52 protein-coding genes, 4 pseudogenes and 1 riboswitch (2 of these 57 cut by a window edge) are annotated in these 55778 nt (G+C 64.2%); of the genes and pseudogenes, 29 read left to right on the top strand and 27 right to left on the bottom strand.

Going from position 1 to position 55778, the window contains the following annotated elements; all coding sequences use genetic code 11:
• Positions 1–411: the 5' end (the start) of a glycine cleavage system aminomethyltransferase GcvT gene (gcvT, locus tag AB8Z38_RS01325; RefSeq protein ID WP_369726717.1), read on the bottom strand. It extends 663 nt beyond the left edge of the window; 411 of the gene's 1074 nt are visible here — the first part of the coding sequence; the start codon lies at positions 409–411; the stop codon falls past the left edge of the window.
• A 219-nt stretch (positions 412–630) separates the two neighbouring features.
• Positions 631–720: riboswitch (glycine riboswitch) on the bottom strand.
• A 234-nt stretch (positions 721–954) separates the two neighbouring features.
• Between gcvT and alaS the strand changes: the two genes are divergently transcribed.
• On the top strand, positions 955–3633 hold the full coding sequence (gene alaS / locus AB8Z38_RS01330; protein WP_369722712.1) for an alanine--tRNA ligase: 2679 nt from the start codon (positions 955–957) through the stop codon (positions 3631–3633).
• Positions 3634–3637: 4 nt separating this feature from the next.
• The gene (locus tag AB8Z38_RS01335; RefSeq protein ID WP_369722713.1) at positions 3638–4864 is read left to right on the top strand and encodes a cyclic nucleotide-gated ion channel; all 1227 of its coding nucleotides are present in this window, start codon (positions 3638–3640) and stop codon (positions 4862–4864) included.
• Positions 4865–4868: 4 nt separating this feature from the next.
• Here AB8Z38_RS01335 and AB8Z38_RS01340 read toward each other — a convergent pair whose 3' ends face one another.
• From AB8Z38_RS01340 to AB8Z38_RS01350, 3 genes are all read right to left on the bottom strand, one after another.
• Positions 4869–5369 carry a DUF3455 domain-containing protein gene (locus tag AB8Z38_RS01340; protein ID WP_369722714.1) on the bottom strand — a complete coding sequence of 167 codons (501 nt, stop codon included), beginning with the start codon at positions 5367–5369 and terminating at the stop codon, positions 4869–4871.
• A gap of 153 nt (positions 5370–5522) precedes the next feature.
• On the bottom strand, positions 5523–6734 hold the full coding sequence (locus AB8Z38_RS01345; RefSeq protein ID WP_369722715.1) for an NADP-dependent isocitrate dehydrogenase: 1212 nt from the start codon (positions 6732–6734) through the stop codon (positions 5523–5525).
• A gap of 169 nt (positions 6735–6903) precedes the next feature.
• Complete coding sequence (locus AB8Z38_RS01350) at positions 6904–8637, bottom strand: alpha/beta hydrolase family protein (RefSeq protein ID WP_369726719.1); 1734 nt, start codon at positions 8635–8637, stop codon at positions 6904–6906.
• A 340-nt stretch (positions 8638–8977) separates the two neighbouring features.
• On the opposite strand from AB8Z38_RS01350, the gene AB8Z38_RS01355 reads away from it, so the two are divergent.
• Both AB8Z38_RS01355 and AB8Z38_RS01360 read left to right on the top strand, forming a co-directional pair.
• Positions 8978–10183, top strand: a complete 1206-nt coding sequence (locus tag AB8Z38_RS01355) for a TrmJ/YjtD family RNA methyltransferase (RefSeq protein WP_369722716.1) — start codon at positions 8978–8980, stop codon at positions 10181–10183.
• A gap of 98 nt (positions 10184–10281) precedes the next feature.
• Positions 10282–10725 carry a DoxX family protein gene (locus tag AB8Z38_RS01360; protein WP_369722717.1) on the top strand — a complete coding sequence of 148 codons (444 nt, stop codon included), beginning with the start codon at positions 10282–10284 and terminating at the stop codon, positions 10723–10725.
• A gap of 3 nt (positions 10726–10728) precedes the next feature.
• Here AB8Z38_RS01360 and AB8Z38_RS01365 read toward each other — a convergent pair whose 3' ends face one another.
• The gene (locus AB8Z38_RS01365) at positions 10729–10881 is read right to left on the bottom strand and encodes a hypothetical protein (RefSeq protein ID WP_369722718.1); all 153 of its coding nucleotides are present in this window, start codon (positions 10879–10881) and stop codon (positions 10729–10731) included.
• 299 nt (positions 10882–11180) lie between these two features.
• The gene (locus tag AB8Z38_RS01370) at positions 11181–11849 is read right to left on the bottom strand and encodes a TetR/AcrR family transcriptional regulator (RefSeq protein WP_369722719.1); all 669 of its coding nucleotides are present in this window, start codon (positions 11847–11849) and stop codon (positions 11181–11183) included.
• Positions 11850–12095: 246 nt separating this feature from the next.
• Here AB8Z38_RS01370 and AB8Z38_RS01375 point away from each other — a divergent pair, with 246 nt between their 5' ends.
• Genes AB8Z38_RS01375 through AB8Z38_RS01385 form a run of 3 tightly spaced genes read left to right on the top strand, consistent with a single transcriptional unit; the run spans position 12096 to position 14738 of the window.
• Positions 12096–12638: an OsmC family protein gene (locus AB8Z38_RS01375; protein WP_369722720.1), complete on the top strand. Its 543-nt coding sequence runs from the start codon at positions 12096–12098 to the stop codon at positions 12636–12638.
• 37 nt (positions 12639–12675) lie between these two features.
• Positions 12676–13809: an acyl-CoA dehydrogenase family protein gene (locus tag AB8Z38_RS01380; protein ID WP_369722721.1), complete on the top strand. Its 1134-nt coding sequence runs from the start codon at positions 12676–12678 to the stop codon at positions 13807–13809.
• 50 nt (positions 13810–13859) lie between these two features.
• Positions 13860–14738 (top strand): sulfurtransferase, encoded by an 879-nt coding sequence (locus tag AB8Z38_RS01385; RefSeq protein ID WP_369722722.1) that lies wholly within the window; start codon positions 13860–13862, stop codon positions 14736–14738.
• Between the two features lie 239 nt (positions 14739–14977).
• Here the strand turns inward: AB8Z38_RS01385 and AB8Z38_RS01390 are convergent, their stop codons facing one another.
• Positions 14978–16912, bottom strand: a complete 1935-nt coding sequence (locus AB8Z38_RS01390) for a sigma 54-interacting transcriptional regulator (RefSeq protein ID WP_369722723.1) — start codon at positions 16910–16912, stop codon at positions 14978–14980.
• 522 nt (positions 16913–17434) lie between these two features.
• Between AB8Z38_RS01390 and AB8Z38_RS01395 the strand changes: the two are divergent.
• The 4 genes and pseudogenes from AB8Z38_RS01395 (at position 17435) to cynS (ending at position 20887) form a co-directional block, all read left to right on the top strand.
• Positions 17435–18453: pseudogene (locus AB8Z38_RS01395) on the top strand (CmpA/NrtA family ABC transporter substrate-binding protein).
• 169 nt (positions 18454–18622) lie between these two features.
• The gene (ntrB, locus tag AB8Z38_RS01400; RefSeq protein ID WP_369722724.1) at positions 18623–19462 is read left to right on the top strand and encodes a nitrate ABC transporter permease; all 840 of its coding nucleotides are present in this window, start codon (positions 18623–18625) and stop codon (positions 19460–19462) included.
• 4 nt (positions 19463–19466) lie between these two features.
• A complete protein-coding gene (locus AB8Z38_RS01405; RefSeq protein WP_369722725.1) occupies positions 19467–20408 on the top strand; it encodes an ABC transporter ATP-binding protein in 942 nt (313 codons plus the stop codon).
• Positions 20405–20887, top strand: a complete 483-nt coding sequence (gene cynS / locus AB8Z38_RS01410) for a cyanase (protein ID WP_369722726.1) — start codon at positions 20405–20407, stop codon at positions 20885–20887. Before AB8Z38_RS01405 ends, cynS begins: the two co-directional genes overlap by 4 nt.
• A 115-nt stretch (positions 20888–21002) precedes the next feature.
• On the opposite strand, the gene AB8Z38_RS01415 is transcribed toward cynS, so the two are convergent.
• On the bottom strand, positions 21003–21320 hold the full coding sequence (locus AB8Z38_RS01415; RefSeq protein ID WP_369722727.1) for a DUF1476 domain-containing protein: 318 nt from the start codon (positions 21318–21320) through the stop codon (positions 21003–21005).
• A 319-nt stretch (positions 21321–21639) separates the two neighbouring features.
• Between AB8Z38_RS01415 and purC the strand changes: the two are divergent.
• From purC to AB8Z38_RS01430, 3 genes and pseudogenes are all read left to right on the top strand, one after another.
• Positions 21640–22408, top strand: a pseudogene (purC, locus tag AB8Z38_RS01420) (phosphoribosylaminoimidazolesuccinocarboxamide synthase).
• Between the two features lie 12 nt (positions 22409–22420).
• Entirely contained in the window at positions 22421–22663 is a 243-nt protein-coding gene (gene purS / locus AB8Z38_RS01425) for a phosphoribosylformylglycinamidine synthase subunit PurS (RefSeq protein ID WP_247439507.1), read from the top strand.
• A gap of 10 nt (positions 22664–22673) precedes the next feature.
• Complete coding sequence (locus AB8Z38_RS01430) at positions 22674–22928, top strand: hypothetical protein (RefSeq protein ID WP_369722728.1); 255 nt, start codon at positions 22674–22676, stop codon at positions 22926–22928.
• A 12-nt stretch (positions 22929–22940) separates the two neighbouring features.
• Here AB8Z38_RS01430 and corA read toward each other — a convergent pair whose 3' ends face one another.
• Complete coding sequence (corA, locus tag AB8Z38_RS01435) at positions 22941–23957, bottom strand: magnesium/cobalt transporter CorA (protein ID WP_369722729.1); 1017 nt, start codon at positions 23955–23957, stop codon at positions 22941–22943.
• A gap of 168 nt (positions 23958–24125) precedes the next feature.
• Between corA and purQ the strand changes: the two genes are divergently transcribed.
• Positions 24126–24827: a phosphoribosylformylglycinamidine synthase subunit PurQ gene (purQ, locus tag AB8Z38_RS01440; RefSeq protein WP_369722730.1), complete on the top strand. Its 702-nt coding sequence runs from the start codon at positions 24126–24128 to the stop codon at positions 24825–24827.
• A gap of 30 nt (positions 24828–24857) precedes the next feature.
• Here purQ and AB8Z38_RS01445 read toward each other — a convergent pair whose 3' ends face one another.
• Together AB8Z38_RS01445 and AB8Z38_RS01450 are read right to left on the bottom strand one after the other, a co-directional pair.
• A complete protein-coding gene (locus tag AB8Z38_RS01445) occupies positions 24858–25823 on the bottom strand; it encodes a DMT family transporter (RefSeq protein ID WP_369722731.1) in 966 nt (321 codons plus the stop codon).
• Between the two features lie 74 nt (positions 25824–25897).
• The gene (locus AB8Z38_RS01450) at positions 25898–26377 is read right to left on the bottom strand and encodes a PaaI family thioesterase (protein ID WP_369722732.1); all 480 of its coding nucleotides are present in this window, start codon (positions 26375–26377) and stop codon (positions 25898–25900) included.
• Positions 26378–26560: 183 nt separating this feature from the next.
• Here AB8Z38_RS01450 and purL point away from each other — a divergent pair, with 183 nt between their 5' ends.
• Positions 26561–28771: a phosphoribosylformylglycinamidine synthase subunit PurL gene (gene purL, locus AB8Z38_RS01455; protein WP_369722733.1), complete on the top strand. Its 2211-nt coding sequence runs from the start codon at positions 26561–26563 to the stop codon at positions 28769–28771.
• Between the two features lie 125 nt (positions 28772–28896).
• Here the strand turns inward: purL and AB8Z38_RS01460 are convergent, their stop codons facing one another.
• Positions 28897–30084 carry an acyltransferase gene (locus AB8Z38_RS01460; protein ID WP_369722734.1) on the bottom strand — a complete coding sequence of 396 codons (1188 nt, stop codon included), beginning with the start codon at positions 30082–30084 and terminating at the stop codon, positions 28897–28899.
• Between the two features lie 176 nt (positions 30085–30260).
• Here AB8Z38_RS01460 and AB8Z38_RS01465 point away from each other — a divergent pair, with 176 nt between their 5' ends.
• Positions 30261–30434 carry a DUF1328 domain-containing protein gene (locus AB8Z38_RS01465; RefSeq protein WP_220002954.1) on the top strand — a complete coding sequence of 58 codons (174 nt, stop codon included), beginning with the start codon at positions 30261–30263 and terminating at the stop codon, positions 30432–30434.
• Between the two features lie 173 nt (positions 30435–30607).
• Here AB8Z38_RS01465 and AB8Z38_RS01470 read toward each other — a convergent pair whose 3' ends face one another.
• Positions 30608–30967, bottom strand: a complete 360-nt coding sequence (locus tag AB8Z38_RS01470) for a DUF427 domain-containing protein (protein ID WP_369722735.1) — start codon at positions 30965–30967, stop codon at positions 30608–30610.
• A gap of 196 nt (positions 30968–31163) precedes the next feature.
• On the opposite strand from AB8Z38_RS01470, the gene AB8Z38_RS01475 reads away from it, so the two are divergent.
• Both AB8Z38_RS01475 and AB8Z38_RS01480 read left to right on the top strand, forming a co-directional pair.
• A complete protein-coding gene (locus AB8Z38_RS01475) occupies positions 31164–31415 on the top strand; it encodes a BolA family protein (RefSeq protein WP_369722736.1) in 252 nt (83 codons plus the stop codon).
• A 42-nt stretch (positions 31416–31457) separates the two neighbouring features.
• On the top strand, positions 31458–32651 hold the full coding sequence (locus AB8Z38_RS01480; protein ID WP_369722737.1) for a low temperature requirement protein A: 1194 nt from the start codon (positions 31458–31460) through the stop codon (positions 32649–32651).
• Between the two features lie 235 nt (positions 32652–32886).
• Here AB8Z38_RS01480 and egtD read toward each other — a convergent pair whose 3' ends face one another.
• Together egtD and egtB are read right to left on the bottom strand one after the other, a co-directional pair.
• A complete protein-coding gene (egtD, locus tag AB8Z38_RS01485; protein WP_369722738.1) occupies positions 32887–33858 on the bottom strand; it encodes an L-histidine N(alpha)-methyltransferase in 972 nt (323 codons plus the stop codon).
• 50 nt (positions 33859–33908) lie between these two features.
• A pseudogene (gene egtB, locus AB8Z38_RS01490) lies at positions 33909–35206 on the bottom strand (ergothioneine biosynthesis protein EgtB).
• 228 nt (positions 35207–35434) lie between these two features.
• On the opposite strand from egtB, the gene grxD reads away from it, so the two are divergent.
• Genes grxD through AB8Z38_RS01510 form a run of 4 tightly spaced genes read left to right on the top strand, consistent with a single transcriptional unit; the run spans position 35435 to position 38895 of the window.
• Positions 35435–35761, top strand: coding sequence for a Grx4 family monothiol glutaredoxin (grxD, locus tag AB8Z38_RS01495; RefSeq protein WP_007602294.1), 327 nt, complete (start codon positions 35435–35437; stop codon positions 35759–35761).
• A 3-nt stretch (positions 35762–35764) separates the two neighbouring features.
• Positions 35765–36316 (top strand): O-acetyl-ADP-ribose deacetylase, encoded by a 552-nt coding sequence (locus AB8Z38_RS01500; protein ID WP_369722739.1) that lies wholly within the window; start codon positions 35765–35767, stop codon positions 36314–36316.
• 46 nt (positions 36317–36362) lie between these two features.
• Entirely contained in the window at positions 36363–37649 is a 1287-nt protein-coding gene (locus tag AB8Z38_RS01505; protein WP_369722740.1) for a serine hydrolase domain-containing protein, read from the top strand.
• A complete protein-coding gene (locus AB8Z38_RS01510) occupies positions 37630–38895 on the top strand; it encodes a serine hydrolase domain-containing protein (RefSeq protein ID WP_369722741.1) in 1266 nt (421 codons plus the stop codon). Before AB8Z38_RS01505 ends, AB8Z38_RS01510 begins: the two co-directional genes overlap by 20 nt.
• Before the next feature lie 101 nt (positions 38896–38996).
• Here AB8Z38_RS01510 and AB8Z38_RS01515 read toward each other — a convergent pair whose 3' ends face one another.
• The 5 genes and pseudogenes from AB8Z38_RS01515 to murI form a co-directional block, all read right to left on the bottom strand.
• Complete coding sequence (locus tag AB8Z38_RS01515) at positions 38997–40091, bottom strand: low specificity L-threonine aldolase (RefSeq protein WP_369722742.1); 1095 nt, start codon at positions 40089–40091, stop codon at positions 38997–38999.
• Between the two features lie 58 nt (positions 40092–40149).
• A complete protein-coding gene (rpsD, locus tag AB8Z38_RS01520; RefSeq protein ID WP_369722744.1) occupies positions 40150–40767 on the bottom strand; it encodes a 30S ribosomal protein S4 in 618 nt (205 codons plus the stop codon).
• A 198-nt stretch (positions 40768–40965) separates the two neighbouring features.
• A complete protein-coding gene (locus AB8Z38_RS01525; protein ID WP_369722745.1) occupies positions 40966–41733 on the bottom strand; it encodes an acyltransferase in 768 nt (255 codons plus the stop codon).
• Between the two features lie 195 nt (positions 41734–41928).
• Positions 41929–42701, bottom strand: a pseudogene (locus AB8Z38_RS01530) (HpcH/HpaI aldolase/citrate lyase family protein).
• A gap of 62 nt (positions 42702–42763) precedes the next feature.
• Complete coding sequence (murI, locus tag AB8Z38_RS01535; RefSeq protein WP_369722746.1) at positions 42764–43561, bottom strand: glutamate racemase; 798 nt, start codon at positions 43559–43561, stop codon at positions 42764–42766.
• 176 nt (positions 43562–43737) lie between these two features.
• Between murI and AB8Z38_RS01540 the strand changes: the two genes are divergently transcribed.
• Positions 43738–44289: a cytochrome b gene (locus tag AB8Z38_RS01540; protein ID WP_369722747.1), complete on the top strand. Its 552-nt coding sequence runs from the start codon at positions 43738–43740 to the stop codon at positions 44287–44289.
• A gap of 152 nt (positions 44290–44441) precedes the next feature.
• Positions 44442–45083: a glutathione S-transferase family protein gene (locus AB8Z38_RS01545; RefSeq protein ID WP_369722748.1), complete on the top strand. Its 642-nt coding sequence runs from the start codon at positions 44442–44444 to the stop codon at positions 45081–45083.
• Between the two features lie 27 nt (positions 45084–45110).
• On the opposite strand, the gene AB8Z38_RS01550 is transcribed toward AB8Z38_RS01545, so the two are convergent.
• Together AB8Z38_RS01550 and AB8Z38_RS01555 are read right to left on the bottom strand one after the other, a co-directional pair.
• The gene (locus AB8Z38_RS01550) at positions 45111–45917 is read right to left on the bottom strand and encodes a Crp/Fnr family transcriptional regulator (protein ID WP_369722749.1); all 807 of its coding nucleotides are present in this window, start codon (positions 45915–45917) and stop codon (positions 45111–45113) included.
• Between the two features lie 262 nt (positions 45918–46179).
• Complete coding sequence (locus AB8Z38_RS01555) at positions 46180–47256, bottom strand: preprotein translocase subunit SecD (RefSeq protein ID WP_369722750.1); 1077 nt, start codon at positions 47254–47256, stop codon at positions 46180–46182.
• 253 nt (positions 47257–47509) lie between these two features.
• On the opposite strand from AB8Z38_RS01555, the gene AB8Z38_RS01560 reads away from it, so the two are divergent.
• The 3 genes from AB8Z38_RS01560 to AB8Z38_RS01570 all read left to right on the top strand — a co-directional run bounded on the left by AB8Z38_RS01560 (position 47510) and on the right by AB8Z38_RS01570 (position 50119).
• Positions 47510–49417, top strand: a complete 1908-nt coding sequence (locus tag AB8Z38_RS01560; RefSeq protein WP_369722751.1) for an acyl-CoA synthetase — start codon at positions 47510–47512, stop codon at positions 49415–49417.
• Between the two features lie 88 nt (positions 49418–49505).
• Positions 49506–49823 carry a type II toxin-antitoxin system RelE/ParE family toxin gene (locus tag AB8Z38_RS01565; RefSeq protein WP_369722752.1) on the top strand — a complete coding sequence of 106 codons (318 nt, stop codon included), beginning with the start codon at positions 49506–49508 and terminating at the stop codon, positions 49821–49823.
• Positions 49820–50119, top strand: coding sequence for a helix-turn-helix domain-containing protein (locus tag AB8Z38_RS01570; RefSeq protein ID WP_369722753.1), 300 nt, complete (start codon positions 49820–49822; stop codon positions 50117–50119). The genes AB8Z38_RS01565 and AB8Z38_RS01570 overlap by 4 nt, the downstream gene beginning before the upstream one ends.
• A gap of 110 nt (positions 50120–50229) precedes the next feature.
• Here AB8Z38_RS01570 and AB8Z38_RS01575 read toward each other — a convergent pair whose 3' ends face one another.
• Positions 50230–51402, bottom strand: a complete 1173-nt coding sequence (locus tag AB8Z38_RS01575) for a M20 aminoacylase family protein (protein ID WP_369722754.1) — start codon at positions 51400–51402, stop codon at positions 50230–50232.
• A 130-nt stretch (positions 51403–51532) separates the two neighbouring features.
• Positions 51533–52840, bottom strand: coding sequence for an adenylosuccinate lyase (gene purB / locus AB8Z38_RS01580; protein WP_369722755.1), 1308 nt, complete (start codon positions 52838–52840; stop codon positions 51533–51535).
• Positions 52841–53391: 551 nt separating this feature from the next.
• Between purB and AB8Z38_RS01585 the strand changes: the two genes are divergently transcribed.
• Positions 53392–53979 carry a TetR family transcriptional regulator gene (locus AB8Z38_RS01585; RefSeq protein ID WP_369722756.1) on the top strand — a complete coding sequence of 196 codons (588 nt, stop codon included), beginning with the start codon at positions 53392–53394 and terminating at the stop codon, positions 53977–53979.
• 34 nt (positions 53980–54013) lie between these two features.
• Here the strand turns inward: AB8Z38_RS01585 and AB8Z38_RS01590 are convergent, their stop codons facing one another.
• From AB8Z38_RS01590 to AB8Z38_RS01600, 3 genes are all read right to left on the bottom strand, one after another.
• The gene (locus AB8Z38_RS01590) at positions 54014–54316 is read right to left on the bottom strand and encodes a hypothetical protein (RefSeq protein WP_369722757.1); all 303 of its coding nucleotides are present in this window, start codon (positions 54314–54316) and stop codon (positions 54014–54016) included.
• 152 nt (positions 54317–54468) lie between these two features.
• Entirely contained in the window at positions 54469–55122 is a 654-nt protein-coding gene (locus AB8Z38_RS01595; RefSeq protein WP_369722759.1) for a response regulator, read from the bottom strand.
• A 7-nt stretch (positions 55123–55129) separates the two neighbouring features.
• Positions 55130–55778 carry the end of a histidine kinase gene (locus AB8Z38_RS01600; RefSeq protein WP_369722760.1) on the bottom strand. The gene runs 722 nt beyond the window's last position, so 649 of the gene's 1371 nt are visible here — the last part of the coding sequence; its start codon lies off the right edge, out of view — the gene reads right to left on this strand; it ends in the stop codon at positions 55130–55132.

Genomic DNA, 55778 nt, shown 5'->3' on the forward strand with positions numbered 1-55778 from the left:
CTTCGGCCCCTGCAGCGCGACGAGTGCACGGTCGGCCAGCGAATCGATGATGCAGTCGTCCGAGAGATGCGCGCGCAGATGCGCCTCGTCCGCGGCCTTGCAGGCGGCATTGACGACCAAGAACAGGTGATCGCCGAAATTGGCGACCATCAGATCGTCCAGAATGCCGCCATCCGCATTGGTGAACTGGGCGTAGCGCTGCCGCGCGGGCACAACCGCGACGATGTCTTGCGGCACCAGCCGCTCCAGCGCGCGGGCGGCGTCCTCGACGTTGCCCGACTTCGGCCTGAGCGCGATTTGGCCCATATGGGATACGTCGAACAGGCCGGCCGAGCTGCGGGTGTGCAGATGCTCTTTCAGGACACCGGCGGGATATTGCACGGGCATGTCATAGCCCGCGAACGGCACCATCTTGCCGCCGAGCGACACGTGCAGGCCGTGAAGGGGCGTACGTTTGAGGGTCTTGGTCGTCGCGCGCAAGCATCACAGGGGCCCTCGGCGGTTCCCCGGGGAGGATTCCCCGATGGACACCAGTCGAAGCCCCATCTGTCGCTGTGCCTGAGAGTATTATCCCGTCGGCGGACGTCGTCCGGGTCTTAAGCCCGTCGGCGCCTCTTTCCAGATGCTGTCAAAGCCACGCGGTCCTTTTGCCTGAGAGTTTCCGGGGCGGTTGCTCCTTCGGCGCCGGCTACCAGTGCCGGTCTCTCCCGACGTGGCCGTACGATACAGATGGGTACAGACCACAGCCCGGCCAAGCCTGTCAACGCGCAGCTGGCGGCTTTCAACTGGGATTGCAACCGGATTGCGCGGCTGCGGCAACCCTCTGATCTCTCTGCACAGTTTCTGGACAGCGAAGCTGGCCTTGTCTAAAAGCGCTTCTGTCCGCAGATATCAGCCCAAACTTGCGGTTTGGATGGCGTGTTGGCGGGCCCAAGCACACCCGATTGGATGAACATGAGCGGCGTCAACGAGATCAGGTCGACCTTTCTGAACTTCTTTGCCGAGAACGGGCACGAGATCGTGTCGTCCTCGCCGTTGGTGCCGCGCAACGACCCGACGTTGATGTTCACCAATGCCGGCATGGTGCAGTTCAAGAACGTCTTCACCGGAGTCGAGAAGCGCCCCTATCAGCGCGCCACCACCTCGCAGAAATGCGTGCGCGCCGGCGGCAAGCACAACGACCTCGACAATGTCGGCTACACCGCGCGCCATCTCACCTTCTTCGAGATGCTCGGCAACTTCTCGTTCGGCGATTATTTCAAGGAGCGCGCGATCGAGCTGGCCTGGACGCTGATCACCAGGGAATTCGGGCTCAACAAAGACAAGCTGCTCGTCACCGTCTATCACACCGACGACGAGGCGGCCGGCCTCTGGAAGAAGATCGCGGGCTTTTCCGACGACCGCATCATCCGCATCCCGACCTCGGACAATTTCTGGGCGATGGGCGACACCGGCCCGTGCGGGCCATGCTCGGAGATATTCATCGATCGCGGCGAGCACATCTGGGGCGGACCTCCGGGCTCACCGGAAGAGGACGGCGACCGCTTCCTCGAATTCTGGAATTTGGTGTTCATGCAATACGAGCAGGTGACGAAGGAGGAGCGCGTGCCGCTGCCGCGTCCCTCGATCGACACCGGCATGGGCCTGGAGCGCATGGCCTGCATCATGCAGGGCGTCGACAGCGTGTTCGAGACCGATCTGTTCCGTCACCTCATCGATGCGACGGCGTCCGCGCTCGGCAGCGGACCGGACGAGAAGACCCTGGCCTCGTTCCGCGTCATCGCCGACCATTTACGCTCCTCGGCCTTCCTCGTCGCCGACGGCGTGCTGCCTTCGAACGAGGGGCGCGGCTATGTGCTGCGCCGGATCATGCGCCGCGCGATGCGGCATGCGCAGCTGCTCGGCGCCAAGGAGCCGCTGATGCATCGCCTGGTCTGGGCGCTGGTGCGCGAGATGGGCCAGGCCTATCCCGATCTGATGCGCGCGGAGAATCTGATCGAGGAAACGCTGCGGCTGGAAGAGACCCGCTTCCGCAAGACGCTGACGCGCGGCCTTGCCATCCTCGATGAGAAGAGCGCTTCGTTGAAGAAGGGCGACATGTTCGACGGCGATGTCGCCTTCACGCTCTACGATACCTACGGCTTCCCGCTGGACCTGACGCAGGACGCGCTGAAGTCGCGCGGCATCGGCGTCGACCAGGCTTCCTTCACCGACGCGATGGAGCGTCAGAAGGCGAAGGCGCGCGCGTCCTGGGCCGGCTCGGGCGAGGCGGCGAGCGAGGCGATCTGGTTCCCGCTGCGTGAGAAGCTCGGGGCCACCGAATTTCTGGGTTACGAGACCGAGAGCGCCGAAGGCGTCGTTGCCGCGCTGGTCAAGGACGGCAAGGAAACCGACAGCCTCAAGGCCGGCGAGACCGGGGCGCTGCTGCTGAACCAGACGCCGTTCTACGCGGAGTCCGGCGGCCAGGTCGGCGATACCGGCGTGCTGACAGGCGAGGGCGGGATCAAATTCCGCGTCACCGACACGCAGAAGAAGCTCGGCGATCTCTTCGTCCACATCGGCACGTTAGAGAGCGGCGAGCTGAAGCTCGGCACCGCACTGCAGCTCGAAGTGGATCACGGCAGGCGCTCGTCGATCCGCGCGCACCACTCGGCGACGCATCTCATTCATGAGGCGCTGCGCCAGGTGCTCGGCGATCACATCGCCCAGCGCGGTTCGATGGTCGCGCCGGATCGTTTACGTTTCGACTTCGTGCATCCGAAGCCGATCACGGCGGAGGAGCTCGCCCGCGTCGAGGACATTGCCAACGACGTGGTGCTGGAGAACGACGAGGTCACCACCCGCGTCATGGGCGTGGACGAAGCCCGCGAAGCCGGCGCGCGTGCGTTGTTCGGCGAGAAATATGGCGACGAGGTTCGCGTCGTCTCGATGGGCCGGACCGCGCGCGAGCGCGGCGCCAATGCGCTCGGCTGGTCGGTCGAGCTCTGCGGCGGCACCCATGTGAGGCGCACCGGCGATATCGGCCTGATCACGTTGACGGGCGAGAGCGCGGTTGCCTCCGGCGTCCGCCGCATCGAGGCGCTGACGGGCAACTATGCGCGCAGGCACGCCAACGACACCATGGCGCTGGCAAAGACCGCAGCGAACGAGTTGCGCACCTCGATCGACGACGTACCGGGGCGCATTGCCGCGCTGATGGACGAGCGCAAGAAGCTCGAGCGCGAACTCTCCGACGCCCGCAAGAAGCTGGCGATGGGCGGCGGTGCGTCTTCGAGCAACGGCGCGGCCGCTGGCGTGCGTGAGGTTGGCGACGTCAAGCTGATGGCGCGCGCGGTCGAGGGCATCGAGATGAAGGATCTCAAGAGCCTGGCCGACGACGGCAAGAAGCAGATCGGCTCCGGCGTGGTCGCGATCGTCGGCGTCACCGAGGACGGCAAGGCCGGCGTGGTGGTCGGCGTCACCGCGGACCTCACCGCGCGCTTCAACGCGGTCAATCTGGTGCGCGTTGCCTCCGAAGCACTCGGCGGCAAGGGTGGTGGCGGCCGGCCCGACATGGCGCAGGCCGGCGGTCCCGACGGAGCCAAGGCGGCGGCGGCGTTGTCGGCCATCGAAAAAGCCATGATCGGCGCCTGAGGCCGTGGGCCTCGTTCCGCGAGGACGTGGCTTGCGCGATCCCAATTTGAGGGATCGCCTCTACGAATTGCTGGAGCACGATCCGCTGGCCTACTCGGTCGGGTCGCGCTTCATCCAGCTCGTCATCGCCGTCATCGTGCTCGACGTGGTCGCGATGATCCTCGCTTCGGTGCCGGAGTTGGACGCGCAATTCGGCGCGCTGTTCGCGGGCATCACCATCTTGTCCATCGTCGTGTTTGCGCTCGAATACGCCGCACGGATGTGGACGGTGGCGGGCCACACCCAGCGCAAGACCTCAGCGCTCGCCGACCGGCTGTCTTACGCTTTCTCCGCGCTCGGCATCATCGATCTCCTCGCGTTCCTGCCGGCCGCGATCGTGCTCGCCACGGGCCGGCATGCGACGCTGGCCGCGCTCGGCGTGCTGCCGTTCTTCAAGCTGGTCCGCTACTCGCCGGCGATGCGGTCGCTGCTCGCCGCCGTCCATGCCGAGCGGCGGGCGCTGATCGGCTGCATCGTCATCCTGATCGGCGCGGTCCTGACGTTTGCCTCGCTGCTCTATGCCATCGAGCGCGACGTGCAGCCGGACAAGCTCGGCACCATTCCGCAAGCGATGTGGTGGGCGATCGTGACGCTCGGCACCGTCGGCTATGGCGACGTCGTGCCGGTGACGGCGCTCGGAAAGTTCATCTCCGTGTTCACCATCATCAGCGGCTTTGCCATGATTGCGCTGCCGGTGGCGATCATCTCCACCGCCTTTGCCGAGGAAGTGAAGCGGCGCGATTTCGTCGTCACCTGGGGCATGCTGGCGCGGGTGCCGCTGTTCTCGCACCTTTCGGCCTCCGAGATCGCCGACATCATGCGGCTGCTGCGGGCGCGCACCATCGAACAGGGCGAGATATTGGTGCGCCGTGGCGACGCCGCCTCGTCGATGTATTTCATCACCGCCGGCGAGGTCGAGATCGCGCTGCCGAACCAGCATGTGCGGCTCGCGGACGGCACCTTCTTCGGTGAGATCGCGCTGCTGCACAAAACCAAGCGCAGCGGCACGGTGACGGCGACGCGCAAGACGCGGCTGCTGGTGCTCGACGCGCAGGATTTTCACGCCCTGATCGCGCGCATGCCGACGCTGGCCGCGCATGTCCACAAGACCGCGAAAGCGCGGATCGAGGAGAGCGGCGATGTTGCGGCGGCAGAACTCGCGCAAGGCGAGCGCGAGGGCACGGATCGCTGATCGGTCAGCCCTTTTTCAGGAAGACATACTCGGCCGAGTAGGGCACGCTTTTGAACTCGCCGGCCTTGTCGCAGGCGCCCTCGAGCTTGCCGCCGTGGGTGTTGATGCGCTGGACGGTGGTGACCGGCGTCAACACGCCGCTGCCGCGGCGGGAGGCGACCTCCAGCTTCAGCCAGGCGATATCGGCGGCGGATGCGCCCGGTGCATTGCCGACAACCTTGCCCACGACCGCGCTGCCGTCGGCGTGCTCCCAGTTCGGCCCGGCGTAGTGCCGGCCGATCGTCTTGCCTTCATTGAGCAGCGTGGCGATCGGCTCGCGAAAAGTCCAGGCGAGCTTGCCGTCGGCGCCGGCCTTGCATTCATAGACCTGCGCGCCCTCGGCATGGACGCTGAGCACGACGCTCTCGCCGGGGGCGGCGATGGCGTCGGGGAGCGCGTCGGCGGCGAACGCGGAGGTGCTGGTCAGTGCGAAGGCTGCGAACGCAAGGCGCTTGAGTGTCGGCATGATATTTCCTTCGCCCTAGGTCTCGTCATTGCGAGGAGCCCGCGACAAAATTGCAGAGCAATTTTTGCGCTGGCGACGAAGCAATCCAAACTATTTCCGGGGAGGGATTCTGGATTGCTTCGCTGCGCTCGCAATGACGGGGTGAGAGCTGGCTTACGCCAGCGCCTTCTCCAGATTCTGCGCGACCTTGTCGAGGAAGCCGGTGGTCGAGAGCCAGCGCTGGTCGGCGCCGACCAGGAGCGCGAGGTCCTTGGTCATGTAGCCTTCCTCGACGGTATCGACGCAGACCTTCTCCAGCGTGTTCGCGAACTTGGCGAGCTCGGCGTTGTTGTCGAGCTTGGCGCGGTGGGCGAGGCCACGCGTCCAGGCGAAGATCGACGCGATCGAGTTGGTCGAGGTCTCCTTGCCCTTCTGGTGCTCGCGATAGTGGCGGGTCACGGTGCCGTGGGCGGCTTCGGCTTCCACCGTTTTGCCGTCGGGGGTGAGGAGGACCGAGGTCATCAGGCCGAGCGAGCCGTAGCCCTGCGCGACGGTGTCGGACTGCACGTCGCCGTCGTAGTTCTTGCAGGCCCAGACGTAGCCGCCGGACCATTTCAGCGCCGAGGCCACCATGTCGTCGATCAGGCGGTGCTCGTAGGTCAGGCCCTTGGCCTCGAATTCCTTTTTGAATTCGCGGTCGTAGATGTCCTGGAAGATGTCCTTGAAGCGGCCGTCATAGACCTTGAGAATCGTGTTCTTGGTCGAGAGATAGACGGGGTAGTTGCGCAGCAGTCCGTAGTTGAGCGAGGCGCGGGCGAAGTCGACGATGGAATCGTCGAGATTGTACATCTCCATCGCGACGCCGGCGCCGGGCGCCTTGAACACTTCCTTCTCGATCACCGTGCCGTCCTCGCCGACGAACTTCATCGACAGCGTGCCCTTGCCCGGGAACTTGATGTCGGTGGCGCGGTACTGGTCGCCATAGGCGTGGCGGCCGATGATGATCGGCTTGGTCCAGCCGGGAACCAGGCGCGGCACGTTCTTGCAGATGATCGGCTCGCGGAAGATGCAGCCGCCAAGGATGTTGCGGATGGTGCCGTTCGGCGACTTCCACATTTGCTTGAGGCCGAACTCCTTCACCCGGGCTTCGTCCGGGGTGATGGTGGCGCACTTGACGCCGACGCCGACCTTCTTGATGGCTTCGGCGGCATCAATGGTGACCTGATCGTTGGTCTGGTCGCGGTACTCCATCCCCAGGTCGAAATACATCAGCTCGACATCGAGGAACGGGTTAATCAGCTTGTCCTTGATGTACTGCCAGATGATCCGGGTCATCTCGTCGCCATCGAGCTCGACGACGGGATTGGATACCTTGATTTTTGCCATGATCGGGGAAGCCCTCTTGGGAACGGCGCCTTTTGGCGGCCGCGGTGGAAATCTCCCGCGCTATAGCACCGCCCGTTGGCGGGCGGAAGCGGACCATTTATGCACTTTCAGCCCATCTTTGCGCCGAGAACCGCCATTCCGAACAGGTCGGAATGACGGCTGTAGCACCCTAATTGGGCATGTGTCCCTCGAGCGAACCAGCGCCGTCCGAGAACACTCCTAAAAAGGCAGCCTGAGTGGCCGTGCCTGCCACGATATACCAAGTCACGAACAGGCCGGAGATCAGGGCGCCCGGCAGGCTCGATCCGGTCCGTCGCCAGGTGAAGGTCGCAATCACGGCGACGATCGCCAGCAGCGGCACAAACTGGATGGCGACGATGGTCGAGAGGGGCACGAAGCCGGGGTCGGGGAGCGGGTTGAAAAGCTTTCCGGTCAGCCAGAGCGTGCCATATTGCAGGACCAGCAGTACGATGAAGCCGAACGTCAGCGCCAGTATATTGGTCAGATAGAGCGTGAGCCGCGGCGTCTCCATCGTCGAGAAGTTCCGGTGCAGCACGTGCAGCGCCACGACGAAAAACGCCGTGAACGGAATCAGGTAGATCAGGAAGATCACAAACTGCTTCGCGTTCATCAGCTTCAACGCGACGATCCAGAAGCGGAAGTCGATCTTGAAGGCGAGGTCGGCGAGCCACAGCGCGGCATAGCCGACCGCGACCGAAGCGACCGCGATCACCACGGATTGGCCAACCAGTCCGGTCCGGGCGGTACGCCTTGGGGCGAAGCGCATCAGCGCCAGCGTGATCAGGCCGTTGATGACGGCCCAGATCAGGATCTGGTTCGTGATGCCCTGCGGCAGGAACGCCGTCGGTGGCGCGAAGCTACCGGCCAGCGCAAAAGCCGGATAGTAGGTCAGCGCCGGGATGAAGGCCGACAGGATCAAAGCCGCGGTCCAGCGCCGGCCGGTGGCGGCATGATGCGGCGGCGTGGTGCCGTCAGTGACCGCGGGCAGGCGGAGACGAGAGAACATCTGCGCTTCGAGCAGGCCGTCGAAAGTGCCGATCAACAGCGCGACGAAACCGGCAAACGCGATCAGCGTGCCGAGCTCCTTTCGGAACCAGATCTGGTCGTCGGCCGGCCGCGGCGCGCCGCCCTGCAAGGTCTTCGCGAACCAGTCGAGGCTGTAGCCGATCGCCTCATGCGAGATGTGCTCGGCCGGGTGAGTGATCGCCGGCGTGTACAGAACCCTGGCAGTGCCGGCCGCCGGGTCACCGTAAACCTTGCCCGGCTCGACCGGCCCCTGCGTGCCGAACATCGCCCACAGCTTGGGGCTCTTGGTGACATCGCGGGCGCGATCGACGCCCCACATCAGGGTGGAGAATTCCTCATACTGAGCAAACACCAAGGCGGTGTTGCGCGGCCAGCTGGGGGTGCCGTCGGCAGCGAATGGCTTACCGGTCGAGGAGCCCTCCAGCACCATCGACTTGTAGTCATTCGGCATCGCGGCGGCTGCGGCCAGCACCGTCCAGCCACCCATCGAGTGACCCTCGAGGCCGATATTGGCCTTGTCGACAATGTCGAGGCTGCGAAGGTAGGCGAGGCCGTCAGGGCCGCCAAAGCCGTTGGCAAAGGCGGGCGGGTCACTATAGCCATGGCCGGTCTGGTCCAGCGCCAGCACGACATAACCGCGGCGGGCGAATTCGATGGCGAAGCCGTCCTGGGTCTCCCGCGAGTTGATGTAGCCGTGGACGGCGAGAATGCCTGGTGCCCGGGTCTGTGCGGTGGCATTGGCAGGAACGTAGAGCAGGGCACTCATCGTGTTGCCCTTGGCACCCTTGAACCTGACATCCTGAATCCGGATGCCGCCGGCGGTCTGCGTCAAATGGGCGATGAGGCCGCCCACCACGATCAAGACCGCTCCCAGAATTGCCAAAGTCCATCGACCGCGCATCGTCCCCCCCTTGAATTGCGACTTTTAGCTCCGCCCTTTCGGCTTCGCTTTAGTTGTGGTTGATAGCCATATCCGAAGGCAAAGCGCGCACAAGCCGGGGAGGAAACCGTCCCCAGTTGAGATGCGATTGCGGATTCGCAAACGGCGCTAACCCTGTTATCTCCGCTGAGAAATTGCGCCGCACGGAACGCGGGCCGGCGGCGTGGATGAAGGCTTCGATCAGCGTCGTCAGACAGACGTTCAGGCTCTTTCGGAAGCGCAATGAGACGAACACTGAAGCAGAAAGTGAACTGAGATGTCCGGCACCGACAAGAGCAAGATGGGCCTCGCCCTCGACGGCCCCATCGTGATCCTGGTCGAGCCGCAGCTCGGCGAGAACATCGGCATGGCCGCGCGCGCCATGGGCAATTTCGCGCTTGGCGCTTTGCGCATCGTCAACCCCCGCGACGGCTGGCCCAACATCGCCGCCCAGCGCGCCGCGGCCGGCGCCGACCACATTCTGGAGAAGGTCGAACTGTTCGACACGGTCGGTGCGGCCGTTGCCGATCTCGACCTGCTGTTCGCCACCACCGCGCGCCCTCACGACCAGGCCAAGCCGGTGGTCGGGCCGGAAGCTGCGGCAGCCGAGATTTCGGCGCACGTGGCGACCGGCGGCCGGGCCGGCATTCTGTTCGGCCGGGAGCGCTGGGGCCTCACCAACGAGGAAGTCGGCCTCGCCAACCGCATCATCACCTTCCCGGTCAATCCGGGCTTCGCCTCGCTCAACCTCGCCCAGGCCGTACTGCTGGTCGGCTATGAATGGTTCAAGCAGGCGACCTCGGGCGCGCTGCCCCACGCCATGCCGGAGCGATCCGAGCGCGCCTCGCAGCATCAGATCCAGGCCTTCTTCGACAATCTGATCCGGGAGCTCGACAAGGTCGAATTCCTGCGCCCCGCCGAGAAGCGCGACACCATGCTGGTCAACCTGCGCAACATCTTCACCCGCATGGATCCGACCAAGCAGGACATGCATACCCTGCACGGCGTGGTGATGGCGATCGCCGAGGGCCGCAAGGGCCCGGCCAAGGGCGGCGTGCTCGATGGCGAGCAGGCGACGCGGCTGCGCGCGCTTCTGGCCGAGCACGGGCAGGGTGGAGCGCCCGACAGCGGCTCGACGGTGCGCGGGCTCGCGCGGCTGCTTCGCCGCAACCCGACCGACGCCGAGCGGCTGCTGTGGCAGGCGCTCACCCGCGACCGCCGCTTCGCCGGTCAGTTCAAGCGCCAGACCCCGGTGGGGCGGCACATCCCGGACTTCGTCTCGTTCCCGCACCGGATCGCGATCGAGCTGGTGAACCCCGGCGAGAGCGAGACGATCGCCGCCGACCGCGCGGCGCGGCGCACGTGGCTGGAGGCGCGTGATTATCGGGTGCTGGAGATGCGCGCCGCGGATGTGGAGCGCGAGCTGGAGACGGAGCTGGCACGGTTGCAAGGGATGGTCGCGGAAGGACCGGACGCTCCGTAGGCGATAGTTCTGGGCGTGTGCTCATAAGCCAATCATGATAGGTTGGCTGTCGGCAGAGGAAGTGTTCACCCGGTCCTGGACAACAAGGGGGCCTACCAGTGAAATCCTATTTTCAGTCGCCGGCCGTCGACGCGTTCGCCGCTGGGAGAGCTGACGTCCTGATCTTGATTGGCCGCATTCTACTGGCCTGGGTGTTCGTCGGAAGCGCCTACGGAGCGCTGGCCAACTTCAGCGGATCGGTGGGCTATTTCAGGTCGCTGAATCTTCCAGCAGCTGGGCTGTTCACTGCCGTGAATATCGTCGTGGAAGTATTGATATCCGTCGGTTTGATATTGGGTATCGGTACGCGCTACTGCGCGGTGCTGACGTTCCTGTTCGTGTTGGCGGCAACGATTGTTGCACATCGCTACTGGGAATATCCTCCCGGTGCGCAGCAGGCGGGACAATACAACAATTTCTTGAAGAACATCTCGATCATGGGCGGCGCGCTGTTGATCTTCGTCACCGGCGCGGGCCGTTTCAGTTTCGATCGCGCATCGTAGCTTTCATCGCTTCAGCTTGAGCTTGAATGCGTCCTCGAGCGCGCGACGGATATTCTTTAGGAGCGGCTTCAAAGCGTTGCCCACGAAGGCGGAGAGAAGCATCAGCCACGTCGCGAGCGCGGCACACCACAGCACGACTTCCACTATGTCAGGCATGATGCCCTCTCGAAAAATGACTTCTCTGAAATGAGGCGAGTGTCGCTCAATGGGGCCGACACCGCAAGTCGTCCCCAGAGTGGTGGCGGGTCGAAACACTCGGAATAGACTCGAAGATTGCGGCTTGCGCGCAGCCTTGCGCCAACGGAAGCGGGCCGGACCTGCAGCCGCGAAGTATGATCGCAGTCTCGTAGTCTGGTAGGGTGGGCAAAGCGCAGCGTGCCCACCATTCTTCGATCGTTCTGCCGAGGTAGAAATGGTGGGCACGGCGCTTTGCGCCTTTGCCCACCCTGTGGGACCTACACCGTTTCGAGCTGATCCGCTGCGCGCTTCTTCTTCGCCTTCGGCTGGGTGAGCAGGGGGCCGGCTGCAAGCGCGGCCGTATCGGCCACGCCCGGATCGCGCGAGATCATCGCCGCGACGATCGCGCCGTCGATCAAGAGCCCGAGCTGGTGCGCGAGCACTGCAGGCTCGCTCGAGCCGAGCTCAGCGGCGAGCTTCTCGATGTGGCCGAGCACGATCTTCTTGTGCTTCAGCGCGATGTTGCGGAACTGCTTCTGGTCCTTGTCGTGCTCGCCGACCGCATTGATGAACGGACAACCGTAGAAGCGATCTTCCGCGAACCAGCTCTTCAGCGCGGGGAAGATGCGCGCCAGCTTGGCCTGCGCGTCGCCCCCGCCTTCTTCCATGGCGCCGATGAACCATTCGCGCCACTGCTTGCCTTCGCTCTCCAGCACCGCGTTGACGAGATTGGTCTTGGAGCCGAACAATTTGTAGAGCGTGGTCTTCGCGGTGCCGGCTTCCTCGATGATCGCATCGATGCCGGTGGCGTTGATTCCGTTCTTGCAGAACAGATACGTCGCGGCGCTGAGCAGGCGCCCGCGTGCGGTCTCGTCGTCGCCGGCACCGGCGTGCGGCGAATTGGATTTCTTCTTGGACGACGTCTTGTTCAGCAAGGATCTGGCCATAGGCCGCAACTTAATCGCAGCCGCGCCGCATCAGCAAGCCGCATCTGTTCCGCGCTGAAAAGATTCGCACGGCAAAGCGCTTCTGCATCGCCTTTAAGCAGGAGGCGGCTGACCAATCCGCAGGCAGCGCGGCTAACCGGCTCCAATGCTTCGCGTTTCGGTCCTGGCCTCCTCTGGCACGCTCCGTGCAGGGAAACAGACCGTTCGGTACACTGCCGATTTCCTCGGCTGCCAGGGAGAAAACTGATGACTGCCGTCGTTCAAAAAACAGTGCTGACGGGTTGCCTCGCGCCCATCGACAAGAATGGCCTCGAGCAACTGATCGCCAACGGCAAGGCCAATCCGAAGGTCGTCAAGACCTTGAAATGCAAGACGGTCGCGGAAGGAAAATTCCGCCACGCCAATTACATCCGCAACCTGCCGCCCTACATCGTCGACGAGCCGCCGGGCCTTCTGGGCGACGACACCGCACCCAATCCGTCGGAAGCCTCGCTCGCCGCGCTCGGCTCCTGCCTCGCTGTCGGCCTGCACGCCAACGCCGTGCATCGTGGCTGGATCGTCAACAAGCTCGAGCTCGAGCTCGAAGGCGACCTCAACATCACCGCCGTCTGGGGCACCGGCGATATCTCCGACAAGCCGGTCGGCTTCACCGATGTCCGCGTCAAGGTCGACATGGAATGCGAGGATATCTCGCAGGACGAGATCAATGCGCTGGTCGTCCATGTGAAGCAATGGTCGCCGGTCGCCAACACCTTCATCCGCCCGGTCAATCTCGAGGTCGGCATCTGAGCCGACGGCAATAGGACATAAGGTGCGGGAGACGGTCATGGGTTCACTGGCTTTATCGCGGGTCGAGGCTGCAGATCAGCCCGCACCTTCCATTGCGGGCGAGGTGGCGCGGATCGCGCGGGAGCGGCTCGCGCCGCTCGCCACCGGCATCGATGACGGCTCGGTCTATCCGGCCGACGTGCTGCGCGAGTTCGGCGCGGTCGGCGCCTGGGGCAGTCACATGCCTCACGACGGTCCTGCGGATTTGCGCTGCGCGATCCAGGCGATGGCGGCGATCGGCGAGGTCTGCGGCGCCACGGCCTTTATGGCCTGGTGCCAGAACACGCTGGTCTGGTACGCCGCCAACTCGACCAACATGAAGCTCGCCAAACGCTTCGGCGATGCCTTCTCGACCGGCCGGGTGCTCGGCGGCACCGGGTTGTCAAATCCGATGAAGAGCTTTTTCGGAATTGAGAAGCTGAAGCTCAGGGGACGCAAGGTCGACGGCGGCTACATCGTGCGCGGTGCGCTGCCCTGGGTCTCCAATCTCGGCCCCGGCCATTATTTCGGGACCATCTTCGAACGCGAGGACGAGCCGGGCATCGCAAGCGGCGAGCCGGGGCAGGTGATGTTCTTGGCCGACTGCTCCGATCCCGCGATCACGCTGACGTCGTGCAAGCCATTCCTCGCCATGGACGGCACGGGCACCTATGGCGTGCAGTTCCGCGACGTCTTCGTGCCGGATGAGCTGATCCTCGCGGATCCCGCCGCGCCCTTCGTCAAGAAGATCCGCGCCGGCTTCATCCTGCTCCAGGCCGGCATGGCGCTCGGCCTGATCCGGGACTGCATCAACATCATGGACGAGGTCGATGGTTCTCTCGGCCATATCAACCGCTATCTGCCGCAGCAGCCGGTGCATTTCCGCGATCTCGCAGCCGAGCTCGAAAGCGAGACCATGGCGCTGGCGCGCGATCCCTACAACGAAGAGGAAACCTACTGGCGCAAGGTGATCGCGCTCAGGCTTCGCGCCGGCGAGGCCAGCGTCGCGGCGGCGCATGCGGCGATGCTGCATTGTGGCGCGCGCGGCTACTTGAAGAGCCACCGCGTGCAGCGGCGTCTGCGGGAGGCCTATTTCGTCGCGATCGTCACGCCCGCCACCAAGCAGCTGCGCAAGATGCTCGCCGACGCCTGACCTTCACGAGTCCACCCCCACGTCCACCGAACCTCAACGGAGAGGCTGCCATGACTGACGTTCTCATTAGTGCCGTCGAACTTGCCGATCTCTTGAAAGCCGAGCCGTGTGTCATCGTCGACACGCGCAATCCCGACGCCTACGCCGCCGGGCATCTTCCCAACGCCGTCAACGTGCATGAGATCTTCACCTTTCTGGCGACCTCGACGCCGGAAGGCATGGCCGAGCTGAAGACCAAGTTCGCCGAAGCTTTCGGCGGCGCCGGTCTTTCCGGCAAGGAAACAGCCGTGATCTACGAGCAGTCGATGAATTCCGGCTTCGGCCAGTCCTGCCGCGGCTACTATCTCCTCACCATGCTCGGCTATCCCAAGGTGAAGGTGCTGCATGGCGGTTTCGACGCCTGGTCGGCCGCGGGCTTTCCGGTGACGAAGGATGTCCCGGCGCCGGGCAAGGCGTCGTTCTCGATCGTGCCGGAAGCCGGCGAGATCCTGATCGATGCCAAGACCATGCTTGGCGCCGTCGGCAAGCCCGGCATCGCGATCCTCGACGTCCGCGACGTCGACGAATGGATCGGCGACAGCTCGTCGCCCTATGGCAAGGATTTCTGCCCGCGCAAGGGCCGCATCCCTGGCGCCGTGTGGCTGGAATGGTATCGCATGATGAAGCCGACCGCCGAAGGTCCGCGGTTCAAATCCAAGGACGAGATTCTGGCGGAATGCGCCACCGTCGGCATCTCGACGACCACGCCGGTCTATCTCTACTGCTTCAAGGGAGCGCGCGCCTCCAACACGTTCCTCGCGCTCAAGAACGCCGGCGTGAAGGATGTCCGGATGTATTTCGGCTCCTGGAACGAATGGTCGCGCGATCCCTCGCTGCCGATCGAGCAGGGCCTGCCGATCGCAACGGAGGTGACGACCAAGGCGGCGTGAGCGCGCGCCCGGTCCCGCACGTGTCCCCTTCTCCCCTTGTGGGAGAAGGTGGCGCGGAGCGCCGGATGAGGGTTGTTTCCGCGGGCTCAAAATGCAGATGACCACGCGCGGAAAGAACCCCTCACCCAAGTGAGTCTGGGTCTACCGGCGTTGCTGCCCTCTCCCACAAGGGGCGAGGGCACATCAACGTGCACCTCGCTCAGTGCGAGAGCATTTCATCTTTCCAATCTCATCATGCTCTAACCGTTGAAGCCCGCACGCGCACGCGGCGCTATTCCGAGCGCCTTGATCCGCGAGGCCAGGGTGGTCGGCTTGATATCCAGCATTTCCGCCGCGCCAGCGGGACCGAACACTTTCCCCGCGCAGGCATCGAGCGCGGCCAGGATGTTGGCGCGCTCGTTGTCGCGCATCTCGGACGCGGTCATCACCGCCGGGCGTGCGTCGACCTTCTGGCGCGCGGTGCCGGGTGCGATCTGGATGCCCGATGCATCCGGCAAATCGATGCGCAGCCGGCCGTTCTGCGACAGGATCGCGGCGCGCTCGATCACGTTCTGCAATTCGCGGACGTTGCCGGGCCAGTCATATCGGGCGAGCCGCCTTGCATCGCCCTCGGACAGTCGCAGGTTGGATTTCAGCGCCTTGCTCTCGCGGGTCAGGAAGTGCTGGGCCAGCAGCGGAATGTCCTCGCGCCGTTCGCGCAAGGGCACCGTCTCGATCGGAAACACGTTGAGGCGGAAATAGAGGTCCTCGCGAAACCGTCCGCGCTGCACCTCCTGCTTGAGATTGCGGTTGGTCGCGGCGATCACGCGAACATCCACGGTGCGTGTGCGCTCCTGGCCGACGCGCTCGAAGTTGCCCTCCTGCAGCACCCGCAGCAGCTTGCCTTGCAGCTCGATCGGGATCTCGCCGACCTCGTCGAGGAACAGCGTGCCGCCATCGGCGAGCTCGAAACGGCCGATGCGATCGCGCATCGCGCCCGTGAAGGCGCCGCGGACGTGGCCGAAAAATTCGCTTTCGAACAATTCGCGCGGGATCGCCGCGCAGTTGACCCGGATCAGCGGGCGGTCGCTGCGGGTGGAATCTTCGTGGATGGCGCGCGCGATCAGCTCCTTGCCGGTGCCGGATTCGCCGGTGATCATCACCGCCGCCGTGGTCGGCGCCACAAGCTTGACCTGACGCAGCGTCTTCTGCACCGCCGCGCTCTGACCGATGATGCCGCGGGGATTGGTCTCGATCCGGATCTCTTCCTGGAGATAGGCGTTCTCGAGCTCGAGCCGCTCGCGCAGGCGATCGACTTCGGCGAGCGCCGCGTGCAGCTTCTCGTCGGCCTCGCGCCGCTGGCTGACGTCGCGAAACACCACGACCGCGCCGACCACCACGCCGCGGTCGCGGATCGGGGTGGAGGTGTATTCGACCCAGGCCGGCGAACCGTCTTTGCGCCAGAACACTTCGCCATCGACCTGATGCACGGCACCGTCGCGGAAGGCTGCATAGATCGGGCAGTCATGGTCGGGATAGTGGCTGCCATCATGGTGGGTGTGATGCACGATCGGGTGGATTTCCTTGCCGACCAGCTCTTCGGCGGTCCAGCCCAGCATCCGCTCGGCCGCCGGGTTGACGAAGGTGGTCTTGCCCTCGGCGTTGACGCCATAGATGCCTTCGCCGGCGGCGCGCAGGATCAGCTGGTTCTCGCGCTCGATGTCTTGAAACACCCGCTCGACCCGCTGCCATGTGGCAATCCCGCCGCGCATGTGGTCCTCGGCTGCGGCATCGACATTGCGGCGGCGCCGCGCTTCGAGATCGGTGAGGGTGAGTAGCAGCAGCGTGCGGCCGTCATGGGGCACGAGGCAGCCGGCATATTCGAGCCGGAGACTTTGGCCAGTCGCGTGGCGCGGTGTCAGCGCCGCGGTCCAGTAGGCGCCCTTGTGCAGCACCGCCTGGGTGAACACGGTCAGTGCCGGGAGCTCGCCGGTATGAAGGGTGCTGGCCCTGGTCTGCTGTAACAGCGCGCGGTCGTAGCCGAGCAGGGCGCAGGCGGCTGGATTGGCGTCGATGATCTGGTCGCCATAGGGGTCGACCAGCAACATTGCCTCGACTGCGGATTCAAATGCGGCAACGCGCAGATCGATGGCCTTGACGGCTTCGTCGGGGGCGGACATTGGCGCCGTTGCCATTGCGAAATCTCGTAATTTGGTTACGATTTTTCGTATAGCACGAGTTTTCGTAGTGACCAAGCGGGAGCGAAATCGCTGCGTCATCAAGGCTCTGGCTCGACCAAAGCCCGTGGCATGCTCCTTGCGTAATTGCTCCTGCAATGACGCGCAGGAGGTTCGATGTCCACATTCGACGATCCGTTTGATCCCGATCGCAACCTTCGCGCCGGCTGCGTGTGCGGCGAGCATCGTTCCGCCGCGGAGCATGAACAGGCGGCTGTGGCGCCACGCTGCGATCCGGCGGAGAGCGAGGAGAAACGCTACGAGAGCGTGGTGGCCTCGGCCGTCATGCGCGCGATGTTTCCGCAGGATGTGGCGCGGCGCGCGTTCCTGAAATCAGTCGGTGCGTCCACCGCGCTTGCTGCGTTGTCGCAGTTCTTCCCGATCAAGACGGCGACCGAGGTGTTTGCTGATACCGGTACGCTCGAGAAAAAGGACCTCAAGGTCGGCTTCATCCCGATCACCTGCGCGACACCGATCATCATGGCGGCGCCCTTGGGGTTCTATGCCAAGCACGGTCTCAACGTCGACGTGGTCAAGACCGCCGGCTGGGCGGTGATCCGCGACAAGACCATCAACAAGGAATACGACGCCGCCCACATGCTGGCGCCGATGCCGCTTGCGATCTCGCTTGGCCTCGGCGCCAACGCCATTCCTTTGCGGTGCCCGCGATCGAGAACATCAACGGGCAGGGCATCGTGCTGGCGACCAAGCACAAGGACAAGCGCGATCCGAAAGACTGGAAGGGGATGAAGTTTGCGATTCCCTTCGACTACTCCATGCACAATTACCTGCTGCGGTACTATCTCGCCGAGCACGGGATCGATCCCGATACCGACGTGCAGTTGCGCTCGGTGCCGCCGCCGGAAATGGTCGCGAATTTGCGCGCCGACAACATCGACGGCTTCCTCGCACCCGACAATATCTGCCAGCGCGCGATCTATGACGGCGTCGGCTTCATGCACCTGCTGTCGAAGGATATCTGGGACGGTCATCCCTGCTGTAGTTTTGCGGCCAGCCGCGAGTTCATCACGACGGCGCCGAACAGTTTTGCTGCGCTGACGCGCGCCATCGTCGATGCGACGGCGTATGCGTCAAAGGCCGAGAACCGCAAGCAGATCGCGGAGGCAATCGCGCCGGCCAACTACATCAACGCGCCGGTGACGGTGCTGGAGCAGGTCTTGACCGGCACCTATGCCGACGGCCTCGGCGGTGTGAAGACCGACGCCAAGCGCGTCGATTTCGATCCGTTCCCCTGGCAATCGTTCGCGGTGTGGATGCTGACGCAGATGAAGCGCTGGGGCCAGATCAAGGGCGATGTCGATTACAAGGCGGTGGCCGAGCAGGTGTATCTGGCGACCGACACAAAGAAGCTGATGACCGAGATGGGCCTGACGCCGCCCACCACCGCCTACAAATCGTTCGCGGTGATGGGGAAGAATTTCGATCCGGCCAAGCCGGAGGATTATTTGGCGGGCTTCAAGATCAGGAAGGCGTCGTGAGGGGCCGCGCTGCTTCTCCGCTGTCGTCCCGGCGAAGGCCGGGACCCATACCGCGTGATCTATCGATGGCGGAAGGTAGTAGTACGGAACAACGACTCTTCGCCAAATTACTCCCTGGGGTTATGGGTCCCGGCCTTCGCCGGGACGACGTGTGGAGAGGTCTTGCGCAATGACGGCCTCCCTCCGCCTCCGCGCCGGCCTTGTCTCCATCGTGCTGCTCGCCGCATTCCTCGGCATCTGGCACCTTGCCACGCGCTCGACCGGCACTGTGGCCACGATGAGCCCGGAATACGCCAAGCTGATGGGCCTGACCGCGACGCAGGGCAAATCCGCCATGCCCGGCCCGCTCGACGTCGGCGCAAAGCTCTGGGAGCATCTGAGGCGGCCGTTCTACGACAACGGGCCGAACGACAAGGGGCTCGGCATCCAGCTCGGCTATTCCATCGCGCGCGTCGGCATCGGCTATCTCCTGGCCGTGCTCGTCGCGATCCCGCTCGGCTTCCTGATCGGCATGTCGCCGCTGTTGAGCAAGGCGCTCGATCCCTTCATCCAGGTGCTGAAGCCGATCTCGCCGCTGGCCTGGATGCCGCTCGCGCTCTACACCATCAAGGATTCCTCGATCTCCGCGATCTTCGTCATCTTCATCTGCTCGATCTGGCCGATGCTGCTCAATACCGTGTTCGGGGTCGCGAGCGTACGCAAGGAATGGATCAACGTCGCGCGAACGCTCGAGGTCGGAACGATCAGGCGCGCCTTCTCCGTGATCCTGCCGGCGGCGGCGCCGACGATCCTGACCGGCATGCGCATTTCGATCGGCATCGCCTGGCTTGTGATCGTCGCGGCCGAAATGCTCGTCGGCGGCACCGGCATCGGCTACTTCGTGTGGAACGAGTGGAACAATCTGTCGATCACCAACGTCATCATCGCGATCCTTCTGATCGGGGTCGTCGGCATGCTGCTCGACCAGATCCTCGCGCGCTTCACGCGCATGGTCACGTTTCCGGAGTAGGGCTGTGACCGAGAAATTCATTTCCATCGAAGCCATCGCAAAGCGCTATCCGGGCGCGGGCGGCGCGACAACGGCCGTGTTCGAGAATCTGTGGCTGTCGATGCCGCGCGGCGAGTTCGCTTGCGTCATCGGTCATTCCGGTTGCGGCAAGACCACCGTGCTCAACATCCTCGCCGGCCTCGACGCGCCGAGCGAGGGCGCCGTGATCGTCGACGGTCAGGCGATTTCGGGCACCAGCCTCGACCGCGCGGTGATCTTCCAGAGCCATGCGCTGTTGCCGTGGCGCACCGTGCTCGGCAACGTCGCTTACGCCGTGACCTCCAAATGGCGCAGCTGGGACCGCGCCAGGGTGAAGGCGCATGCGCAGACCTTCATCGATCTCGTCGGGCTGACAGGTTCGGAGCACAAGCGTCCGTCGGAGCTGTCCGGCGGCATGAAGCAGCGCGTCGGCATTGCGCGCGCGCTCTCGATCACGCCGAAGATCATGCTGATGGACGAGCCGTTCTCCGCGCTGGACGCGCTGACGCGCGGCACGCTGCAGGACGAGGTGCGGCGGATCTGTCTGGAGACCGGGCAGACCGCGTTCATGATCACGCATGACGTGGACGAGGCGATTTACCTCGCCGACAAGATCTTTCTGATGACCAACGGTCCGGGCGCAGTGCTCGCGGAAGTCGTCGAAAATCCGCTGCCGAAGGATCGCGGCCGGACCGACCTGCACCGGCATCCGCTGTACTACGCGTTGCGCAACCACGTCGTGGATTTCCTGGTGACGCGCAGCAAGACATTCACCGCCGAGACGCCCGATCACGATCCGCGCAATGTGCCAATGGTGCAGATCGGCAAGCCCGGATTGACGCTCGCCGCCAGCGATGAGCCACGACAGACACGGATACCCGGGACTGGTCCCGGACTGACTGCTCAAGAAAGGGAGAGCCTGACATGAAACGCGAAGACCTCACCGAAAAGCTGCTCGACATCAAGCGCGAGAAGGGCTGGAGTTGGAAACACATCTGCGAGCAGATCGGCGGCTATTCGGAGGTGCTGATTGTTGGCGCCATCCTCGGCCAGATGAAATTGACCAAGCCGCAAGCCGCCAATGCCGCTGAGCTGTTCGGCCTGTCGAAGGCCGAGACGTCCATGCTGAACGAGACCCCGATGCGCGGCATGCCGATGCCGCCGACCGATCCCCTGATCTATCGCTTCTACGAACTGGTCATGGTTAACGGCCCGGCGTGGAAGGCGCTGATCGAGGAGGAGTATGGCGACGGCATCATGTCGGCGATCGACTTCGACATGGTGATGGAGCGCTTGCCGAACCCAAAGGGCGACCGCGTCAGGATCACGATGAGCGGCAAATTCCTGCCCTACAAATATTACGGCGCCAGCGGCAACGTGCCGGAGTACGGCTTCAAGGAGGAGTGATCGATCCCTCCGTCATTCCGGACGCCGCGATAGCGGCGATCCGGAATCTCGAGATTCCGGGTTCGGTCCTACGGACCGCCCCGGAATGACAGTGCGTGCGGATGCCACTTTCACCTTACTTCCCCGCCTTCACCTCGGCGGCCGCCACAGCCGCGAGCTCGTTCATTTTGGCGCGAATCGCCTGCTCGGTGAGGGCCACGGTTTTGGCGGCGAAATCGGCCATGATCTTGCCCGGTACGCCGCCGGCCTCCTCGAACTCGGCGGCGACCACCTCCCTGGCGTAGGCTGCCGCGGCGTCGCCGGTGATTCCGAGCTTTTCCGCCGCCCACAGGCCCAGCAGCCGGTTGCGGCGGGCTTCCGCTCTGAATTTCTGCTCCTCGTCGAGGGCGAACTTCTTCTCAAAGCCTTCTTCGCGCTCGTGGAACGTGGTCATGGCTTTTCCATTCGTGCTGACTGGAGCCGGTTGGCCCTCGTTGCGACGGCCGCGACACATGCCTAGATAGGGGGCACGAATCGGCAAAACAACGAGCCGTTAAGCCGCAGGCAAGGCGGTATAATTCAGCGTCGGATGGGCCGGATCGATTGTGCTGGGACAGCCAATCGGATAGGTTGCCTAAGGCTTGGTTCCTGTTCTGTTTCCAAGGGTTGCAGATGGGTTCCCAGCTGTTCACGGCAGCTCCGCTGTGGGTCGTAGTTCTCGTCAACCGGAGCACACCAGATACATGGATTTCAACAAAACACGGTACATCCCCATGAGCCGTCGGCGTCGCATTTATGAAGGCAAGGCAAAGGTTCTTTACGAAGGTCCGGAGCCGGGTACCCTGATCCAGCACTTCAAGGATGACGCCACCGCGTTCAATGCGAAAAAGCATCAGGTGATCGAGGGCAAGGGTGTCCTCAACAACCGGATCTCGGAGTACCTGTTTCAGCACCTCAACGACATCGGGGTGCCGACCCACTTCATCCGCCGCCTCAACATGCGCGAGCAGCTGATTCTGCGAGGTCGAGATCGTGCCGCTCGAGGTCGTGGTGCGGAATGTCGCGGCCGGCTCGCTGTCGCAGCGCCTCGGCATCGAGGAAGGCACGCAGCTGCCGCGTTCGATCATCGAATTCTACTACAAGAACGACCAGCTCAACGACCCCATGGTGTCGGAAGAGCACATCACCGCGTTCGGCTGGGCGACGCCTCAGGAGATCGACGACATCATGGCGCTCGCCATCCGCGTCAACGACTTCCTCACCGGCCTCTTCCTCGGCATCGGCATCCGCCTCGTCGACTTCAAGATGGAATGTGGACGGCTGTTCGAGAACGAGATGATGCGGATCATCGTCGCCGACGAGATCTCGCCGGATAGCTGCCGTCTGTGGGACATCAAGTCGAACGAGAAGCTCGACAAGGACCGTTTTCGCAGAGATCTCGGCGGGCTGCTGGAGGCCTATACCGAAGTCGCCAAGCGGCTCGGCATCCTCATGGAGAACGAGCGTCCGGCGGGCTCCGGCCCGGTGCTGGTCAAGAGCTAAGAGGGATTTGACGTGAAGGCACGTGTCACCGTTACGTTGAAAACGGGTATTCTTGATCCGCAAGGCAAGGCCATCGAAGGCGCGCTGAAGTCGCTCGGCGTCGACGGCGTTGCCAGCGTCCGGCAGGGCAAGGTGTTCGACATCGAGCTCGCCGGCGCGGACAAGGCCAAGGCCGAAGCCGCGCTGAAGGATGCCGCCGACAAGCTGCTGGCGAATACCGTGATCGAGAATTATGCGATCGAGGTGAAGGCTTAAGGGACGGCCAATGCCCGAGGTGACGGCAGAGCTGATGTTCGAGGTGTTGAAATCGATCCAGGCGCGGCTTGCGCAGGTCGATGGCAAGATCGACGAGATGAAGCAGGAAATGCTGGCGTTGCGAACATCGCAAAATGCGGCTCGCCAGGAGATCACCAGCGTCTTTCAGGAAATTGCGGGGGTTCATGCCACGCTGGTCAGGCATGAGGGCCGGCTTGACCGGATCGACCGCCGGCTTGAACTCAACGATGCGTCTGTCCAGTAAATTCGGCCGCCTTCACAGCCACCCGACGCGGCGGAAGCGCCAGTACAATCCTATGCAGGTCAGCGCCATCAATCCCATCACGATGAAGTAGCCGTATTCGAGCTGCAGCTCCGGGATGTACTTGAAGTTCATCCCGTAGATGCCGGCGACGGCGGTCGGGACTGCGAGGATCGCGAGCCACGAAGCGAGCTTTTTCGAGACCGCGGTCTCCTGCGCCTGGCCGACGAGGAGGCTTGCCTCGAATGCGAAGGCCAGCACCTCGCGCATGGAATCGATGCGCTCCTGGATGTTGCGGACGTGATCGGTGACGTCGCGGAACAGGGTCTGCATGGCCGGGCGGACCATTGACAGCTCGTCATGCTCCAGGCGCCGGCAGACCTCGACCAGCGGACCGATGGCGTTGCGCAGGCGCAAGAGATCGCGGCGCAGCATGTAGAGCCGTTCGATCTGCGCCTTGGTGATCGCATTCGAGAGCACGTAGTCCTCGATCTCCTCGATTTCCTCGTGAATGCTCTCGAGCACGGGGGAGTAGTTGTCGACGATGAAATCCAGGATGGCATAGAGGATGTAGTCCTCGCCGCGCGCGAGCGCGCGCGGGCAGCTCTCGCAGCGTTCACGCACCGCCGTGTAGGAGGTCGAGGCGCCGTGCCGGACCGTCACGAGATAGCCGTCGCCGATGAAGATGTGGGTCTCGCCGAACGCGATCCGCCCCTCGATCAGTTGCGCCGTGCGCGCCACGATGAACAGGGCCTCGCCATATTGCTCGATCTTGGGCCGCTGATGGGCGTGGTTGGCGTCCTCGATGGCGAGTTCGTGCAGATCGAACTGCTTCTGCACCGCGCCGAGCAGCGCCATGTCGGGCTCATGCAGCCCGATCCAGACCACATGGCCGGGTTTCGCCCGCCAGCTCGAGGCCTCACTGATGGCGATATTGGCGACGCGCCGGCCGTCGACATAGGCGCCGGCGGCGACGACACCCTCGGCGGATAGCGGTTCGGACTGGGGCGCGGGCAGCGTCGGGACGTTCATGGCTTCAATCCCGGGCAAATCATTCGGCGAAAATGCCGTGGCTATGGCCTGTGCACAAAGCCGTCCGGCAAGGCTAGCACTGGTAAAATCTCCGTCAAATGGTTATGTCTGCTGGCGATTTGGCCCGCTGGCCAACCCGATTCCAGCCATCCCTTCGGAACCTCGATCATGAAAGCCGCCATCCTCGTGTTTCCCGGAATCAATCGCGAGCGCGACATGGCGCGCGCGCTGAGGCTGATCTCGGGCAACGAGCCGGCGATGGTGTGGCACGCCGAGACGTCGTTGCCTGATGGCACCGACCTCGTGGTCGTGCCCGGTGGCTTCTCCTACGGTGACTACCTTCGCTGTGGCGCGATTGCGGCGCGCGCGCCGGTGATGGATGCGGTGCGCGACTATGCGGCCGAGGGCGGCCTCGTGCTCGGCGTCTGCAACGGTTTTCAGATCCTGTGCGAATCCGGCCTGCTGCCGGGCGTGCTGATGCGCAACGCGCAGCTGAAATTCGTCTGCCGCGACGTGCATCTGCGCGTCGAACGCTCCGACACGCCGTTCACCCGCGGCTACAATGCGGGGCAGGTGATCCGTGTGCCGGTCGCGCACGGCGAGGGCAATTACGAGGCGGATGAAGAGACCATCAAGCGGCTCGAAGGCGAGGGGCGGGTGCTCTATCGCTACTGCTCGGCCGACGGCGTCGTCGACGAGAGCCACAACATCAACGGCGCGGCGCATTCCATCGCCGGTCTCGTCAACGACAAGGGCAACGTGCTCGGTATGATGCCGCATCCCGAAAATCACGTCGAAGACATCATGGGCTGCACCGACGGCCGCGGCCTGTTCGTCGGCCTGGTCCAGCACCTGAACAAGGCGGCGTGATTTCATTCGTGCTGAAGCGCGTCCTTGGTTCTAGCGCAGTTTCATCCGCTCCACCGGCACCGTCATCGCGGCGACGCCCGCCATGACCAGCAGCACTCCCAGCACGAGGTTCGCCGGCACGCTCTCGCCGAGCAGCAGCACAGATAGCCCCACGCCGATCGGAATGCGCAAGTACCCTTGCGCGTTCGTCGTCAGCGTGCCGAGCCGTCCCAGGCACATGTAGAACAGCATCAGTCCTAGGGCACTGGAGACGATGCCCATGACCATGGTGGCGACGATCGCCGTCGCGCTCGGATGCAGCGTCCAGGGCTGGTCGATGATCAGCGAGGGCGGCAGCAGCACGAGGCCGCCGAACAGCAGCGAACCGGCCGCCACCACCATCGGATCGTAATCGGACAGCCGCAGGCCGAAGATGGTGGCGCAGGCAAACGAGATCGTCGCAAGCAGGATCGCGATCTCGGCCACGATCTCGCTACTGAGACCGCGCAGCGCATCGAGGCCGACGATGACGATTGTGCCGGCGAGGCCGAGGATCGCGCCCGCCAGCTTCAACAGCGTCGCCGGCTCGTGGCGGGTGATCAGCGACGTGATCAGGAAGGCAAAAATCGGCGTCGTCGAGGCCAGCACCACCGTGTTCGAGGCCGGCACATAGAGCTGCGACCAGGTGATGATCAGGAACGGAAAAGTCGAGTTGATCAGCTGCTGGACCGCGAACAACTTCCAGGCCTTGGCGTCGGTGGGAATCCTGACGCCACGCATCCACAGGATCGCGAACAGGAAGGCGGCCGCGATCAGCGAGCGCACCGAGATGAAGGTGATCGGCGGGATCGTGTCCAGCGCGAGCTTGGCCAGTGGATAGGTCGAGCTCCAGCAACACGCGAGCGCGAACAGCAGCGCGTAGTCACGCCAGTTGCGCGCGCCGATGGCGCTCACGGACGGTGACGGCGATGCTTCGGATGCTGCCGTTCGCCCCACCCTCGATGTGCTCTGCGGCACCTTGATCTTGCTCCCAGCGCGACAGCGCTCGGATCAAGTCTGGGCGAGGGGGCGTCAAAAGGGAAGGCGGCGAGCTATGCGTTTGCCTGAGGTTGTGCCTTCCGCTTCACCCGCTTGATCGTCCCGGAAAAGGTGAACAGTGGCCGCCCGCCGGACGTCAGCTTGCCGCGCAGGAAGATCAGCGAGCCGCCGGCGCGGGAGACCTCGCCGACGCATTCGATCAACTCGCCTTCGCGCGCCGCATCGAGGAAGTCGCAGGCAAAATTGGTGGTCACCGCTGGCCCGTCGAGTTCGTGGGTGGCGATCGCGAACAGGCAATAATCGGCGAATGCCATGAAGCATCCGCCATGAACGTTCCCGGAGCCGTTGAGGTGCTTTTTCTCGACCCGGAAGGCTGAGCGGACGCTGCCGTCCTGCTCGATCTTGTGCCAGAACGGGCCGATATGGCTCTCGAAACTGTCGCGAATCCAGGTCCGCCAGCCCGCAAATTCGCCCTCGGTGGCGATGTGGAGGTCGGGGCGGCGGGGCGGGGGCGCTTTGGTCAATTCGTGCAAGGAAATGGGCCTTCAATTGCGGGTCTCTAGCCCTTAAATCCGATCTGTCCGCGCCGTGCAATTCCTGTTCCCGCGACCCCCGGCCGCAAAACGTGGGACAGCGGGAAAATGCGCCATAAAGGGCTTTTCCAAGTCCCCTGATGTTCTTAAGAACGGCCAACTGCTGCCGAAAGCCCCGAATCCATGAAGAACGAACCCAAGATCACCCCCGAGCTGATTGCCGCCCACGGGCTCAAGCCGGACGAGTATGAGCGCATCCTGAAGCTGATCGGACGGCAGCCGACCTTCACCGAGCTCGGCATCTTCTCGGCGATGTGGAACGAGCACTGCTCGTACAAATCCTCGCGCCTCCATCTGAAGGGCCTCCCGACCAAGGCGCCCTGGGTGATTCAGGGCCCCGGCGAGAACGCCGGCGTGATCGACATCGGCGACGGCCAGGCCGTGGTCTTCAAGATGGAGAGCCACAACCATCCGAGCTACATCGAGCCCTATCAGGGCGCGACCACCGGCGTGGGCGGTATCCTGCGCGACGTCTTCACCATGGGCGCGCGCCCGATCGCCTGCCTCAATGCGCTGAGCTTTGGCGCGCCCGAGCACGCCAGGACCCGGCATCTGGTCTCCGGCGTGGTTGCCGGTGTCGGCGGCTACGGCAATTCCTTCGGCGTGCCGACGGTCGGCGGCCAGGTGCGCTTCCACACCCGCTATGACGGCAACATCCTCGTCAACGCGATGGCGGTCGGCCTCGCCGAGACCGACAAGATCTTCTATGCGGCCGCCTCCGGCGTGAACATGCCGATCGTCTATCTCGGCTCCAAGACAGGGCGCGACGGCATCCACGGTGCTTCGATGGCCTCGGCCGAGTTCGACGACAAGTCCGAGGAGAAGCGCCCGACCGTGCAGGTCGGCGACCCCTTCGCCGAGAAGCTGCTGCTAGAAGCCTGCCTCGAGATCATGGAAGCCGATTGCGTGATCGCGATCCAGGACATGGGCGCGGCGGGCCTCACCTGCTCGGCGGTCGAGATGGGCGCCAAGGGCGACCTCGGCGTCGATCTCGATCTCGACGCGGTGCCGACCCGCGAGACCGGCATGAGCGCCTACGAGATGATGCTCTCGGAGAGCCAGGAGCGCATGCTCATGGTGCTCAAGCCCGAGAAGGAGAAGGAAGCCGAGGCGATCTTCAAGAAGTGGGGGCTCGATTTCGCCGTGGTCGGCTACACCACGCCGAGCAAGCGCTTCGTGGTCAAGCACGGCGGCGACGTCATGGCCGACCTGCCGATCAAGGAACTCGGCGACGAGGCGCCGCTCTATGACCGCCCGCATGTCGCCTCCGCCGCGCTGCCGGTCGTGCACGCCCGCGAGGTGCCCGCGCCAATGGGTGTCGGTGCCGCGCTGGAAAAGCTGATCGGCACGCCGGACATGTGCAGCAAGCGCTGGGTCTGGGAGCAGTACGACCACGTCATCCTCGGCAACACCATGCAGCGCCCCGGCGGCGATGCCGCAGTCGTGCGCGTTCAGGATGGACCGAAGGGCCTGGCGCTGACCGTCGACGTCACGCCGCGCTACTGCGAAGCCGATCCCTACCAGGGCGGCATGCAGGCGGTGGCGGAAGCCTGGCGCAACATCACCGCCGTTGGCGGCAAGCCGCTCGCGATCACCGACAATCTCAACTTCGGCAATCCGGAGCGCCCCGAGATCATGGGCCAGTTCGTCGGCTGTCTGAAGGGCATTTCGGACGCCTGCCGCGCGCTCGACTTCCCGGTCGTCTCAGGCAACGTCTCGCTCTACAACGAGACCAATGGCCGCGCGATCCTGCCGACGCCTTCGATCGGCGGTGTCGGTCTGCTCGACGACTTCACCAAATCCGCGTCGCTCGCCTTCAAGGCGGAGGGCGAGGCGATCCTTTTGATCGGCGAAACTCATGGCTGGCTCGGCCAGTCCGTCTATCTGCGCGACATCTGCGGTCGTGAAGAGGGTGCGCCGCCGCCGGTCGATCTCGCCGCCGAGAAGCGCAACGGCGATTGCGTGCGTGGCATGATCCATGCTGGCACCGCCACCGCCGCCCATGATCTCTCGGATGGCGGCCTGCTGGTCGCACTCGCCGAGATGGCGATGGCCAGCGGCATCGGCGCGAAGCTGCTCGCGGCGCCAGCTGCGCTCGTGTCGCAGGCCTATTGGTTCGGCGAAGACCAGGCGCGCTATCTCGTCACCGTGCCCGAAGCAGAAGCCGGCCGAGTGCTGGCCAAGATGCGCGGCTGCGAGGTGCCCTGCGTGCGGATCGGCACCACCGGCAGCGAGGCGATTGCGATCGCCGGCGAAGCACCGGTTGCGATCGACACGCTGCGCGCCTCGTTCGAGCGCTGGCTGCCCGAGTATATGAGCGGGAAGGCGGCCTGAGGGGCTGCCTCAAACTCCGTCAATGCGAGGACCGTAGCCCGGATGGAGCGCAGCGTAATCCGGGAGCGTGCCGAAGGGCGAGAAACCCGGATTACGCTGCGCTCCATCCGGGCTACGGGTCACGTCTACAACACGTGCGAGGCGCCCGGAATCTTTCGCAGCGCCGCCGTCAGGCCCCAGCTCAGGATCACCGTGAGCACAAAGACGACCGCGGCCTTCACGATCGCGGGCAGTGCGTAATCGAACAATGCGTATTGCAGCCACAGGGCGATTGGGTAGTGCACCAGGAACATGCCATAGGCATCCCCCTGCATGCGATCGAGCAGGTTCTGCGCCGGCGACTTCTGGTGCAGGAAGAAGGCGAGGATCGCGAGCAGGATCGCGGCCGAGAACAGCGCGAGATACGTGCCGTAGATCGCCTGGTACCAGTGCGGCAGCACGTCGGGATTTCCGAGGATCTCGCGCTTGACGTAGATCATGCCCCACATCAGGCAGTAGGGGACCAGCGTCGCGATCACCCATAGCCAGCGGTTCTTCGGGAGCTGGCCGTCGGCGCTGAGGATGCCGCGATCGAAATTCGCCGCGCCGACGCTGACGCCAATGAAGAAATAGGCGAAGTAGAGCAGGATGCGGCTTGCCTGCACCGAGAAGGGCCCGAACTCGAACCATTTGTTGGCGCCGAAATACATCAGCACCGGCACGTAGACGCTGACGGTCACGACCGCGAGCATCAGCCAGAACAGGGCCGGGCGCTCAAAGCCCGCGAGCGAGACGCGATTGCCCGGATCGACCAGATGCGCCGAAACCCGGTAGAGCAGGCTCGCGGTGAGGTCGAATGCCAACAGCACCCACACGAACCAGATTGGGCCGCTCGGCCACGGGCCGACGGTGACGGTCTTCCACCAGAACGCCGCGAAGGTCAGCTCAGGATTTTCGCGCAGCGCGATCGCGTAATAAGCGAGCGGAATGACGGTGAAAGCCGCGATCGCGAACGGCAGTCCCAGCCGCAGCAGGCGGTCGCGCAGGAAGACCGATGGCGCCTTGCGCGCGATGCCGGACCACGTGAACAGGCCCGACAGGAAGAAGAACATCGCCATGAAGAAGCTGTCGGTGGCGAGCACGACGATGTCGAACCCGATCCAGGAGGTCGGGTCGGTATGGCCGAAATAGGTATAGGGAATGACGGCGTGATGCAGCAGCACCACCAGCGTCAGGAAGGTGCGGGCGCGGTCGAGCGAGAGGTTGCGCGCCTTGCTCGTGGCGCCAGCGTGAACCTCCGCACCGACCGCGGCAGAATGTGACATCGTGATCATGGTCGCCCCAGTCGCGCTCTTGTCTCGCCCGGACTCTGCAACCGGGAACCCGATTCAGCAAGGCCGGTTTCGGCCGGGCCACTCCGCAGCGCACCGTTAGGAACCAGTTCCGCCTGCCGAAGTTAGCGTCCACGAAAACGGGTGCGGACTGCGTAGCCGCGGTCAAGGAGATAGCGATGACGATCCTGAAATGGGCGCTGATTTTCCTCTTGATCTCGATCGTGGCCGGCGTGCTCGGCTTCACCGGCATCTCGGCCGCATCCGCCGATGTCGCCCGCTTCCTGTTCTACGTCTTCGTCGTGATCTTCCTGGTGCTGCTGATCCTGGGGCTCACAGTCTTCAGGGCGTAGCTTCCCACGTTGCCACGTACTCAATCGTCATGCCCGGGCTTGTCCCGCCTGCGCCGCCGAAGCCGCTTCGGCGAGGCGAAGGCCCGGGCATCCACGTCTTTCGTATCGGCAGCGGTCAAGAACGTGGATGGCCGGGACGAGCCCGGCCATGACGATTGGCATACAGCGCCGGCTTACCCCACTTCCTCGATTTTCACCTTGTCCGGATAGAAGGCGAGATGGCCGGAAATCTCGGTCATCGCGGGGAAGGGCGTCTCGTAGGTCCAGATCGCGTTCTCGAGCGTGTTGCCGCCGGCCTTGATGCTGTAATAGCTCGCCTCGCCCTTGTAGGGGCAGTGGGTGGTGCGGTCGGTGCGCTCCAGCAGCGCCATGTTGGCGTCTTCCCGCGGTACATATTGCACCGCCGGATATTTGGCCTCCTTCAGCGTCAGCGCCTTGGCGCTATCCGCGATCACGATATCGCCGGCCGTCACGCGGACGCGCCGGGGGTTTTGGGTGATGGTGATGGGATGGTCCGGGCCGGGAAGCTTCATGATTCACGCCTTTTCGATCAATCTGCCGTGCGCGGCACTTTGTCGTGCCTTTATCCTGCTGGAAGCGGGAATATAGTGGGTCGGTGCGTGACCTAGAAGACCGTTCACGCTAAGTTTGGCCGCCGGTCCGGGGACCCCGGCAGCGATTCCAGGCCGAGACTGATTCGAAAGCTGAGAGAGAAGGAGCGAGACCCGAATGCCAATGGACGCCCACGATATCGAGGCGATGATCAAGGCAGCGATCCCCGATGCCGAGGTGACCATCCGTGACCTCGCCGGCGATGGCGACCACTATGCCGCGACCGTGATCTCGGAATCCTTCCGCGGCAAGTCCCGCGTCCAGCAGCATCAGATCGTCTATCAGTCGTTGCGCGGCCAGATGGGCGGCGTGCTGCATGCGCTGGCGCTGCAAACCGGGGTACCTGGACCCGGGGTGCCGGGCACTTGAGCTGACCAGCATCTGATCTGATCGCGCTGCGGGGGAACGAGGATGGCTGCGGACAATCCGCGCGGCGCGATGTTTCGCGTGATCGTGCCGAACCAGCCGAGCCGCGTCACCAATGCGGAGCTGTTCTTCGACCTCGTCTTCGTCTTCGCGATCACGCAAGTCTCGCATACGCTGCTGCACCACTTCACGCCGCTCGGCGCGGTCGAGGTCACGCTGCTGTTTCTCGCAGTGTGGTGGGTGTGGGTCTACACGGCCTGGGTCACCAACTGGCTCAACCCCGAGTTGACGCCGGTCCGCATCCTGATCTTCCTGATGATGCTGGGCGGCCTGGTGCTGTCGACGACGATCCCGACCGCGTTCGAGGGCCGCGGGCTCTGGTTTGCCATCGCCTATGCGGCCATGCAGGTTGGACGCACCGCGTTCTGGCTGTTCGCAACCCCGCGCCATCGCACCGCGGTGCGGCACAACGCGATCCGCATCCTGGTCTGGCTCTGCGGCTCCGCGATCCTCTGGATCCTGGGCGGTCTGGCCCATGGCGAGGCGCGGCTGTGGTTCTGGGTCGTGGCGTTGACGATCGAATACGTCGCGCCCGCGGTTCGGTTCTGGGTCCCCAAGCTGGGCTTCTCGTCGGTCGAGGCCTGGGCGGTCGAGGGCGGCCACATGGCCGAGCGCTGCTCTCTCTTCGTCATCATCGCGCTCGGCGAGGCCGTCGTCGTCAACGGGGCGACCTTTGCCGAATTGGACTGGACCGCGGACAATATTCTGGCCTTCGTCTCGGCGCTGGTCGGCAGCATCGCGATGTGGTGGGTCTACTTCCACAAGGGCGCCGAGGCCGGCTCCGAGCGGATCTCGAAGGCTGCTGAGTCGGGTCGGCTAGCGCGGCTCGCTTACACCTATCTGCACATGCCGATCGTCGCCGGCATCATTCTGACCGCGGTCGCGGACGAGCTGGTGCTGAAGCATCCGACCGGGCATTCCGACCTCCGGACGATCGTGAGCGCGGTCGGCGGGCCGCTGGTGTTCCTGGTCGGCACCATCCTGTTCAAGCATTCGATCCGCGGCTTCCTCCAGCTCTCGCACGGCATCGGCATCATCCTGCTGCTGGCGCTGTCCTGGTTCGCCGCCGATCTTTCGCCGCTTGCGCTGTCGGTCGCGACCAGCGTGATCATGATCGTCGTGGCGGTGTGGGAATCGGCGTCGCTGGGATCGAGGCCGGAAGAGGCGGCGGAGCGCTGACCGCGGCTGGGGGCGATCACATGTAGCTTTCTGCGCGCCTCGTCCTTCGAGACGACCGCTTCGCGGTCTCCTCAGGATGAGGCTAAGCAGCAATCGCAGCCCGTTGAAACTGCTGCCGCACACCCGGTCCTCATCCTGAGGGCCCGCCAAAGGCGGGCGTCTCGAAGGATGTGCCGCAAGGAAACCGCTCTCCAATAATCCTCCGGCTGGCCGCTCTAGCGAAGCGGTGGAGCGTTTACTCCGCCACCTCCAGTGCGTGCACAGAGAACATTGTCGCTGCGTCCGTCCAGCTCTCGCGCACCCGCCAGCCGGCGCCTTGCGCCAGCGCGGCGAAGCGCTCGAGGCTGTATTTGTAGCTGTTCTCGGTGTGGATGCTCTCGCCCGCGCGGAACGAGAAGCTGGTCCCGAGCAGGCGGACGGTCTGGCTCTTCTTGCTGATCAGATGCATCTCGATCCGATGCCGCTCGCGATTGTAGATCGCGCGATGGGTGAAGGCGGAGAGGTCGAAATTGCCGCCGAGCTCGCGGTTGATCCGCACCAGAACGTTGAGGTTGAAACGCGCGGTGACGCCGGCCGCATCGTTATAGGCGTCGTGCAGCACGCGCTCCTCCTTTTCGAGATCGGCGCCGATGATCATTTGTGCGCCCTCGCCGAGAATCTTGCGTGCGCTCTTCAAAAACGCCTGGGCCTGCTCCGGCTCGAAATTGCCGATCGTGGAGCCGGGGAAGAAGCCGACCTTCGGCATCGACGCGACCGCCTCCGGCAGCTCGAACGGGGTGGTGAAGTCGGCCGCGACCGGATAGATGCCGAGCGAGGGAAAATCCCGCTTGAGGCCGTTGGCCTGCGCCTTCAGGAAATCGCCGGAGATATCGACGGGCACATAGGCTGCGAATTTGCAGTGCCTGAGCAGCAGGCGGACCTTTGTCGTGGCGCCTGCACCGAATTCGACCAGGGCCGCATGTTCCGGAATGATTTTCGCGATCTCGCTGCCGCGCTCCGTCAGGATCGCAAGCTCGGTGCGCGTCGGATAATATTCCGGCAGGCGCGTGATCGCCTCGAACAGCTCCGAACCCGTGGCATCGTAGAAATATTTCGGCGACAGCTTTTTCGGCTGCTGCGACAGGTCCTCGATGGCCTCGCGGGCGAATGCGGTGGTTTGCTCGTCGGGAAGATGGGCTTCGGCCAAAGCGCTGGCGTGCACATTCATGATACTCTCCTGAACGCGCTGTCCGGCGCGCATTTGTCGGATCAGAATTCTTACTGGTAGTCGGCGAGCCGCAACCCCGTGAATTGCCAGCGGTGGTGCGGATAGAAGAAGTTGCGATAGGTGACACGGCTGTGACCGTCGGGCGTCGCGAGCGATGACCCGCGCAGCACCAGCTGGTTCACCATGAACTTGCCGTTGTACTCGCCGAGCGCGCCTTCGATGGCGCGATAGCCGGGGTAGGGGGAGTAGGAAGATCGCGTCCACTGCCAGACGATGCCGAAAGCGTCGTTGAGCTGGCCTGCGCGAGCGGCAACCTCCCATTCCATCTCGGTCGGCAAATGCTTGCCCGCCCAGCGCGCGAACGCGTCGGCTTCGTAATAACTGACATGGCAGACCGGTGCGCTGAGATCGACCGGCTTGAGGCCGGCCAGTGTCATCGCATGCCACTCACCGCCGATCTCGCGCCAATGCCCCGGGGCGTCCCAGCCCTCATTGCTCACGGTGGCAAAGCCGTCCATCAGCCACAGCGTCGCGGTCCGATAGCCGCCGTCGCGCATGAAGGCCTGCCATTCGCCATTGGTGACCAGATTGCGGGCGATCCTGACGGGACCGACGAGAGCGCGATGCGCCGGCTTCTCGTTGTCGAAATGAAAGCTGTCGTCGACATGGCCGACGGTATGGATACCCTCGTTCAGCGTCAGCCAATCCTCGGCGGTTCGCGTCGAAGCCGGAAAACGCCAATCCGGATCATAGGCCGGCGGAAGTGGGTTCTGCGCAAACGCGTGCAGGATGTCGGTGAACATCAATTCCTGGTGCTGCTGCTCGTGATTGAGCCCGACCTCGACCAGCGGCGCGATCCCCGAAGCTTGTCCTCGCCGGCCTCGCGGAAGAATTTGACGACGGCCGCATCGACATATCTGCGATAGGCGCCGACCTGATCGGCGCTGGGCCGGGTGATGTCGCCGCGACGATGGCGGGAATGACGGGGGCCGGCGCTGACGTAATAAGAATTGAACAGAAATGCGAAATCGGGGTGAAAGGGCCGATAGCCAGGGGCGTGCTCGCCGAGCAGGAATTGCTCCCAGAACCAGGTGGTATGCGCCCGATGCCATTTCGTCGGGCTTGCGTCCGGCATGGACTGGATCTGCTGGTCCTCGGGCGACAGCGGCGCGGCCCGGCGTTCGGTCTCGCCGCGGACGGTGACAAACGCGTCCTGAAGCCGCTGGGCGAGGTCACCCGGGCCGGAAGATGGTGACGAAAGCGCGGGGGCGGCCGTGGCGGAGGCTTGTTTCGTCACGTTTTTCTCCAGACAGGACAAGAGAACGTTGTTGGCGTTGCCGGGTTCCAAAACCAAGGTTCGTCCTAGATAGGGGCTCCGTTACGGTATGAAAGTCCTCCTCCTCGATGATATTAGTGTCATCAGCCCATGGCCGGGACCGGCTGTCCGGATCTCGTCGCCGCCATTTTACTTTGGATGCACAACGGTTTGGGCTACATATATAGGCAGGTATCGGGTTAGATCGGCCGAGCCGGCCCGAAGAGATTGGTCTGGGCTCGGCCCCAGAAGGACATGGATATGAGCATCGAGGAATTTATCGCCAACGAAGTGAAGTCGAACGACGTGGTTCTGTTCATGAAGGGCACGCCGCAATTTCCGCAGTGCGGTTTCTCCGGCCAGGTCGTCCAGATCCTCGACCATATCGGCGTCGGTTATAAGGGCCTCAACGTCCTCGAGTCCGCCGAGCTGCGCAACGGCATCAAAGACTATTCGAACTGGCCGACCATTCCGCAGCTCTACGTCAAGGGTGAGTTCGTCGGCGGCTGCGACATTGTCCGCGAGATGTTCCAGGCCGGCGAATTGCAGCAGCTCTTCTCCGAGAAGGGCGTCGCCGTCGCGGCCTGACGCTTGGCCACGCTGACGCGCCGGATTGGCGGCGCACAGCTCGAGGTCATCGTTGCCGACATCACCACGCTGAGCGTTGACGCCATCGTCAACGCGGCCAACAACTCGCTCCTTGGCGGCGGCGGCGTGGATGGTGCGATCCATCGGGCGGCCGGGCCTGATCTCCTCGCCGAATGCCGGATGCTCCACGGCTGCCAGACGGGCGACGCCAAGATCACCAAGGCCTATCGGCTCAAGGCAGCGCATGTGATTCACACCGTCGGGCCGGTCTGGAACGGCGGCACGCTCGGCGAGGACGATCTGCTCGCCTCCTGCTATCGCCGTTCGATCGAGCTTTGCGGAAAGCTCAAGCTGAGATCGGTGGCATTCCCCGCGATTTCGACCGGCGTTTTCCGGTTTCCTGCCGACCGCGCCGCCGATATTGCGGTGCGCACGACAATCCAAATGCTGCCCGCGGCGCCGTCCGTCACCCATGTCGTGTTTTGCTGCTTCTCCGAGCCGAGCGCCAGGCTCCATGCCGAGGCGCTTGCGCGGCACGGTGGGCCTTGTACCTGATGGCGCGGTCAGTACACTCCTCTCGGCCATGTTCCGGGGAGGGGATATGATTTTACGTTCTGGATTGCGCTCGTTGGTCTGCGGCACTCTGGCATCGCTGGCCGCGATCTCGCTTGCGCGCGCTGAGGGCACCTACGAAATTCCAGCCGGCGCGCATTTCAATCAGGAGAAGCTCGCCAAGATCAGCGACTTCTTCAAGAACGAGGTTGCGACCGGCAAGATCGCCGGCGCCACCGTGCTGATCCAGCAGCACGGCAAGCCGGTCTACCACGAAGCCTTCGGCGTGCAGGACGTGGTCAGCAAGGCACCGATCACTGACAAGACGATCTTCCGCCTGTTCTCGATGAGCAAGGCGATCACGTCCGTGGTCGCGGTCCGGTTGATCGAGGACGGTACGATCAAGCTCGACGATCCCGTCTCGAAATACATCCCGTCCTTCGCCAATGTGAAGGTCGGCGTCGAGAAGAAGGCCGAGGACGGCACCAAATCGCTTGAGCTGGTGCCGCCGAACCGGCCGATGACGGTGAAGGATCTGATGACCCAAACGTCGGGCATCACCTACGGCTTCTATGGCGACAGCCTCGTGCGCCAGGCCTATCGCGCAGCCAATATCTATGCCGGCGATTTCGATCTTGCCGAGTTCGCCGAGCGCATCGCAAAATTGCCGCTGCACAACCAGCCCGGCGCGCTATGGCAATACGGCCATTCCACCGACATCCTGGCGCGTGTCATGGAAGTTGCAACTGGCAAGCCGCTGCTGGATATCGAACGGGAGAAGCTGCTCGGCCCGCTCGGGATGGTCGATACTGGGTTCTTCGTCACCGACCCCGAGAAGCGAAAGCTTCTGGCGCAGCCGGTGCCGAACGACAGCGATTTCCGGGTTGGCCGGATCAATGATCCGACGGTCGTCAAGAAAATCCAGTTCGCCAGCGGCGGCATGGTCACCACGATGGCCGATTATGAGCGCTTTACGCAGATGCTGCTCAATGGCGGGACTCTCGATGGCAAGACCATCCTCAAGCCCGAGACGTTCAAGCTGATGACGACCGACCAGATCGGCCCGAACTCGGGCGTCGATCGCGATTATTTCTACTTCCCCGGCGACGGCTTTGGCTTTGGCCTCGGGCTCGCGGTCCGCACCGATCCCGGCAACGCCAAGCCGCCTCCGCCCGGAGATCTCGGCGAACTGAAATGGGACGGCGCCTCCGGCTGCTATTTCGTGGTCGATCCCAAGCAGGACATGTTCTTCGTCCTGCTGGAGCAGACCCCGACCGAGCGCCAGCGCGTGCAGCGGACATTGAAGCAGTTGATCTATGAGGCCATGGAGAACTGAGGCTCTCGTTGGAGCCGTTCTCGTTGCCGCCCTCGCCCTGCTGGTCGGCGCGACCCGGCCGGTCCGTGCCGAAGCGCCGGTCGCGCGCAGCTTCTCGACCGCGGGACTTGCGCGCGTCAGCGCGTTTCTTCGCGGCGAGGTGGCGGTCGGCAAGATTCCCGGCGCGATCCTGTTGATCCAGCAGCACGGCAAGCCCGTGCTCTCCGAGATGTTCGGACTGCGCGATGCGAAGGCGGCGCGGCCGATGACGAATGACGCGATCTTCCGCCTCTATTCGATGTCGAAGCCGATCACCTCGGTAGCGGCGATGATGCTGGTGGACGATGGCAGGCTCGCACTCGACGATGCTGTCGCGAAATACATTCCGGCTTTCGCGGATGTGCAGGTTGGCGTTCCGCAGGCCGACGGCAAGCTGGCGCTCCAGCCGCTCGCGCGGCCGATCACGGTGCGCGACCTGCTTCGACATACCTCTGGCATCACCTACGGATTCTACGGCAGCAGCCCCGTGCGCAAGCTCTATGCGCAAGCCGGGCTGTTCGACGGCGATCCGGACAATGCGCAATTTGCCGAGCGACTCTCGCGCCTGCCGCTGGCCGAGCAGCCGGGGACGCTCTGGGACTATGGCCATTCCACCGATGTGCTCGGCCGCGTGATCGAGGTTGCAGCCGGCCTGTCGCTCTATCGATTCGAGAAAGAGCGGCTGCTCGATCCGCTGGGGATGCGGGATACCGCGTTCTTCGTCGCCGACGATGCCAAGCGATCGCTGATCGCCGAGCCCTTGCCGGGCGACTGGTTCGATCATCCCGTCGCCGGCATCAAGGAGGCGACTGCGCCGCATCGCTGGGAATCCGGCGGGGCCGGGATGGTGGGCACGATCGGCGACTATGCGCGCTTCGCGCAGATGCTGCTCAATGGCGGTGAGTTCGAGGATCGACGCTATCTCAGGCGCGAGACGCTCGCGCTGATGGTGTCGGACCAGATCGGCGAGGCAACCGGAGTGAGGAAGGATCCCGAATTCTACTTTCCCGGGGCCGACAGCGGCTTCGGCCTGGGCTTTGCCGTTCGTACGCGAGCCACGCCACTGCTTCGGGCGGGCGAGTACCGTTGGGACGGTGTCGGCGGCACCTTCTTCTTCATCGATCCCGCCGACGACATGTTCGTGATCTGCATGATGCAGTCGCCGTCGCAGCGCGGTCCGATCCAGGACGACTTGAAGCGGCTGATCTATCAGGCGATGGCGCGCTGATCTCGGATTGGCGTAGCCCGGATGGAGCCAAGCGCAATCCGGGGCGGTCTCACCAAGCGAACAGAACCCGGATTACGCTCCGCTCCATCCGGGCTACAGACTTACGCTCCGCGCACGATCTCGCGCACGTAGCCGATCGTCTCCTCGATCTGGCCGGTATTGACATCAAGATGCGTGCAGGCGCGGATGCGGCCGTCCATCATTGCGAGCGTCACGCCGCGCTGGCGGAGTGCCGCGACCATCTTGTCGCCGGGAATACCGGCGCCGTCGGGTTTGAAGAACACGAGATTGGTCTCGGGCTCCTGCACCTCGACGCCTGCGATCTGCGACAGTCCGCGGGCGAGCGCGCGGGCATTGGCGTGGTCGTCGGCAAGGCGGTCGACGTGATGGTCGAGAGCGTAGATGCAGGCTGCCGCACAGATTCCGGCCTGCCGCATCGAGCCGCCGAGGCGTTGCTTCCATTGCCAGACCGCATCGACGAAGGCGCGCGAGCCCGCGAGCACGCCGCCGATCGGCGCGCCCAGGCCCTTGGAGAAGTCGATCCAGGCCGAATCCCAGCCGGCGGTCATATCGCGCGGCGAGATGCCGCTCGCGACGGTGGCGTTCAGCAGGCGGGCGCCGTCCATGTGGGTGACGAGGCCGTGTTGCCTGGCGATCGCGACGATCTCGTCGAGCGCGGCCTTCTTCCAGATCGTGCCGCCGCCGATATTGGCGGTCTGCTCGACGCTGACGACCGTCTGCGGCGGCTGGTAGCGCGTGCGCGGATGCAGCGCCTTGCGGAACGTCTCCGGCGTGAACTGGCCATCGGGTCCCTTTAATTGCGTGACCTGGAAGCCGCAGATCGCGGCATGCGCACCGCCTTCGCGCGCGATGATGTGCGCGCTCTCATGCGCGAGAATCTCGTCGCCGGGACGGCAATGCACCAGCGTCGCGGTGACGTTGCACATCGTGCCCGACGGCATGTACACGGCGGCCTCCTTGCCGAGCAACGCGGCGACGCGCTCGCACAGCGCATTCACGGTCGGATCGTCGCCGACCTGCTCGTCACCGACCTCCGCCCGCGCCATCGCCTCGCGCATCGCGGGCGTCGGCTTGGTCTGCGTGTCCGACAGCAGATTGATGCGCACCGGCGGCGCTTTGGGATCAACGGGGGAGGGGTGTAGAGCATGCGATGCCTCCTGAAGCAGGACGGCCACTGACGTGGCTCTTAAGCAAAAAGGCCCCGGCGAACCGGGGCCTTTCGATAATCAGATCTTAGCGCGAATAGAATTCGACGACCAGATGGGGCTCCATCTGCACCGGGAACGGCACGTCGGAGAGGCCGGGGATGCGGATGTATTTCGCGGTCATCTTGCCGTGGTCGACTTCGAGATAGTCGGGCGTGTCGCGCTCGGGGAGCTGACTTGCCTCGAGAACATGGGCGAGCTGCTTGGAGGCTTCCTTCACCTCGATGACGTCGCCGAGCTTGACCTGGTAGCTCGAGATGTTGACCTTGCGGCCGTTCACCTTGATGTGGCCGTGGTTGATGAACTGGCGGGCGGCGAAGATCGTGGAGACGAACTTGGCGCGGTACACGACCGCGTCGAGACGGCGCTCCAGCAGACCGATCAGGTTCTCGCCGGTGTCGCCCTTGAGGCGGCTCGCCTCGACATAGATGCCGTGGAACTGACGCTCGCTGATGTTGGCGTAGTAGCCCTTCAGCTTCTGCTTGGCGCGGAGCTGCACGCCGAAATCGGAGAGCTTGCCCTTGCGGCGCTGGCCGTGCTGGCCGGGACCGTACTCGCGGCGGTTGACGGGGCTCTTCGGGCGGCCCCAGATGTTCTGGCCCATACGGCGGTCGAGCTTGTACTTGGCTTCACTGCGCTTAGTCATCGCGTCCTCTGTGGGTTCACGGTTTGAGGAAACGCGCCCTCCTGTGTGACGGGCAAGCCCGGCACCGACAGGTCCGATCCCCAAAGCATAGAGGGCAGGACCACGGGTCGCGAAACAATTCGCGGGCCGAAATCGGCCCGCGAGCAAGCGGCTTTTAGGGGAGATTGGCCCGTTCTGTCAATGCGAATAGCCGCGAAATCAGGTCCCGACGGCCCGGATCGGCTTTGGGCCGGTTGCGCGCAATTCGGCAGCGATTTCAGTGTTCAGGACCTGTTCCAGCCGGGTCAGGACCCGGGCGATCGGGGCGCCGTCGGTCACGCGGTGGTCCCAGCGGATCACAACTTGGATGGTCTGGTCCGGCTCGACCACCCCATAACTGACGATGAAGGGGCCGGGGGTGATGGGGTGAAGCTCGCCGCCGCCATAGGCGGCCACCGAGCTCACGGCGAAGCTGCCGAACCAGTTGCCGCGCTGCCGGCCGAAATTCAGGCCGATCGCCCAGGACAGGCGCCGCAGCGGCAGCGGCAGGCGGGTTGCCCGCATGATCTTGCGGAACATCGGGACCTCGTCGATGGGTGCCGTCTTGGCGCGCCGGATATCGGCATCGATCGCGGCCAGCGCCATGGTCTCGGGAGCCGCGATCTGCTGCGGCATCACGCATTCCTCGCCGCCCTCGACCCGGGCGACGGCCACCAGCGCCACGCTCTTCGGCAGCTCGTAGAGCATCGGCCATGGCCATTTGGCGTAGACGGTGCGCAGGACCGGCTCATCCCTCGCAACCAGGGCGAAGGCTTTGACGAACATCGCGGCCCAGCCGGCCGGGGCAGCCGCCCCGGCGCGGGCCTCGAGCAGCGGACGGATATTGAGGGAACGGGATAGCGAGACGAACGGCACACCCATCGAGGCGCGCATGAGGTCGATAATCAGGCGACGCGGCAGCGAAATCTTGTTTGGTTGACCGCGCATCGTTCTCCGGTTCCGGCAAGGCTGAAATAAGTGCGGGGAGGAGCCGCCCGCGCGCTGCGTGCTTTAGCATGAACCAACCCGCTTGGGGCCGGCCGGTTCGCCGCATCAGGGGGACGGCGAGGCAAACGGCTTGATTCCGGTGTCGACAAAAAATCTAACTTATATCAATGACTTATGCCGCAGGTTTGGGACCGCTCAGCGCCTGATCCCCTCGAACGCCGCCATGATGCCGCGCTGGAACAGCGACCAGTCGAAGCCGAGCGCGATGGCGCGGTAGCCGCGGTCGATCAACGCGTTGGCCTGGTCTGGGGTGCGGGCGACCCCGCCAATCGGGACGCCGCTCTTGAGGATGCCGGCCTCGGCGCGCGCGATCAGCTCCAGCAATTCCGGATCGTCCATCTGGCCGCGCTTGTTGATGGAGGTGGCGAGATCGCCGGGACCGATCACTGCGACGTCGATGCCGGGCGTGGCCATGATCTCGTCGATGCAGTTGACCGCGTCGACATGCTCGATCGTGATCATGCAGATCATCTCGTCGTCGGCGCTGGCCATATAATCCGGCATCGATTGGCCCCAGCGGAACGGTGCATGGAAGGGACCCCACAGACGATCGCCGCGCGGCGGGTAGCGTACGCTGCGCACCGCCTTCTCGGCATCGGCGCGATTGGTGATCATCGGAAAATTGATGCCAAAGGCGCCGATATCCATCGGAGCTTTGGCAAGCCATGGCTCGTTGGCGGCGATCCGCACCAGCGGCGTGCAGGGCGTGCCGGTCGTGGCAGCGATCATCGCATGCGCTTCGGTCAGCCCGATCGGCCCATGCTCGAGGTCGACGATGATCCAGTCGAGCGAGCGCGCCATGATCTGCACCGTCTGCACGCTCGGGATGGTCGCGATCGCGCCGAAGGCGGGCGCCCCTCGCGCCAGAGCTGGCGGAGACGGTTCAGCGGCGGAGTCGGGACCGACATGGGATGACCTGAATGGGAGATGGCGACGGCGGAGCCTAGCAGCGCGCCGGAGAGCCGCAAAGTCAGGCGAGCACGCGGCCGCCGAAGAACGGCGTCAGTGCCGCTGCGAGACCGTGCGTGCGGTTCGAGGTGAAGATCATCTCGGCTCCCGGCTGCGCGATGCCGCTGCTGGGCGGTCCGAGCACATCGGAGACACGGCGCGCGATCGCGGGCGCCGGATCGATCCAGTCCACCGGCCAGGGCGCCAGCTTCTTGAACCGGTCGAGCAGCAGCGGATAATGCGTGCAGGCGAGCACCACCGTATCGGTGCGCGCGCCTGCGTCCGCGGGATCGCCGACGAAACAGGGCGCGAGTTCGGCGAGAATGTCGCCGTCGCTGATCGGTTGACCGCCGAGCTCGCGTTCGGCGAGCGAAGCGAGTTCGGGCGAGCCGACCAGCGTCACCTCGCAGCCTTGCGCGAAATCGCGGATCAGCGCGTGGGTGTATTCGCGTTTCACCGTGCCCTTGGTGCCGAGCACCGAGACGCGGCGGCTCTTCGATTGCGCGCAAGCCGGCTTGATCGCCGGCACCGTGCCGACGAAGGGCACGGAATAGGCGGCTCGCAGGTGCGACATCACCAGGGTGGAGGCGGTGTTGCAGGCGATGACGACGAGATCGGGATCGTGCGTGCCGATCAGCTCGCCCATCAGCGGCACCACGCGGGCGATGATCTCGTCCTCGCTATGGTGGCCGTACGGGAAGAAGGCGTCGTCGGCAACATAAACATAATGCGCGTCGGGGCGCGCGGCCACGACCTCGCGGAGCACCGTGAGCCCGCCTAGGCCGGAATCGAATACCAGGATCGTCGGGGAATAAGTCACGCCGTCACCCTATCACTGCATGGTTACCATTCGGTTTTTAGGGCCGTTTTGCGGCGGCGGCCTGGGAGGCTGATTTTGGAACTATTCCATTTCGTGATCGCCGCATATTCCCGTTATCAGCAGTGATGTCGCGCTGCGGTTCTGGGGCACCCGCAAGTTCTTTGGGGGGAGCTGACATGATCAGAAATACCAATGCCGGTTGGGGCAGTGTCGCCCGGTGGCTGCACTGGATTTTGGCGCTGGCGATCGTCGGGACCATCGCCTTCGGCTGGTGGATGAACCACATCCCGGCGCGTCCCGACAAGTTCTTCTATCGCTCGATCCATGCCGATATCGGCTATTCGATCCTGCTGCTCACGATCATCCGCCTGGTCTGGCGCGCCTTCAACCCGACGCCGGCCATGCCGGCCGAAACCTCGCGGTGGCAGAAGATCGCCGCCCATGTCAGCCATGGCGCGCTTTATCTCGTCGTCATCCTGGTTGCGATGCTGGGCTGGGCGCATTCCGGCGCGCGCTCGCCCAATTACTCGGACTTCTTCGGCCTGTTTCACGTGCCGCAATTCACCTCTCCGGACAAGGCGGCAGCTGACGCCTACGAGGAGCGCCACATCTTCTTTGCCTATGTGTTGCTGGTCTTGATCGCGGTTCACGTGATCGCAGCCCTCTGGCACCACTTCATCCGCCGCGACCGCGTCGTGGCGCGCATGGTGACAGACGAGGTGGGGTAGTGACGCGCTCTCTCCACATCGTCATTGCGAGCGTAGCGAAGCAATCCAGAAATCTTTCCGCTGAGGCGGTCTGGATTGCGTCGCTGCGCTCGCAATGACGGAGTATGATACAGCATCACGACTGATCTAATTTACGATCGTAGGGAGACGCTATGCTCACCGTCCATCACCTCGGCAAGTCCCAGTCCGAGCGTATCGTCTGGCTTTGCGAGGAGCTCGAACTTCCCTACGAGCTGAAGCACTACGCGCGCGATTCCATCACCATGCTGGCGCCGCCCGACTACAAGGCGCTGCATCCGATCGGGGCGGCGCCGGTCATCACCGACGGTGATCTCGTGCTCGCCGAATCCGGCGCCATCGTCGATTACATCATGGCCAAGCACGGCAACGGCCGTCTCCTGCTCCGCGCCGATGATCCCGATTTCGCGCAATTCCTGTACTGGTTTCACTTCGCGAACGGCACGCTGCAGGCCGGCATGGGCCGGCTGATGCTCCTGAACCGGCTCAAGCTCGCAGAAGACAATCCGATGCTGGCCGCGACCAAGGCGCGCGTCGACCGCGCCTTGGATCTGGTCGATGCGCGGGTGCGCTATGCCGACTATCTGGCGGGAAGCACATTCACCACAGCTGATATCATGATCGTCTTTTCGCTCACCACGATGCGCTACTTCCAGCCCTATGATCTCGCGCGCTGCCCGAACGTGGTCAAATATCTCGCCCGGATCGGCGCACGGCCGGCGTATCGGCGCGCGATGGAGAAAGGCGATCCCGGCATGGCGCTGCTCTTGAGTTGAGTCGCTGCGCCGGACCGCGGCGCCGGTTCACGCGATCCTGTTCGTGGTCGCAGCCCGCTCGGTCGCGAGCTGCGTCTGCAAGCGCTCGATGTTCTGCAGCAGACGCTGGCTGGTCAGCACCAGGAAATAATAGCCGAACTGCGGATCCTGAAAGTAAATCTCGAGCAACCGGTCATAGGTGATCGTCAGCGCCTGTCCGTCCTCGATGCACTCGATCGTTCCGGTGCGCCGGTTGTCCGGCGTCAGGAAGCCGAGCTCCCCCATCAGCGCGCCGGGCCCGATCTCGACGTTGATCTCCTTGACCAGGAACTTGCCGGTGACGGTCAGGAGCATCTCGTGGGCTGGATCGCCCAGCTTGAACAGCGTGTCGCCGCGGCGATATTTGCGCTCGGTCATGAACGGCTTGAGCCATTCGATCGACATGTCGCCCTCGGCCGCATGTCGCGCCTTCTTGACCAGCTTGAGCATCTGCCGCAGGCGCACGGCGTTGATCGGGAGCAGCAGCAGGTACAGGACGAACGTGGAGACATTGGCGGAGAGCGCACCGAAAATGGCGAAGAAGGCACAGCCGATCATGTTGGCGACGCGCAGCGGCACCATCGTCCGCATCAACAGGGTGGCGACGAAGAAGCCGGCGCCGACCGTGGCGAACATATTGGCCAGAGTGATGTTGTGGACAAATATCTCCAGCAACCGATTGAAGATCGCGTCGTAGGTGACGTTGTTCGGATCAAGGCCCATCTGGACCAGGATCTTCGCAATCCTGAGGTTGTCGGTTGCCGCGTCGAGAATGCGGTCGAGGATCGACGAAATGTCTGCGCTGCCGGACGGCATGGTATTGTCCCCGCGTGAGGCCTTCAGTCCTGGTCGGCATGTTCGGCAGGTATAGCCGAAATCGAACGACGACCGCTTGAATGGAATGTTCGGTCGCCCTGCCGCAAGAGGCAAATTTTAGCCTGAACGGCGCTTTGGGCAATTGTCCGTTCGCTGCGGGTATGGCCGAACGCGCCCGTGATTCGGGCTTTCGAGCGCACGGGCCGCCCGCGAAGCCCCGGCAAGACCGCCGGGACGAATGGGACGGCCGGCGAGATCAGCCCTACGGCTTGCTGACAGGTTGGACGATCTGCTGCTCGACGAGGGCCAGACGGCCCGGCAGAGCGCCGGCGCGCAGCAGCATGGCGACGCTGTTGGCCTCCTCCATGGTGAAATTACCGGAGATCTGGACCGAGCCGCCGGTGATCGGCTCGCGGATCACGGGGGCAGAGATCACCTTGTCGTCGAGGACGATGGCGAAAGGCTTTCCCATGTTCTCTTCGGTGACGTGGGCTAAGCGTCGCGTGCCCCGTCCATTGAAGCGGAACGAGGCGACCGGATCCTTGGTCCCGGTCGCAAAACCCGGACCGGCATAGATGATGTCGTCGCCGTCGAGCGCGCTGTCCTTCGCGACCAGATAGGCGCGCTTCTCCTTGAATCCGAACAGGACCTCGGAGCCCGCGGGCGGCGTGCCGAGCTCGGCCTGTTCCGCCGGCATCGTGGTGTCCACCATGCGGAAGCTGACGCGCACCTTCCTGGCGAACACCGCGGTCACACGCTCGGGGTCCATCACACCCGGCAGGAAGATGCGAATGCGATCGGTCCCGTCCGGCTGCACGCTGGCGAGCTTGACGCCGGAATCCTTCAGGCGCTGCTCGACCATCGCGATCGCGTCTTCGACCAGATCATGCTGCTGGCGGGCGAAAGTGGCATCCGCCGGCGCAAGCCTGAGCAGGCCGTCGCCGCCGTCGGTCACTTTAAGCGAGCGTGGGGGCGCTGCATCCGTCGTGAGCTTGCGCACGAGCTGGCTCCGGCTGTTGGCGTCCGCGATGGTTACTTCGACGCTGCCCTCGCTCACCTTGAGGGCCGAAAATGCCGTGCGGCTCTCCTTGAGGGCCTTATAGACGTCGTCCCGCAAGTCCGTAACCAGCACATCGCGCAAGGCGTCGCTGTCGACCTTGTAGATGATGCGTGAGCCGCCCTGCTTCTCCATCAAACTGCCGACGAACGACGCGATCTTCGCGCGCATCTTGTCGAGTTGCGTGTCCTCGGCGGCGGCAGCGCGGGGCAGGGCGATCGCCGATGCAACGGCGAGCGTGGCGATCAGCCGGGTGATGCGGTCCCGCAGGGGCGTGCTCATGGATGTCCTCGCGTCTTGCGGCAGGGCGCTGGCCGCCAGTCTTTGGTCCCGCTGCCGAGCAGGGAGGTTCAAAGGGCGGTTGGATCTGGCCGCATCGCCGCAGCCGTTAAGGAATGGACGAACGCCAAATCATCCATCATTCTGTCTCCGTTCGACCGGTTGCCAGCGGCGCTGCCGGTCCGGTCGAAGCCTCGCCTGAATCAACGTCAAAAGACAGGGGCTGAGGACATGAATAGAGGGAGGACGAAATTTCATGGCGGGCATCCACGCGCTCGATCGACTGATCGGCAACGACTATCCGGAGCTAGCGACGGACGCGGAGGTTCGCGCCTTCGAGCAGGTGCCTTACGCAGATCGCGTGGCGGCCGAGAGCACCTATGACGCCATCCGGCTTGGCGCGGCGCGCAACCCGGACGGGGCGGCGATCCAGTTTCTGCAAAACGCCGATCCCGCCGACGTGCCCGTCGTCGTCACCCATCGCGATTTCATTGCGCGCGTGACGCAGGCCGCCAACATGTTTCACGCGCTCGGCGCGGAGAAGGGCGACGTCATCAGCTTCATGCTGCCGCTGGTGCCCGACGCGTTCGTGACGCTGTTCGGTGCCGAGGCCGCCGGCATTGCCAATCCCGTCAATCCGCTGCTCGAGCCGCACCAGCTGGTGGAGATTCTGGAAGCCGCGAAAACCAAGATTTTGGTGGCGCTCGGGCCGATGCCGGGCGCCGACATCTGGCAGAAGGTCGAGCAGGTCAGGCCGCAACTGAAACACCTCAAGGCGATCGTGCAGGTGTTTGGCGGCGGCGATCCGGCGAACGGCATCTTTGCCTTCAACGACCTGATCAAGCAGCAGCCCCCGGACCGGCTGGTCAGCGGGCGCAAGATCGCGGGCCACGACATCGCGGCCTACTTTCACACCGGCGGCACCACCGGCACGCCAAAGCTGGTCCGGCACACCCATGCCAACCAGGTCTATCAGGCCTGGGCGCTGGATCTGCTGCTGAAGTCGAAGCCGGGCGCCAATCTGCTGTTCGGCATGCCGCTGTTTCACGTCGGTGGATCGCTGACCCAGGTGCTGACGATGCTGTCGGCCGGCGGCTCGCTGGTCGTGCTGTCGCCGAGCGGATGGCGCAATCCGAATTCGGTAAAGAACATCTGGCAATTGGTCGAACGCTTCAAGCCGGAGGCGCTGTCGAGCGTGCCGACGGTGCTTGCCGCGACGCTTGCGGTGCCGCCGGGCACCGCCGACATCTCCAGCCTGAAATATGCCGCCGGCGGCGGTTCGGCGATCCCCGTCGCGGTGGGCTCGGCGATCCAGGACAAGCTCAAGCTGCCGGTGGTCGAGGTCTACGGCATGACGGAGACCTCGAGCGTGCACACGCTGGCCTATCCGTCGCGGCCGATCCGGCTCGGCTCGGTCGGCTTGCCGATGCCTTATGCGCGCGTGCGCATCGTGCAGCTCGATGCCGACGGCCGGCTGATCCGCGACTGCGCGCCCGACGAGATCGGAGTCGTCATCATGGCCGGGCCCGGCGTGTTCGGCGGCTACCTCAACGACGAGCACAACAAGGGCGCCTTCGTCGACGGGGTCTGGGTCAATTCCGGCGATCTCGGCCGGCTCGATGCCGACGGTTATCTCTGGATCACCGGCCGCGCCAAGGACCTGGTGATCCGCGGCGGCCACAACATCGATCCGGCGCCGATCGAGGAGATCATGTTCCGCCATCCCGCCGTCGGTTTTGCCGCGGTGGTCGGCCAGCCCGACGCCTACGCCGGCGAGTTGCCAGTCGGATACGTGCAGCTGAAGCCCGGCGCGACGGTCGAACCGGGCGAGCTCGAGACGTGGGTGCGCGAGCGCACGCCCGAGCGCGCCGCTGTTCCCGTGCAGGTCATTCCAATCGATCCGATGCCGGTCACCGGCGTCGGCAAGGTGTTCAAGCCGCAATTGCGCTGGGACGCGGCGCAGCGCGTGTTCACGAAAGTGCTGACGCCGCTCATCGCGCGCGGCATCGATTGCAAGGTCAAGGTCGGTGCCCATGGCAGCCACGGCTCGATCGCGACCGTGACGTTGGCGGGCCTGCCGGCCGATCAGCGCGAGCTGGTTGCGAACGAGGTGCACGCGCTGCTCGCGCCGTTCGTGATGCGGCATGAGGTGGTGCAGGCGTAGGTGAGTGCGGAGCGCCTTTGACGCTCATCCCACGCCATCGAAAAATAGCAAATAGACAGGACTTAGCATTTTTGCTAAGCTGCCGCTAATGTGGTCCGTTGAGTACCTTCCGGCAGCAGCTGATGAGGAAGCGGCGCTGCCTGTGGACATGCAGGCGCGTTTGGCCCGCATGTCAGATACGATTAGGCAGCATGGGCTCCTTAACCTGCCCCGCGATTGGGTGAAACCGCTCGGCGATAAGCTCTGGGAATTGCGGGTCACTGGCAGGGATGGCATAGCGCGCGCCATCTTTGTGACTGCGGCCGGGCAGCGCGTGGTGATTGTCCGCATCTTCGTCAAAAAGACGCAGAAGACGCCGCACCGTGAACTCGACCTGGCCAGACAGCGAGCGAAGGAAGTGAGATGAGATCGAAGACCATCAAAGCAGAGGCCATTCACGCGCGGCGTATGAAGAGCAATTCCGCTTACCAAAGGGCCTATGATGCGCTTGAGAGCGAATTTGCACTGGTCGACGCCCTGATCCGGGCGCGCACCCGTGCTCATCTCTCTCAGGCGGAAGTCGCAAGCCGCATGGGTACGACAGAGAGTGCCGTATCTCGGCTTGAGAGCGGGCGCGTCAAACCATCGACGCGCACGCTGGAGCGCTACGCCGAGGCCACCGGTCACAAATTGCGTATCAGCCTCGAACCAGCGTCACGCTGACACTCGACACCAAGCTACGTGATCGAAAGGCGCGAGGCGCCGTGCTGACCTTTGCTCAAGATACCTTCGTGGAGGGCACGCTCCGCTTTGCCCACCCTACGAGACCGACACTAGCCCGCCGGCATCGTCGTCTCGATCAGGCGCACCCAGAACGACGCGCCGTGTCCGAGGATGTTGTCGTTGAAGACGTAGGACGGATGGTGGCACTCGTTGCCGTCACCCATGCCGACCAGGATCATCGCGCCGGGACGGGCCTCCAGCATGAACGAGAAATCCTCGGCGCCCATCATCGGAACGAACTTGTCGTTGACGCGCTCGGCGCCGACGATGTCGCGGGCGACGTCGGCGGCAACGCCGGCTTCGCGGGCATGGTTCATCGTCACCGGATACATCCGCGTGTATTTCGTCTCGGCCGACCCGCCATAGGCGCGGGCGACGCTGTCGGCGACCTCGCCGATCCGGCGCTCGACGAGATCGCGCACCTCGGGGTCGAGCGTGCGCACGGTGCCGCCGAGCTCGGCAGTCTCCGGAATAATGTTGAAGGCGGTGCCGGCGTGGAATTGCGTGATCGAGATCACGGCCGATTTCAGCGGATCGACGTTGCGCGCGACGATCGATTGCAGCGCGCCCACGATCTGCGAGCCGATCAGCACACTGTCGATTGCCTTGTGCGGACCGGCGCCGGCGTGGCCGCCCTTGCCGTGGACGGTGATCTGGATGTTGTCGGAGGACGCGAGCATCGGACCGGGCGTGGTCGCGAAATGGCCTTCGGCGAGACCGGGCATGTTGTGCATGCCGTAGACCTCCTGGATGTTCCAGCGGGCCATCATGCCGTCCTCGACCATCGCCTTGCCGCCACCGCCGCCTTCTTCCGCGGGCTGGAAGATCACCACAGCGGTGCCGTCGAAATTGCGCGTCTCGGCGAGATATTTTGCCGCGCCGAGCAGCATCGCGGTGTGCCCGTCATGGCCGCAGGCGTGCATCTTGCCAGGGACCTTCGAGGCATAAGCTACGCCGGAGGTTTCCATGATCGGCAACGCGTCCATGTCGGCCCGCAAACCGATGGTCTTGCCGGAGGCGGATTTGCGGCCGCGGATCACGCCGACGACGCCGGTGCGGCCGATCCCCGTCACCACCTCGTCGCAGCCGAATTCACGCAAGCGGTCGGCGACGATGCCGGCGGTGCGGTGGACTTCGTAGAGCAGCTCCGGGTTCTCGTGGAAGTCATGACGCCAGGCGGCCATTTCGTCGGAGAGGGCGGCGATGCGATTGACGATGGGCATGGGGCGGATCCCGTCTGTTTTGAATTTTGTCGCCATTCCGGGGCGATGCGAAGCATCGAACCCGGAATCCGGAGATTGTAGAGCGAGATTCCGGGTTCACGCTTCGCGCGCCCCGGAAATGACAAGTATATCAGCTCTCCCCGAACACGCGCTTGAAGATCGTGTCGACGTGCTTGAGGTGATAGCCGAGGTCGAACTGCTCCTCGATTTCGGCATCGCTGAGATATTTCTTCACCTCGGCGTCCTTCTTCAGCAGCTGAAGGAAATCGCCTTCGCCGCGCCAGACCGGCATGGCATTGCGCTGCACCAGCTTGTAGGCGTCCTCGCGGCTCGCGCCTTTCTGCGTCAGCGCCAGCAGCACGCGCTGTGAATGAACGAGGCCGCCGAGGCGGTCGAGGTTCTTCTGCATGTTGGCGGGGTACACCAGCAGCTTGTCGATCAGGCCTGCAAGGCGCACCAGCGCGAAGTCGAGAGTCACGGTCGCATCGGGACCCATCATGCGTTCGGCGGAGGAGTGCGAGATGTCGCGCTCGTGCCAGAGCACGACGTTCTCCAGTGCCGGCGTCACATAGGCGCGCACCATGCGGGAGAGGCCGGTAAGATTTTCGGACAGCACCGGATTGCGCTTGTGCGGCATCGCCGATGAGCCCTTCTGTCCCTCCGAGAAGAACTCTTCGGCTTCCAGCACTTCGGTGCGCTGCATGTGGCGGACCTCAACCGCGAGGCGCTCGACCGAGGCGGCGATGACACCGAGGGTCGAGAAATACATCGCATGGCGGTCGCGCGGGATCACCTGGGTCGAGATCGGCTCCGGCACCAGCCCCATGGCTTTGGCGACATGCGCTTCGACGCGCGGATCGATCTGGGCGAAGGTGCCGACCGCGCCGGAGATGGCGCAGGTCGCGACTTCCTTGCGTGCCGCGATCAGGCGCTCCTTCGCGCGCGAGAATTCGGCGTAGGCATAAGCGAGCTTGAGGCCGAACGTGACGGGCTCGGCGTGGATGCCGTGGCTGCGGCCGATGGCCGGCGTCATCTTGTGCTCGAAGGCGCGCTTCTTCAGGGCCGCCAGCACCTTGTCGAGGTCGGCGAGCAGCAGGTCGGCGGCGCGGGTGAGCTGGACGTTGAGGCAGGTGTCGAGCACGTCGGAGGAGGTCATGCCCTGGTGCACGAAGCGCGCCTCGGGGCCGACGATCTCGGCGAGGTGAGTCAGGAAGGCGATGACGTCGTGCTTGGTCTCGCGCTCGATCTCGTCGATGCGGGCGACGTCGAAAGTGGCATCCTTGGCCTTGGCCCAGACCGTCCTGGCGGCCTCCTTGGGGATCGTCCCGAGCTCGGCCAGCGCGTCAGCCGCATGCGCCTCGATCTCGAACCAGATCTTGAACCGGGTCTGCGGCTCCCAGATCGAGGCCATTTCCGGACGGGTGTAGCGGGGGATCATGTGACGGCTCCAAAGAGGTGGGCGGGCGCCCCAGGGGACACCGGCCAAAATGCTTTTTACGCCGTGATTTAGCAGAGGGGGGGAGGGCGAAACAAACGGCGCAGGCAAGGTAGCGGGGGATGGCCGGGCTATTCACAAGCCTCGGCTTCTCGCCTGACGCGGCGGATCAGAAATTAACTGTCAATCACGGATCATTGAATGACAGATATTGAAATCTGTCAGCGGGACGTGTATATCCGTTCCCGGACGCTCCGATTTGGGCGTCTCGCGGCCACCCCCGGAAGCCCTGACGTCCGAAAGTGCGGATCGAGGGACGAATTGAAGAGAGGGACCCGTGGATCAATGGAGACTTACGACAATGACGACCGAAATCATCAATTTGACCGGGACGATTGGGCACTGGCTCAATCTACTGGTGGCGCGCCAGATCGCGGCGCAGGCTGCAAAACTGCCTCATTGAGGCGAGAGCTTTCCGAAACGGCCGGCAGGGGCGCTTCGGAAGCAGCTCCATCGCCGGGTAACTGAGCCCTCAACGGGAAGATGGTGCTGGCATGAACGAAGTGGTTGTCTTGACGCCGGAGCGGATCCTCGAAGTGACCGAGGACGTATTGCGGCGCTACGGACTTGCCAAGGCCACCGTCGTTGACGTTGCCCGTGCACTCGATGTGAGCCACGGCAGCGTCTATCGCCATTTCCCGAGCAAGGCTTCGCTGCGCGAGGCCGTTGCCAAACGCTGGCTCGACCGCATCGACGCACCGCTGCGACAAATCGCCGGGGAGCAGGGACCGGCCCCGGCGCGGCTCGAACGCTGGCTGCGCACGCTGTTCGCCGCCAAACGTTCGCGCGTGCTCGACGACCCCGAGATGTTCGAGACCTATCTGACACTGGCACGCGAAGCCTGCGCGGCCGTGAGGTGTCACAAGGACACGATGATCGACCAGATCACGGCGATCCTGTCCGACGGCGTGAAGCAGGGCGTGTTCCACGTTGCCGACACCAAGGCCACCGCGCGCGCAATCTTCGATGCGACGGTCCGCTTTCATCATCCGGCCCATGCCGGTGAGTGGAAGGATGCGGACCTGCCGGCGCGCGTCGATGCGACGCTTGCGCTGCTCTTGCGCGGGCTTCAAGCCGCCTAGACCGACCAACTCCCATCAGTTCGCAAGATCTGTTTCAGCCTCTCGCCTTGTGGAGGGGAGCATTTCCGCGCGCCGCCGACCCGTGAGAGGCCCGCCTCGTCGCATGAAAGGCGCCATCCGCCGGCACGACCGGCGGGCTCTCCGGATAGGCGTTGACTTCAACCTCGACAAGATCCTTTGATCGCTTCCGCAGCCGGTAGAATGCCAGCTCCTGATCGAGCATCGGACAACGGAAGCTGACGACGGCCGTATCCGGCAGCCGGCAAAGCTCGTCGATGAGCTCGCCTACCGTGATGATCGCGGGATGGGCGGCTAACTTGTGAATGGCCTTGGTCATGGCGCTATTCCTCCACTCCGCTACCAACCGAAGCCGAAGGGACTCGGTTCCAAGCCGTCCGGCAATAACAGGACGGCAAGCATCGGAAACCTCACACAAATCCGAGCGCATCCGGCGTGAGGCGCAACCCTCTCCGTGCGACAGCATCGCTGCTAGATTGTCGTGAGCCCGCAGCTTGCAGCCAGCCGCACCAGCTGTGCGTCCGTGCGGGCGCCGGTCTTTGTTTTGATCAGATAATGATAGTTCTGAACCGTCTTCACACTGAGATTGAGACGGGCCGCGATCTCCTCGGTGGTGGCGCCGCCGGCGAATTGGCGCAGGATCTCGATCTCGCGCTCGCCCAATTGATCCAGCACTGATCCGGTCGGCGACAGGCTGTCCTCGGCCAGCACATGCGCGATGTCGTCGCTCATGGCGCGCTCGCCGCGCGCGACGCTTCGGATGGCGTTGACCACGGCGGACGGCTCGCTGCTCTTTGTGACGAAGCCAGAGGCGCCGGCATTGAAGGCGGCTTTCACCAGCACGGCCTCGTTGTGCATGGTGAAGACGAGAATGCGAGCCCGCGGACTGCGGGCGCGGATGTTGCGAATTGCCTCGAGGCCGCTGGCGCCGGGCATCGAGATGTCCATCACGACGACGTCGGGGTCATGCGCCTTGAAGGCGCCGTAAGCATCCGCAGCGTTGTCGGCCTCCCCCAGAACGTGCAGATCGCCCTGGCTCTCCAGCACGCGCCGGTAGCCTTGGCGGACGATGGGGTGGTCGTCGACCAGCAGCACGGAGATCCCTGTTGCCGCGACCTGGCTCATTTGGACTTCACGCAGCGAGCGGGATGGTGGCGGCGATGCTCAAGCCGCGATTGGCGGGCAGGATCGACAGCGATCCGCCGGCTGCCGCCACGCGCTCGCGGATACCGGTGAGACCGAAGCCGGCCGATTGCGCCACGCGCGCCGCATCGCCGCCGCCATCGTCCTCGACGCGGATGAGAAGCGCATCGTCCTCGCCCGCGCGCCGCTCGACCCGCAGGGAAATCTCGCGTGCCGCGCCGTGGCGCAGCGCGTTGGTCAGGCACTCCTGCGCCACGCGATAGGCGGTATTGGCGGCGGGGCCGCTGATGTCGGTGAAGTCGCCTCTGAGGTCAAGCTGGATCGTCGGTTGCGTCGCACTCTGCGAGCGCCAGCTGTCGACGAGATTGACGAGGCTCGCCTCAAGACCGAGCTCCTCGGGCAGTGGATTGCGCAACCGCTTCAGCGCATCGCGCAGCGAGGCCATCAACTGATGCGTGGCCTGCGAGATCATGCGCGCGTCCTGCGCGATGGCGTCATCCCTGTTCTCCCTGGCGCTCGCCATCTCGATCGTGTTGGCGAAGGCGAGGATGGCCGAGAGATTTTGCCCGAACTCGTCGTGCAGCTCGCGGGCCAGCGCGCGCCGTTCTTCGTGGCGAATTTCGATCAGGCGTCGCGTC

Source organism: Bradyrhizobium sp. LLZ17 (assembly GCF_041200145.1).
GTDB lineage: Bacteria > Pseudomonadota > Alphaproteobacteria > Rhizobiales > Xanthobacteraceae > Bradyrhizobium.

Coding starts and splice junctions, on each gene's coding strand:
- alaS (WP_369722712.1), top strand. CDS start 955: ATGAGCGGCGTCAACGAGATCAGGTCGACCTTTCTGAACTTCTTTGCC.
- AB8Z38_RS01340 (WP_369722714.1), bottom strand. CDS start 5,369: ATGCCGACACTCAAGCGCCTTGCGTTCGCAGCCTTCGCACTGACCAGC.
- AB8Z38_RS01345 (WP_369722715.1), bottom strand. CDS start 6,734: ATGGCAAAAATCAAGGTATCCAATCCCGTCGTCGAGCTCGATGGCGAC.
- AB8Z38_RS01355 (WP_369722716.1), top strand. CDS start 8,978: ATGTCCGGCACCGACAAGAGCAAGATGGGCCTCGCCCTCGACGGCCCC.
- AB8Z38_RS01365 (WP_369722718.1), bottom strand. CDS start 10,881: ATGCCTGACATAGTGGAAGTCGTGCTGTGGTGTGCCGCGCTCGCGACG.
- AB8Z38_RS01370 (WP_369722719.1), bottom strand. CDS start 11,849: ATGGCCAGATCCTTGCTGAACAAGACGTCGTCCAAGAAGAAATCCAAT.
- AB8Z38_RS01375 (WP_369722720.1), top strand. CDS start 12,096: ATGACTGCCGTCGTTCAAAAAACAGTGCTGACGGGTTGCCTCGCGCCC.
- AB8Z38_RS01380 (WP_369722721.1), top strand. CDS start 12,676: ATGGGTTCACTGGCTTTATCGCGGGTCGAGGCTGCAGATCAGCCCGCA.
- AB8Z38_RS01385 (WP_369722722.1), top strand. CDS start 13,860: ATGACTGACGTTCTCATTAGTGCCGTCGAACTTGCCGATCTCTTGAAA.
- AB8Z38_RS01390 (WP_369722723.1), bottom strand. CDS start 16,912: ATGGCAACGGCGCCAATGTCCGCCCCCGACGAAGCCGTCAAGGCCATC.
- ntrB (WP_369722724.1), top strand. CDS start 18,623: ATGACGGCCTCCCTCCGCCTCCGCGCCGGCCTTGTCTCCATCGTGCTG.
- cynS (WP_369722726.1), top strand. CDS start 20,405: ATGAAACGCGAAGACCTCACCGAAAAGCTGCTCGACATCAAGCGCGAG.
- AB8Z38_RS01415 (WP_369722727.1), bottom strand. CDS start 21,320: ATGACCACGTTCCACGAGCGCGAAGAAGGCTTTGAGAAGAAGTTCGCC.
- AB8Z38_RS01430 (WP_369722728.1), top strand. CDS start 22,674: ATGCCCGAGGTGACGGCAGAGCTGATGTTCGAGGTGTTGAAATCGATC.
- corA (WP_369722729.1), bottom strand. CDS start 23,957: ATGAACGTCCCGACGCTGCCCGCGCCCCAGTCCGAACCGCTATCCGCC.
- purQ (WP_369722730.1), top strand. CDS start 24,126: ATGAAAGCCGCCATCCTCGTGTTTCCCGGAATCAATCGCGAGCGCGAC.
- purL (WP_369722733.1), top strand. CDS start 26,561: ATGAAGAACGAACCCAAGATCACCCCCGAGCTGATTGCCGCCCACGGG.
- AB8Z38_RS01460 (WP_369722734.1), bottom strand. CDS start 30,084: ATGATCACGATGTCACATTCTGCCGCGGTCGGTGCGGAGGTTCACGCT.
- AB8Z38_RS01465 (WP_220002954.1), top strand. CDS start 30,261: ATGACGATCCTGAAATGGGCGCTGATTTTCCTCTTGATCTCGATCGTG.
- AB8Z38_RS01470 (WP_369722735.1), bottom strand. CDS start 30,967: ATGAAGCTTCCCGGCCCGGACCATCCCATCACCATCACCCAAAACCCC.
- AB8Z38_RS01475 (WP_369722736.1), top strand. CDS start 31,164: ATGCCAATGGACGCCCACGATATCGAGGCGATGATCAAGGCAGCGATC.
- AB8Z38_RS01480 (WP_369722737.1), top strand. CDS start 31,458: ATGGCTGCGGACAATCCGCGCGGCGCGATGTTTCGCGTGATCGTGCCG.
- egtD (WP_369722738.1), bottom strand. CDS start 33,858: ATGAATGTGCACGCCAGCGCTTTGGCCGAAGCCCATCTTCCCGACGAG.
- grxD (WP_007602294.1), top strand. CDS start 35,435: ATGAGCATCGAGGAATTTATCGCCAACGAAGTGAAGTCGAACGACGTG.
- AB8Z38_RS01505 (WP_369722740.1), top strand. CDS start 36,363: ATGATTTTACGTTCTGGATTGCGCTCGTTGGTCTGCGGCACTCTGGCA.
- AB8Z38_RS01510 (WP_369722741.1), top strand. CDS start 37,630: ATGAGGCCATGGAGAACTGAGGCTCTCGTTGGAGCCGTTCTCGTTGCC.
- rpsD (WP_369722744.1), bottom strand. CDS start 40,767: ATGACTAAGCGCAGTGAAGCCAAGTACAAGCTCGACCGCCGTATGGGC.
- AB8Z38_RS01525 (WP_369722745.1), bottom strand. CDS start 41,733: ATGCGCGGTCAACCAAACAAGATTTCGCTGCCGCGTCGCCTGATTATC.
- AB8Z38_RS01540 (WP_369722747.1), top strand. CDS start 43,738: ATGATCAGAAATACCAATGCCGGTTGGGGCAGTGTCGCCCGGTGGCTG.
- AB8Z38_RS01545 (WP_369722748.1), top strand. CDS start 44,442: ATGCTCACCGTCCATCACCTCGGCAAGTCCCAGTCCGAGCGTATCGTC.
- AB8Z38_RS01550 (WP_369722749.1), bottom strand. CDS start 45,917: ATGCCGTCCGGCAGCGCAGACATTTCGTCGATCCTCGACCGCATTCTC.
- AB8Z38_RS01555 (WP_369722750.1), bottom strand. CDS start 47,256: ATGAGCACGCCCCTGCGGGACCGCATCACCCGGCTGATCGCCACGCTC.
- AB8Z38_RS01560 (WP_369722751.1), top strand. CDS start 47,510: ATGGCGGGCATCCACGCGCTCGATCGACTGATCGGCAACGACTATCCG.
- AB8Z38_RS01565 (WP_369722752.1), top strand. CDS start 49,506: ATGTGGTCCGTTGAGTACCTTCCGGCAGCAGCTGATGAGGAAGCGGCG.
- AB8Z38_RS01570 (WP_369722753.1), top strand. CDS start 49,820: ATGAGATCGAAGACCATCAAAGCAGAGGCCATTCACGCGCGGCGTATG.
- AB8Z38_RS01575 (WP_369722754.1), bottom strand. CDS start 51,402: ATGCCCATCGTCAATCGCATCGCCGCCCTCTCCGACGAAATGGCCGCC.
- purB (WP_369722755.1), bottom strand. CDS start 52,840: ATGATCCCCCGCTACACCCGTCCGGAAATGGCCTCGATCTGGGAGCCG.
- AB8Z38_RS01585 (WP_369722756.1), top strand. CDS start 53,392: ATGAACGAAGTGGTTGTCTTGACGCCGGAGCGGATCCTCGAAGTGACC.
- AB8Z38_RS01590 (WP_369722757.1), bottom strand. CDS start 54,316: ATGACCAAGGCCATTCACAAGTTAGCCGCCCATCCCGCGATCATCACG.
- AB8Z38_RS01595 (WP_369722759.1), bottom strand. CDS start 55,122: ATGAGCCAGGTCGCGGCAACAGGGATCTCCGTGCTGCTGGTCGACGAC.